This window comes from Nocardia sp. NPDC005745 (assembly GCF_040630775.1).
GTDB lineage: Bacteria > Actinomycetota > Actinomycetes > Mycobacteriales > Mycobacteriaceae > Nocardia.
The window spans coordinates 1-57,385 of the sequence record NZ_JBEXYF010000021.1 but is presented as its reverse complement, the minus strand read 5'-3'; the positions used below and the strand labels follow the sequence as shown (position 1 = coordinate 57,385).

Below are 57,385 nucleotides of genomic sequence, written 5' to 3'. Positions count from 1 at the left end.
CCACCGATCACGTTCAGGGTTCCGAACACCACAGCGACGAACAGGATGATCTGCGTCAGGATCGACGGGTCCTGCACGTTACCCAGCGTGACCAGCGCGCCCAGCACCACGATGCCGTGAATGGCATTGGTGCCCGACATCAACGGCGTGTGCAGCGTGTTCGGGACCTTGGAGATCACCGCGAAACCGACGAACCCGGACAGCACCAGGATCGCGATATTCGCCAGCAATTCGGTATACATCAGTTCTCCACCTTCGCCTCGGTCGCGTCCTTCACCTCAGCGGCATCCTTCACTTCAGTGGCTTCGGTCGCGTCGGCCGCCTCGGTCGCCTCGGCCGCAGCACGGGTGACGCAGGAATCCGCCAGCACCTGGTCGCTGAAGTCGGGCGCGAGCTTGCCGTCGACCAGCATCAGCTCCAGCAGCGCCGCGATGTTCTTCGAGTACAGCTCCGAGGCGTGCTCGGGCATGGTGGCGGGCAGGTTCAACGGCGAGGCGATGGTCACCTCGTGCTTGACGACCGTCTGTCCGGGCTCGGTCAACTCGCAGTTGCCGCCGGTCTCACCGGCCAGATCGACGATCACGCTGCCGGGCTTCATGCCCTCGACCGCCGCGGCCGTCACCAAGCGCGGCGCGGGACGCCCCGGCACCAGCGCGGTGGTGATCACCACGTCGAAGCCCTTGATCGCGTCCTCCAAAGCCTGCTGCTGCGCGGCCTTCTCCTCGTCGGTGAGCTCACGGGCATATCCGCCCTCACCAGCGGCGTCGATCCCCAGATCCAGCCACTGCGCACCCACCGACCGCACCTGATCGGCGACCTCGGGCCGCACGTCGTACCCGGTGGTCCGGCCGCCGAGGCGCTTCGCGGTCGCCAGCGCCTGCAAGCCCGCCACGCCCACACCGAGCACCAGCACGGTCGCGGGCTTCACTGTGCCTGCGGCGGTGGTCAACATCGGGAAGAACCGCGTCGACTCCGACGCCGCCAGCAGCACCGCCTTGTATCCCGCCACATTCGCCTGCGAGGACAACGCGTCCATCACCTGCGCGCGCGAGATCCGCGGAATCGCCTCCACCGCAAACGCTTGCACCCCCGCCGACTTCAGCGCGCCGATCTGGTTGTCGGCGTTGCGCGGCGCGAGGAAACCGATCAGCGTCTGCCCTGACGACAGCTTGCCCACCTCGGCGTCACTGGGCGGGGCGACCTTCACCACCACATCCGCCGACCACGGATCACCGATCGTCGCGCCCGCCTCCACATACGCTTCGTCGGGAATCAGCGCGCCCTGTCCGGCCCCGGACTCGACGACGACCTCCAGGCCTTGCTTCACCAGGCTGGGGATGATCTTCGGCACCAATGCGACACGTCGCTCGCCCGCGTTCGATTCGCGAACGACACCGACACGCGCGCCGCGCGGCGATGGATCGCCTACGCTCTGCGTTGTCTCCACTTGTCAGACTTCCTTCTCTTACCGAGCTTCAGGCAACGGGTAGACGACCGGACGATGTTACCGTCGAGTAAGTTCGCCCAAATCCTCGCAACTGTACCTGGCCCGCCGTGAGCCTAGCTGAGATGCCCGTCACACACGCCGGGCGATTCGCGCCGGTGCGCCGGGGGTTCCCCGGTCGCCACGGAGCGAGCCGTCTTCCATCGAAGCCGCGGTCCACCGTTTTTCCTTCTCGCTCTGTGATCGTGGTCGCCGCACGTGAACACGGCAAGACCGTACGTAAAAGTCTGTTACCAACCTCGAGGTGGGGGCCTGATCGGAGGCCCGGCGTCCCGGTGAGCGGACATGCGCGTCCCGCCGAACGACGCTCCGGGGGTGTTCCGCTCGGCTCGTACGCCGTATGGTCCAGCGTGTGAACGACTGCGTCTTCTGTCGCATCGTGGCAGGCGAGGCGCCGGCGGCGAAGGTGTACGAGGACGACGCGCTCTGCGCGTTCCTCGACATCCGGCCGGTGGCCCGTGGGCACACGCTGGTCATACCGAAGCGGCACGCCGCCGAGTTGGAGGATCTCGACGCCGAACTCGGCGCGCGGATCTTCCGGGCCGGGCACCGGCTCGCACTGGCCGTCCGGCGCAGCAGCCTCGCCGCCGACGGCGCCAACCTGGTACTCAACGACGGAACCGCCGCGTTCCAGACCGTGCCGCACGTCCACCTGCATGTGATCCCGCGCAGGCACGGCGACAAGCTACGGTTCGCTACGGGATTCCTGCTGCGGCGCCCGCACGATCCGGTGACCACCGCCGCGGCCATCCGGGACGGCATCGCCACATTGGACAACGAGGGCGAACGCCCGGAAAAGGAAATCGACGGATGACCGAGACGTTCGATCGGGCCACGCTGATCGACCTGCTGGTACGGCAATGGGACGCGATCGACGCGCTGGTCGCTCCGCTGGACGAGGACCGCTGGCGCACCCCGTCGTCGCTGCCCGGCTGGACCGTGTTCGACGTCCTCGCCCACATGGTCGGCACCGAGTCCTGGCTACTGGGTGACCGCCCACCCGCCCACGACCCCACGACCGCGAAGACCGATGTGCGCACGCTTCCCTACGTGCGCAACGAGACCGCGGTGCTCAACGAGATCTGGGTGGACCGGTTGCGCCCGCTGTCCGGCGCCCGGCTGCTCGAGTTCTATCGCGACGTCATCGCGCGCAGACGCGCCGCGCTCGCGGCCATGGGCGACGCCGAGTGGGAGAAGGAAACCGTCTCGCCGGTCGGGCAGGTGACCTACGGCAGGTTCATGCGGGTGCGGTTGTTCGACTGCTGGATGCACGAACTCGACATCGCCGACGCGCTCGGCGTGCCGGTGGAAGAGGGCGGGCCAGGCGGCGAGCTCGCGTTCGCGGAGTTCGCGGGCAGCATCCCGCGCGTGGTGGCGAAGAAGGGCGAGGCGCCGGACGGCGCGCGGATCACCTTCGTGCTGACCGGCCCCTTGGCCAAGACCTTGCACATCGAGGTGGCGGGCCGGGCGCGCTACGTGGACGCGTTCGACGAACCCGCCACGGTCGAGATCGGCCTGGACTCGAGGCTTTTCGTGCGGCTCGGCGGCGGTCGGACGACCGCCGAGGAGCACTTGGACGAGATCACCATCCAGGGCGATGCCGAACTCGGGCAACGCATCGTGCGCCACCTGGCCTTCACCATCTGATCCGCGATGCGGCTGTTCCTGTCCAGCTATCGCTTCGGGGCGCACTACGACCGGCTCGCCGCGCTCGCGGGCCCGCCCGGCCGGGTGGCGCTGATTCCGAACGCCTGCGACGCCTGGCCGCAGGCGTGGGCGGGCGCGGTGACCAGTGACATGGCACCGCTGCGCAAGCTCGGCTACCGGCCCGAGGTGCTCGACCTGCGCGAGTACGCCGGTCGGGAAGCCGACCTGGAACGGAAGTTGGCCGAATTCCCGCTGGTGTGGGTGCGCGGCGGCAACACCTTCGTGCTGCGCGCCCAGTTCGCCCGCAGCGGCGCGGACCGAGCGCTTCCCCGGCTGCTCGCCTCCGACGCGCTCGTCTACGCCGGATACAGCGCCGGGGCCTGCGTGATGACCCCGGACCTGCACGGCCTGGAGTCGGTGGACGATCCCGGCGAGGTCGCCCCGGCGTGCGGCATCGAACCGCGATGGGACGGATTGGGATTGGTCGACCGCCGGATCGTGCCGCACATCGATTCGGCCACCGATCCCGACGGTGAGTGCACTCGGCTCGCCGCCCGCTACCGCGCCGAAGGCGTCGAGCACTGGGCCATGACCGACGAGGACGCGATCGTCGTCGACGGCGCGCGCACCGAGGTGCTCATCGATCCGGCGGTGTCGTGAACGTCGTCTTCACCTCGCGTCCGGCGCGAGTTCGGGTTCCGGCTCGGCAGCCCGGCGGAAGACCACCCAGCGCATCGCGCTGTACATGTAGACGGCTTCGCAGGCGCCCGCCAGCAACCGGGACAGGTGGTACTCCAGCCCCAGCGCGGCGAGTCCGCTGCCGACGCCGAGGATGAACGCGAGGTAGTTGACCACGACCACCCCCAGGTACACCGTGGCCTGCCTGCCGACCGGCGCGTGGGAATGGAAGTTGAACCTACGGTTCAGCACGAAGGCGAGTCCGAACGCGCACACGTACGCCACGGTCACCGACAACCACACCGGCAGATCGAACGAGCCGTGCAAGACGGTGAGCAGCGCCAAGTCGACGGCGAAGGTGCCGCTGTTGATCAGCGCGAAGCCCAGGAGTGTCGGCGGGACGAGACGGTCCAGCCCCAACGGCAGCCGCTGCACGACCGCCTCGCACCAGCGGGTGAACCGGTCGGCGATGGTATCGGCGGTCTCGGACAGCTCGTGCACGCGACCAGGCTGCCAGCGGCAGATGTCCGGCAGATGAGCAGGCGGCGACCGCCCGGTGGATCAGCTGATCTGCGCCCGGCCGGGACCGTCCTGGGCCTGGTCCAAACCGGCCCAGGCCGCCAGGCACCGCCGCCGCGCGACATCGTCCGCGTCCGCAAGCAGCGCCTCCAGCAACTCGCGGGGCTCGCGGCGCCAGAGGTCGGCCAGCTCGGCGAGGGCCTCCTTGCCGAAGACACCGGAGCGGTCCAGCGCGTTCAGCCACTCCTCGTGCTCGCCCGCGTGCACACGCCGCAGCACGTCCGGGTCGATGCCGCCCTCGACGAACTCGCTGGAGAACATCGCGGCGACCAGTTCCCGGCGACTGGGTTGTTCGCCCTGCATCCGTTCCATCCCTCCAAGTGGTACGCGGCGAACCGCATGGTCGGCCTTCGCCACGACACGGCGGCGCCGGGAGAACTCGATGCCCCGAACACTAAGCCCCTGAGGGCATTCTGGTCTCCCGGCAGCGGTAATACCACTATGGCGGGTGACATCACATTCCGGGGCTTTCGCGCGCCACACGCGCACGGGTCGGCCGATCAGCAAATCACGGGCACGGGGAGCTAGCGTGAAGTTGTGGACCTGCATGACTTGATCGCCGCCCTCCCCGACGGCACGGTGCTCACCGACGCCGACCTGCTGGCGAGCTACCGCCAGGACTGGGCGCGGGATCCGGACGCCGGGACCGCCCTCGCCGTGGTGCGGGCAACCAGCACCGACGACGTTGCCGCCACGCTGCGATGGGCCACCGCGCATCGTGTCCCGGTGATCCCGCGCGGAGCCGGATCCGGGCTGTCCGGGGGCGCCACGGCGGTCGACGGAGCGATCGTGCTCACCACCGAGCGGATGCGGGATATCACCGTCGACCCGGTCACCCGGACCGCCGTTGTGCAGCCGGGCCTGCTCAACGCCGAGGTCAAGCGCGCGGTCGCGGAGCACGGCCTGTGGTATCCGCCCGACCCGTCGTCGTTCGAGATCTGCTCGATCGGCGGTAACGCGGCGACGAACGCGGGCGGACTGTGCTGTGTGAAATACGGCGTGACAACCGATTACGTGCTCGGGATGCAGGTCGCGCTCGCCGACGGCACCGTCGTGCGCCTGGGCGGTCCGCGATTGAAGGACTCGGCCGGACTGTCGCTGACCAAGCTGTTCGTCGGCAGCGAGGGCACGCTCGGAGTGATCACGGAACTGACCCTGCGCCTGCTGCCCGCGCAACCGCCGCAGAGCACGGTCGTCGCGAGCTTCCCCACGCTCACCGCCGCCACCGAGGCGATCCTGACCATCACCGGCGAACTGCGGCCCTCGATGCTCGAGTTCATGGACTCGGTGTCGATCAACGCCGTGGAGGACGAGTTGCGGATGGGATTGGACCGGCAGGCGGCCGCGCTGCTGGTCGCGCGCTCCGACGCACCCGGCGAATTCGCCCGGCGCGAGGCCGAGATCATGGCGGCGGCCTGCGAGAAAGCAGGCGCCACCGAGGTTTTCCACACCGAGGACCCGGCCGAGGGCGAGGCGTTCGCGGCCGCCCGGCGGCTGGCGATTCCCGCCGTGGAGAAGCTCGGCCCGCTGCTGCTCGAGGACGTCGGCGTGCCGCTGCCCCGGCTCGGCGACCTGGTGAGCGGCGTCGCCGAGATCGCCGAGCGCAACGCGGTGACGGTGTCGGTGATCGCGCACGCGGGCGACGGCAACACCCACCCGCTGATCGTGCACGACCCCTCCGACGCGGATCTCACCGAGCGGGCGCATCGCGCCTTCGGCGAGATCATGGAACTGGCCATCGCCCTCGGCGGCACCATCACCGGTGAACACGGCGTCGGCCGATTGAAGAAGGCATGGCTGCCCGATCAGCTCGGCCCCGACGTGATGGCCCTGACCCGGCGCATCAAGGACGCCCTCGACCCGGACGGCATCCTCAATCCCGGCGCGATCCTGTGACCGCCGCGACGGAACATTCCCACCCGACAAGGAGTTCTACCCCGACATGACGACCAGGCTCGAACACAACGTCGCCGATACCCGTTTCGAGATCTACATCGATGACACCCTCGCCGGGTACGCCGACTACGCCGAACGCGAAGACCCCAAGGTCCGCGACTTCCACCACACCATGACCTTCCCGGAGTTCCGGGGCCGCGGAGTAGCCGCCCAGGTCGTCGAATACGCCCTCGACGACTCCCGCGAGTCCGGCTTCTCCGTCATCCCCACCTGCTGGTACGTGGAGAAGTACATCGCCGAACACCGTGAGTACGCGGACTTGGTCTCCTGACGCACCGACCGGCTCACCCGCCGCTCGCGGCGAGCAAGCCCCGGATATCGATTTTCGTCATGCCGTGCACCGCGGTCAGGATCCGTTCGGCCGTGTCCGGTTCGGCGCCCGCCAGCAAGTCACTCAGAGCCTTCGGGATGACCTGCCACGTCACGCCGAAGCGGTCGGTCAGTGAACCGCCCGGCCCTTCGTGACCGCCATCGGTGAGGCCTGCCCACACGGCGTCCACCTCGTCCTGTGAATCGCATTCGACGTACATCGACAGCGCTCCGGTGAAAGCGAACTGCGGCCCGCCGTTGTAGGCGATGTACCGTTGTCCGGCCAATTCGAAGGTGACGGTGGTGGCGCGACCGTCCGCGGCGCGCTGTATGCCGAGCACCTCGGAGTCGGCGATCAGCCCCGTGTAGTGGTCGGCGGCCTGCTCGGCGAGGCCGTCGAACCACAGGAACGTACTCATCCGCATGCTTGTCCTCCTTTGTCGCGGGCCTCGGCCCGGGTGAACGCCGTGTAGTCCTTCAGTTCGACCACTTCGGCGACCTTCTCCATGCCCCGGCCGACCAGGCGCCTCGGCAGGAACGGCAGCATCCGGATGGACAGGTTGCGCAGCCGGACCTGTGCCCGGGAGTCCGGCATCAGGCCGCCGTCGCCCGCATTCCGGGCGAACTCTTGGGCCTGCTCGGCGAACTCGCGCATCTCCCGCTCGTAGGCGGCGTAGGCGAGGCGATGGTCGCCATCGGCCGCGGCGAGTTCGCCGGCCAGGATGTACGCACCGACCAGCGCCAGGCTGGTACCGATGCCCGACATCGGCGAGGCGCAGTAGCTGGCATCTCCGATCAGCACCGTCCGGCCGCGTGACCAGGTGTCCATCCGCACCTGTTCGACCCGGTCGAAGTAGAAATCGGGCGCCTCCCAGATGGTGGAGAGCATCCGGGGGATCTCCCACGCGTCGCCTCGGAAGGCGGAGACGACGGTCCGTTTCTGCTCGTCGATATCACGCTTGTCGTATCCCAGCGGGGCCGAGCGCAGGAAGAATCCGGCCAGCGCTTCTCCGGGAGCGGGTTTCGGGTACAGCGCGGCTGTCCGGCCGGGCCGACCGTCGCGGCCGGACATGGTGTACATCAACTGCCAACCATCGTGCTCGAGCGCCGTGGTGGTACTGAACAGCGCGATGTAGCAGCCGAGATCGCGGATGTAGCGCTGCTCAGGACCGAAAAGCAGACCTCGGACGGTGGAGTGCACACCGTCCGCGCCGACCAGCAGGTCGAATTGCCTGGACCCTCCTTGCGCGAAGTCGACCCGCACCCCGTTCTCGTCCTGGTCGACTGCGGTGATCGAGTCACCGAAGACGTATTCGACGTCGTCACGGGACGTGTCGTAGAGGATTCGGGCCAAATCGGTACGGAGAACGGCCATCTCGGCGACGGGTCCGCCCGAGTGCCCGAACACGTCGGTACCCATCGTCGCGACGCGCTTGCCCTCGCCATCGACGAACGCCAGCCCGCGTGCTCCGGTGTGCGCCTGCCGGACTCGGGCGACGATGCCGGTCCGCTCGGCCACCTGCCGGGCGGTACCGCGGATATCTACCGCGTGGCCACCGCTGCGAGGTGCGGCCGCGCGCTCCACCACGGTCGGTTGGAAACCGTACTTCTCCAGCCAGTACGCCAGGGTCGGCCCGGCGACTCCGGCCCCGGATATGAGGACGGTCCGATTTTTCATGCGTTCTCCCGCTGGAAGTGGCCTGCCGGTCGAAACGGCGACGGATGACCGGCCGCTCTTGACCGCACTAGGTGCGTACGGTGTATTGAATCTGTCTCCACCGTAGCCATTCCGGCCCGAAAAGTACTACTCAGCAACCAGATAAGTACACTAGGACGATCAGAACCGAACTAGTACACCTGTGGTCGAATCGACCGGATCGGAGCACCTCTTGCCGTCAGCGGCACAGCGACCGGATCCGCCGTACCGGACGATCGTCGCGGAGATTCGCGCGCGAATCCTGACCGGCGACCTTCGACCCGGCGATCGGGCGCCCTCCATCCGGCAGATCGCTCAGCGATGGGGCGTCGCGGTCGCGACCGCGACCAAAGTGACGGCGGCTCTCCGCGAGGAAGGACTGGTCGAAGCGCGAGTCGGTTCCGGCACGGTGGTCAGCGCCCGCAAGCAGTCAACGGCGCCCCGGCCCACCATCTCATCGACGCCATCCGGTCCCTCCGATCAGGCGCTGAACCGCGACGACGTGGTCCGCAAGGCCATCAGGATCGCCGACACCGAGGGCCTGGACGCGGTGTCGATGCGACGACTCGCTGCCGAACTCGGCGTCGGCCCGATGTCGCTGTACCGGCACGTGGAAAACAAAGACGAACTGCTGACACAGATGGCCGACATGGCCTTCGGTGAACTCGAGCTACCCGAGCCGGGGCCGGACGGCTGGCGCGCCGAACTCGAACTGATCGCCCGCGGGCAATGGCAGCTGTGCCAGCGGCACCTATGGCTACCCGAGGTTGTCTCGTTCACCCGCCCCTTGCTCGCACCCAACATGATGGCGCAAACCGAGTGGACACTACGCGCCCTCGACGGACTCGGCCTGCCCATGACCACCCGCCTGCACGAAGCACTCACCCTGCACGCACTGGTTCTCGGCCTCGCCCGGTCGATGGCGGAAGAAGCCGAAGCCGAACAGGACACCGGCATGCCCCTCGACCACTGGACGATCGCACTCCGGACACAAGCCCACGACCTCCTCGCCAGCGGCGAATTCCCCCTACTGGCAACAATCCCGGAGTCGACGAACCTGAACGACCTCTTCGAATACGGCCTCGCACGCCACCTCGACGGCTTCGCCGCCCTACTCAGCCATGCGTCCGTGAGCGGCACATGAGCGAGAGGTCTACTCGCGTTTTGCCGCAGCCATGTGCCGCTCGCGGCGGTCAGCCGGTTGGCTTGGGGGTGGGAGTCACCGCAAGCCTGTGGTGAAGGCGTCCCATTCGTCGGGCGTGAACACCAGAGCCGGGCCGGTCGGGTTCTTCGAGTCCCGCACGCCGATATAGCCCCCGTTCAGAAATGCAACCTCAACACATTCCTTTCCGGCCTGGCTGCGGCTGCTCTTGAACCACTTCGCGTCGGAGAGGTCCGTATTCACAGTGCATACTCCCTTGCTGTAGGCCGGAGCAGATGTTGGTGTTCTGGGTCCAGCGTCCGCCCTTCGATCGGCTTCAGGAACGTTCGAACTCTCCATCCGCCACGCCAGCGGTGAAAGCGTCCCACTGGCCGGGCGTGAACATCAGCGCCGGGCCGGTCGGGTTCTTCGAATCCCGCACGCCGATGTGACCTCCTGCGAGGAAAGCCACTTCGACGCATGCTTTGTCGCCCCCGCTACGGCTGCTCTTGAACCACTTGTCCTCGGAGAGGCCGATATTCACAGTGCATACTCCCTTGCAGTCTGCCGGAGCAGGCTCTTGCTTTGTTCCGGGTCCAGCGCCGCGCGCTCGAACTGCTGGTAGGCATCGACATACCGGTTCACAGCGCTGAACTTCTCCAGGTACAAATCGCCTGTGAAGCTCTCGACGTAGACAACTGTAGGCTCCTTGGGCTGCCGCTTGCTGTCACCCCCGGACTTCAAAATCACGAACGGCCCGACGGCGACACCCATCGGGAATCCGGCCGAGAAGGGAAGCACCCGGATCGTGACGTTGGGCAAACCCATGAGGTCTACCAGATGCCGCAGTTGGGCGGACATGACGCGATCGTCGCCAACGATCCCGCGTAGCGCCGACTCTCGAAGGATGGCGTTCACAGTCACGGGTTTCGTTTTGCGGGTGATCAGTGCTTGACGCTTGCGACGGAGGTGTACACGCCGCTCGTGTTCCAGTGGCGTGTCCCCGGGGTAGACGGCGCGGATCAGTCCGCTCGCGTACGCCGGGGTCTGGAAGATTCCGGGAACCAGTTCCGGCTCGTACCAGGTCAGCGCCCGCGCGGTGGCTTCCAGGTCCACGAACACATCGAAGTTCTCAGGGATCAGGTCGCCGAACTCATGCCACCACGACTTCACGCTGGCCTGCTTCGCGAGCCCGACCAGTGCGTTCGTGTACTCCTCGGTGAAGTCGTAGATCTTGCACAGCGCCTCGATGTCCACGGTGCGGATCCGCTCGGTCTTGCCGACCTCCATCCGCTGAACGGTGCTGACGCTCCACTGCATCCGTTCGCCGACATCGGCCAGAGTTAACCCCGCCGCTTCGCGCCCGTTCCGCAGGTGCCTACCGAGCTGACGGCGAGGGAGAGTCGAGCCACCACTTTCGGCCATGCCGCGTTCCTGTCTACTCAGGCGACCCGGCTTCTCATCTCCGGGCCAATTCTCAATGCAGGATGAAAAACATGCTGGTGGAGCTGATGAGATTTCATCTTTACGTATTCCACCCTGCTGGTCCAGTGGTTCTCTGAGATAGCGCCTGATGGGGGACGCGAAAAGCTAGACCTCACAACCCGGTTCGCTTCCCTTCGTAGATTCGTTCAAGAGCCGTTGGAGTTCGGGCGCACCCATGAACCCTTCGATGAAGCAGAGGTCTCGTTGCGCCACATAGCGTTTGGAGACACGCCGTTGTCTCGCTGCCACTACTACCGACAGGTGTGCGGCCTCCCCGCGACGGTCGACCCTCCCCAGATCGGCCGGATCGTCGTCCGCACCGGAATGGTCTGGGCCGTAACCATGCCCGCCGTGCTGGGACAGCACGTGAAGGCGTGGATGCAATACCACGGCCACGAGTTGGGACCGATCCTGTCGCATCCACGATCGCATCGGTGGACATTCATCATCCGGCCGGACCTGCCGGACGACGTGCCGTTGTTCGCCAAGATGTTCCGCTTGAACGTGTCCATCATCCGCTACGGCGGGACGATCGCCTTGCCGAGCCCCGCCGATCGAGGCATCCGGTTCCGCGCGTGGGTAACGCGGCCCGACACGGCATTTCGCCCCTCCGGCCGGGTTGTCGTCGCAGCGATCCGTGGCTGCGTGGCCGACAAGCTCGCGCGCCGCCGGCGATGGGGGGGCATATGCCTGATCGCGGGGCATCCCCCATCCCCTCCGAGCCGGATGTTCACCTGTCGGTGTTCTGGCACGGCGCCCGCCTGGACTTCGTCGCCTGCCTCACGGCCGCCTGCCTGTTCGTTCAGGAATGGCGCGCCCGCCACTGGCACGACGCAGTCGAAGTATCCACAGACAACATCGACGGCTACCCGAGACTGCCTTGCGAACGGCTGTATTTACACCCCTGACATCGAATTCATCACCACCCGCGAGACGTCGCGTTCCTCGGCCCCCGGGGACCGGTAAAACGCACCTGTCGGTCGGGCTGGTGATGCGGGCCTCCAGGCCGGGCACCCGGGTCGCCGCGACCTGGGCTGAGTGCACGCCGCCGATCCAACTGACCGCGCTAGCAGTGGCTACTGCCATCTGCGGCGGATGGCACGGCAGTGGGCGGGTCGGCAGCATGACGCCGGGTTGAAACGGAATGATCCGTTCTGTACAGTTCAAACAGAACGAAGCATTCCATTCCAAAGGAGACCGCCGTGAGCACCATCAAGCCCTTCCGGGTCGACATTCCGCAGACGAAGCTCGACGATCTGGCCGAGCGTCTGCGCCGCTCCCTGTGGCCGAACGAACTGCCCGGCGTAGGGGACTCCTATGGCGTCCCCGAGGATCGGGTGCGCGGCCTGGCACAGTACTGGCTAGAGACCTTCGATTGGCGGGCGCTCGAGGCGAAGCTGAACGCCTACCCGCAGTTCACCACCGAGATCGACGGCGAGAACATCTACTTTCTGCACATCCGGTCATCTCGCGCGGACGCGCTGCCAGTGGTCCTGACCCACGGCTGGCCCGGCTCGGTGCTCGAGTACCTCGACGTCATCGAGTCGCTGACCGCGCCGGAGTCCGCTGACCATCCGGCCTTCCACCTCGTGATCCCGGCGCTGCCCGGCATGGGCTTCTCCGGCCCGACGCACAGCACCGGCTGGACCATGCGGCGCGTCGCCAAGGCCTGGATCGAGCTGATGGATCGGCTCGGCTACCAGCGCTTCGGCGCGATCGGCAACGACGGCGGCTCGATGGTCTCCCCGGAGATCGGTCGCCTGGCGCCGGACCGGGTAGTGGGTGTCCATGTGACACAGCTGTTTTCGTTCCCGTCCGGCGATCCGGCCGAGTTCGTCGACCTCTCGCCGGAGGACCTGGCGGCACTCGAACATTTGAAGTGGTTCCAGGACAACAAGATGGCCTTCAACATCCTGTGCAGCCAGCAGCCGCAGACGCTGGCCTACGCGCTCTCCGATTCGCCGATCGGCCTGCTGGGTTGGAACGCACAGCTTTTCGGTGAGAGTCTGGACGCCGATTTCGTCATCGGCAACGTTGCCCTCTACTGGCTGACCGGCACCGCGGGCTCCTCGGTCCGGTACTACTACGAGGAGGCGCACAGCACCGACCGCCCGACCGGCCCGACCACGACCCCCATCGCACTCGCCATGTTCAAGGGCGATTTCCAGTCGATCCGCCGGTTCGCCGAGCGTGACCACAGCAATATCGTCAGCTGGAACTCCTACGACGCGGGCTCGGCGATCGGCGGTCCGAACGATGCCGCAGGCCACTTCGCCGCGCACGAGGCACCCGAACTGCTCGTCGGCGACATCCGGCGGTTCTTCGCCGAAGTCGGCTGAAGTCGCGGCACTCCATGTCGTTTGGATGGCAGCTCGAGCGGGCGGACGACGGACGTTCGGGCGGGCCGAGCACCTCGACGGCCCGAAGAGCCCGAGATGCGTTCCGGGACCGCCCGAACGCCGCACATCTACAGAAGCGTCACTTCAGCAGCGCGCGCGACATCACCAGACGCTGGATCTGGTTGGTGCCCTCGTAGATCTGGGTGATCTTCGCGTCACGCATCATGCGCTCCACCGGGAAGTCGGTGGTGTAGCCCGCGCCGCCGAATAGCTGCACGGCGTTGGTGGTGACCTCCATGGCGACGTCGGAGGCGAAGCACTTGGCGGCGGCGGAGATGAAGCCGAGGTTCTGCTCGCCACGCTCGGCGCGGGCGGCCGAGGTGTAGACCATGAGGCGGGCGGCCTCGATCTTCATCGCCATGTCGGCGAGCATGAACTGGGTGTTCTGGAAGTCGGCGATCGACTTGCCGAACTGCTTGCGGTCCTTGGTGTAGGCGATGGCCGCGTCCAGCGCGCCCTGGGCCAGGCCGACGGCCTGCGCGCCGATGGTGGGGCGGGTGTGGTCGAGGGTCTGAAGCGCGGTCTTGAAGCCGGTGCCCGGCTCGCCGACGATGCGGTCACCCGGCACCCGGCAGTTCTCGAAGTACAGCTCGGCGGTGGGCGAGCCCTTGATGCCCAGCTTGTGCTCCAGCGGGCCGACCACGAAGCCCTCGTCGTCCTTGTGCACCAGGAAGGCCGAGATGCCGTTGGCGCCCTTCTCCGCGTCGGTCACCGCCATCACGGTGTACCAGGAGGACTTGCCGCCGTTGGTGATCCAGCACTTGGAGCCGTTGATGATCCAGTCGTCACCCTCCTGCTTGGCCCGGGTGCGCATGCCTGCCGCGTCGGAGCCCGCTTCGCGCTCGGATAGCGCGTAGGAGGCCATCTCGCCGTTGACGATGTCCGGCAGCACCTTGTGCTTCAGCTCCTCGGAGCCGTTCAGGATCAGGCCCATGGTGCCGAGCTTGTTGACCGCGGGGATCAGCGAGGACGAACCGCAGACGCGCGCGACCTCCTCGATCACGATGCAGGTGGCCACCGAGTCGGCCCCCTGGCCGCCGTAGGCCTCCGGCACGTGCACGGCGTTGAAGCCGGAGGCGTTCAGCGCGGTCAGCGCCTCCTCCGGGAAGCGGGAATTGCCGTCGACGTCCTTGGCGTGCGGAGCGATCTCCTTCTCGGCGAGAGCGCGGATCGCGGCGCGCAGCTCATCGTGGAAGTCCTCGAGCTTGAACAGGTCGAAATCGGGGTTTCCCGCCATCGGGCTTCACTCCTGGTCGTCGGTGGTGATCGCCGCTTTCCGCCGAGAAAGCAACGCGTCGGCACTCAGTGCCATATATGAGTCGAGTATACCCACATGGACGCGTATAACATGGGAAGATTACGTGGCACTCAGTGTCAGATTGGTCGCACTCAGGGCCACGTCACAGGGTGCCGAGCTTGCGGACCAGCAGGTCCGCTATCTGCCTGGGCGCGGCATCGCGCGGGAACACGGCGACGACGAGCTCGTCGGGATTCACGGCACGCCCGGCGCCACGCGGGATCGCGGCCAGCTCCAACCGCAGGTCGGCGGCGCCCGCGTCCGACTCGCCGCGCACCATCCGGCGCAGCAGGTAGTTGTGCGTCGCCGTCACAGCGGCGGCGAACTGCACCCGCGCCAGATCGGGGACGTCGGGCAGCCGCTCGCGCAGGTAGTCGGTGAACAACCGTTCGTAACGGAACACCGTGACGATCTCGCGCTCGCGCAACGCGGGCACCCGGCGCACCACCTGATAGCGCCGCGCCGCGATCTCCCGCCACTGCGTGAAGCGCTCGAACACCTGCACCACCGCCGCGCACACCGCTTCCCACGGGTCCTCGCGCGACGCGGACAGGAACTGCTCGGCCTGCGCCAGCTGAGACTCGTGATCGGCGAAGATCACGTCCTCCTTGGACCGGAACTGCCGGAAGAACGTGCGCCGCGAGATCCCCGCCGCCTCGGCGATCTCATCGACCGTCGTCGCCTCGTACCCCTTCTCGGCGAACAACCGCAGCGCCTGATCCACCACCGTGAGCCGAAAATGCGCGGTGTCGTCGCCTCCCCGCATCCGAGCGATATCCCCTGTAGTCACGACCTCACACCGTAGTCAGCAACCGAAACCCCCAGTTCTCCGCGCCGGAGATTCCACCATTTGCCGTGGTGCCCTTGCACGTCGAACTCACCACGCGACAAGCGGCAGACACGGTGAACGTACGCGGCCCTGGCGCCCTCAGTCGCCCCTGCCCGATGACCGAGGCGCACCCGCCCAGGTCGAACCAAGCGAACCGGCCGCTCAGCCCAAGAGCTTCGTGCGCAGTGCGTCGTCCTTTTCCAGCACCATCTGCTCGAGTCCGGCCTGGAACTGCTCCATGCGGGTGCGCAGGGCCGGGTCGTGGGCGGCGAGGATGCGGGTGGCGAGCAGGCCGGCGTTGCGGGCGCCGCCGATGGAGACGGTGGCGACGGGCACGCCCGCGGGCATCTGCACGATGGACAGCAGCGAGTCCATGCCGTCGAGGTACTTCAGCGGGACCGGTACGCCGATCACCGGCAGCGGCGTGGCGGAGGCGACCATGCCGGGCAGGTGGGCCGCGCCGCCCGCGCCCGCGATGATGACCTTCAATCCTCGACCGGCGGCGTCACGCGCGTAGTCGAGCATGCGCTGCGGAGTGCGGTGCGCCGAGACGACGCCCACCTCGAAGCGGATCCCGAATTCCGCCAACGCCTCCGCGGCGGCCTCCATCGTCGGCCAGTCGGAGTCGCTGCCCATGATCAGGCCGACAGCCGGGCCGATGGCCACTTCTTCACTCATGCGGATCCCATCCGTCGGTCCAGATCGCGTGCGACATCCAGTGCGCCGCCCGCTCGGCCTTCTCCCGAACCTCGGCCACGTCGTCGCCGAGGATGTTGACGTGCCCGATCTTGCGGTCGGGACGCTCGCCCTTCCCGTACAGGTGCACCTTCGCCTCCGGGAGCCGCGCGAACAGGTGGTGCAGCCGCTCGTCCATCGACATCTCCGGGGCCTGCGGCGCGCCGAGGATGTTGGCCATCACGGTCACCGGCGCCAGCGGCGCGGTGTCGCCGAGCGGGTAGTCGAGCACGGCGCGCAGATGCTGTTCGAACTGCCCGGTGCGGGCGCCGTCCATCCCCCAGTGCCCGGAGTTGTGCGGGCGCATGGCCAGCTCGTTCACCAGCAGCTCGCCGTCGGTGGTCTCGAACAGCTCCACCGCCATGACGCCGACGACGCCGAGTTCCCTCGCGAGGTTCAACGCCATCGTCTCCGCCGCGGCGGCCGTGTCCTCCGGCAGGTCGGGCGCGGGCGCGATGACGACCGCGCACTGACCCTTGCGCTGCACGGTCTCCACCACCGGCCAGGTCGCCGCCTGCCCGAACGGCGAACGGGCCACCATCGCCGACAGCTCGCGCTTCAGGTCGATCCTCGCCTCCGCCAGCAGCTGGACGCCGTACGCGAGCTGGTCGGTGACGATCGTCGCGGCCTCGTCGGCGGACTCGGGCATCCACACGCCGCGTCCGTCGTAACCGCCGCGCACCGCCTTCAGCACGATCCGCCAGCCGTGCTCGTCGCCGAAGCGCACCGCGTCGGCCACCGAGGTCACCGGCGTGAACGCGGGCACGGGCAGCCCGAGCCCGCTCAGCTTGGTGCGCATCGCCAGCTTGTCCTGCGCGTAGACCAGCGCCTGCGGCGGCGGCTGCACGTTGACGCCCTCGGCGACCAGCGCCTCCAGGTGCTCGGTCGGCACGTGCTCGTGGTCGAAGGTCAGCGCGTGCGAGCCGACCGCCGCCTTGCGCAGCGCGCTGAGGTCGGTATGGCTGCCGAGCACCACCTCGGGGCTGACCTGGGCGGCCGGGTCCTCGGGCTTCTCGGCGAGTACGCGCAGCCGCTGGCCCAGCGCGATCGCCGCCTGATGCGTCATGCGTGCCAGCTGTCCGCCACCGATCATGGTGACGGTGGGCATTGCCGATGGATCGAAGGAACGTGCGCTCACGTCGGACAATATTGTCATGTCCGGCTCGAATGGTCGGTACCGGTACACTCCGGTCTTGTGTCATTCGTCGAAGACGTGGTCAGCGTCCTTCCCAAGCCGCTGCAAGATATCGCGTACCGGCATCGGGAGTTGATCAAATTCGCGATCGTCGGGGCGACCACGTTCGTGATCGACAGCGGCATCTTCTACGGACTCAAGTGGACGGTACTCGCGGAGAAACCGGTCACGGCCAAGATCATTTCCGGCGTCATCGCCGTGATCGCCTCCTACATCCTGAACCGGGAATGGTCGTTCAAGAATCGCGGCGGGCGCGAGCGCCATCACGAGGCGCTGCTGTTCTTCGCTGTCAGCGGCGTCGGCGTGGTGCTGGCCTTCACCCCGCTGTGGATCTCCAGCTACGTCTTCGACCTGCGCCAGCCCAACGTCAGCTTCACGGTCGAGAACATCGCCGACTTCATCAGCGCCTTCATCATCGGCAATCTGCTGCAGATGGCCTTCCGTTTCTGGTCGATGCGCCGCTGGGTCTTCCCGGACGAGATGAAAGTGCTCGAAGCGGAGTTCGTCGACCTCGTGGAAGAGGAACTCGGCCGCAGCTGAGTCAGCGCGGCTCGGCCACCACCGCGTTCGCCGGACGGGCCTTCGAGGCCCCGAGGAACACCGCGAACAGCGCGGGCCTGCGCCGTTGCAATTCCAGGCGTCCGCCGTCCGCCTCGACCAACGCCCGCGCCAGCGCGAGGCCGACTCCGGTGGAACCGCCCGCGGAGAAACCCCGGTCGAAGATGTGCGGCGCCAGCTCGTCGCGAACGCCGTGCCCCTCGTCGGCGACCTCGACGCACACCAGCGGCTCACGGCCGACCCCCGGCCGCACCGAGCGCACCGACACCGTGCAGGTCCCACCGCCGTGCATGAGCGCGTTGTCCACCAGCACCGCGACCGCCTCGCGCAGCCGCGAACCCGTGATCGGGGCGCGCAGCGACTCGTCGCCGGTGAGCGTCAGCGTCCGGCCCGTCTCGGTGAACGGGTGGGTCCATTCGGCGACCACACCGCGCAACTCGTCCATCACCGGCACCGGATCGCGATCGGCCGCGTCCTCGTCCCGGGAGGCGCGGACCAGATCGTCGATCGCGTCGGTGAGGCGGTCGACCTGCGCCATCGCCTCCTCGGCCTCGTGCACCACTTCCGGATCGGGATGGGCGGACAGCTCGTCGAGGCGCAGCCGCACCGCGGTAAGCCTGCTGCGCAGCTGATGTGAGACATCCGCCACCAGGGCGTGTTCGCGCTGGAGCCGTCCGGCGATCTCCACGGTCGCCGAGTCGAGCACGTCGGAGACGCGGTCCAGTTCCGCGATGCCGTGCCTGCGCGGATCGGGGCGGAAATCACCCATCGCCAGCCGCGCCGCGCGCGCCGCGACGTCCCGCAGCGGATCGGCCACCCGCCGCGCGGTGACCACCGCGACCGAGACCGCCGCGCCGAGCGAGGCGAGCACCGCCAGCGCGACCACCGCGACCGCCTGGCGCTGCATGGCGTGCATCGGCGCCGAGGGCACCTCCAGGCGCAGCGACGCGGACTTGCCCATGGACAGCGACTCGACCAGCGGGTCGGGCACTTGGGCCACCCCGATGTCGCGCCGGGAGGCGTTGTCCTGCTGCGACGGGTAGACGATGGTGAGCTTCCCGTTCTCCGGCACCAGCGGCGCCACCGACCGGATGTCCAGCTCGCCGGGCACCGTGCCGTCGCGCTCCTGTGCGATGATCTCCGCGGCGATCCGGTCCAGCCGGTTCTGCAGGTCGTTGCGCGTGATGTCTTCCACCCACAACCACGCCGTGTAGATCAGCGGCACGCCGAGCACCACCGTGGTGAGGGTCAGCACGGTGAGCATGGAACGCAGGATCCGGCGGCGCACGTCAGTCGGTGTTCAGCCGGAAGCCGACCCCGCGCACGGTGACGATGCGCCGTTCGGCCATGGGGCCCTCGTCGCCGATCTTGCGGCGCAACCAGGACATGTGCATGTCCAACGTCTTGGAACCGCGCAGCTCCGCGTCGCCCCACACCTCGCGCAGGATGGTCTCGCGCGCCACCACCTGACCCGCCCGGTCGATCAGCACCTTGAGCAACTCGTATTCTTTGTTGGCCAAACCGATTTCGACTCCGTTGACCAGCACGCGCCGCGCCGCGGGCTCCAGGCGGATCCCCCCGACCTCGACCGTGTCGTCGCCGATTCCGCTGCGCCGCAACAACGCTCGCACCCGGGCCAGCAGCTCGGCGAGGCGGAACGGCTTGCCGACGTAGTCGTCGGCGCCCGCGTCCAGCCCCACCACGAAATCCACCTCGTCGGTGCGCGCGGTGAGCATCAGCACGGCCAGATCCGCGCCGCGAGCGCGCACCTGACGGCATACCTCCAGCCCGTCCATGCCGGGCAGGCCGAGATCGAGGATGAGCAGGTCATGGCCGCCTTCCAGGGCTCGTTGCAGCACGGCCGGGCCGAAACTCTCGACGGTCACCGAGTAGCCCTCGCGGCCGAGCGCGCGTGACAGCGGGGCCGCGATGGCGTCGTCGTCCTCGGCCAGCAGTACAGCGGTCATACGCCCAGGTTACGGGCTCACCGGTAGCTGCGACGGTCGTCCCGGCGCTCGTCGCGGCCGTCGCGATGGCGTTCGACCTCGAACACCTGGTGGTACAGCAGCGCGTGTACCTGCTGGACCGACGGGATGTCGTCGTATTCCAGCGGCTCCGAGGAGGACGACTCGATGATCAGCGTCCCGGTGCCGAGCAGCCGATCGAAGAGTCCGTGCCGGAACTGCACGCTGGAGATCCGGCTCATCGGGATGTCGATGCCGCTGTGGGTGAGCACGCCCTGACGTACCAGCACCCGCCGGTCGGTGATGATGAAATGCGTCGACTTCCATCGGATAACCGGTGCGGCACAACGCCATAGCAGGATGGCCAGATACACCACGAGCACCGTGACGAGCAGCGCCGAGGCGGTGGTGCCCGTGGCCTTCTGCGAGACGAGTCCCCCTGCGAAACCGGCGAGCGCGGTGGCCACGATGAGCGTCACGATCGGCCAGAAGAGCATTTTCCAATGCGGGTGGCGATGCAGCAGCAGCTGTTCCTCGGGCGCCAGCACATCCTCCGGATAACCCATGTCAGGAACACTACCGCCTGAAGATGTCGGAACGGCTGACACCGCAGCGCGTCATGCTGCACAATCGGCACCCTGCGTGTGACTATTCCGCGCAGTGTCTCTCTGTTTCGCGCAACGCCCGGCTCACCATCATCGTCGATTCCGACCGTGGAGGAACGCGTGACCAAAGACCTGACCCCGCTGCAAATCCTGGCCGAACTCGAGCCCGTCGCCGAAGAGAATGTCGATCGGCACCTGTCCATGGCGAAAGACTGGAACCCGCACGACTACGTGCCGTGGAGCCAGGGCCGCAATTTCGCCGCGCTGGGCGGCGTCGACTGGGAGCCGGAGCAATCGCACCTCAGCGAGGTCGCCCGGGTCGCCATGATCACCAACCTGCTCACCGAGGACAATTTGCCCTCCTATCACCGGGAGATCGCGCAGAACTTCTCCGAGGACGGTCCGTGGGGCACCTGGGTCGACCGGTGGACCGCCGAGGAGAATCGCCACGGCATCGCCATGCGGGACTACTTGGTCGTCACCCGCGCCGTCGATCCGGTCGCCCTGGAAGAGGCGCGGATGATCCACATGAGCAACGGCGTCCAGTCACCGGAAGGGTGGGGCGGATTTCTGTCGAGCGTCGCGTACGTCACCTTCCAGGAGCTGGCCACCCGTGTGTCCCACCGCAATACGGGCAAGGCGTGTAACGACGCCGTGGCCGACCGCCTGCTCCAGCGCATCTCCGCCGACGAGAACCTGCACATGATCTTCTACCGCTCGGTGTGCGGCGCCGCGCTCGACCTGGTCCCCGACCAAGCGCTGCCCGCGATCACCAGGATCGTGCGCAATTTCCTGATGCCCGGCGCCGGGATGCCGAATTTCCGCCGCTACGGCGTGCTGATGGCCAAGCACGGCATCTACGATCTGCGCCAGCATCTGGAGGAGGTGCTCCAGCCGGTGCTCAAGCAATGGAACGTCTTCGAGCGCTCCGATTACGGGCCGCGCGGCGAGCAGGCGCGCGACGAACTGGGCGCGTTCCTGGAGAAGCTGGGCAAGGACGTGATCAAGTTCGAGGAGCAGCGCGATCGCGCCCTCGCCCGGGATGCCTCGCGCGGCGTCGCCCGGCGCGTCTGAGGCACGCCGCCGCGCGTGGCCTGCGGCGCGGCGCCCGCCGCGCCGCCGGGCGGTCCGGCGCTCAGTACTGGGCGCGCAGATGCGTGACGTCGCCGGCGGATACCGCTTGCCCGCCGATGAGCAGGCGGCCGTACTCGTCGACGCCCTCGGCGACGCCGGTCAGCGTCCGGTCCCCGGGCAGCTCGGCACGGACCTCGGCGCCGATCGTGGCGCACCGCTCGCGATAGGCGGCGGCCAGTTCGTCGACCGCCCAGTCCGCGTCGCGCCACGCGGTGAAGCGGCGGGCGAATTCGGTCAGCAGGGATCGCACGAGCGCCGTGCGATCGGTCTGCGGCGCGCCGGCGATGGTGAGCGAGGTGGCGTGCGGCACCGGCAGTTCCTCTTCGGTCAGGCTCACGTTGAGTCCGAGTCCGATCACCACGGCAGGCGCGCCGCCCTCCGCGCTCGCCGCGACCTCCGCCAGGATGCCCGCCACCTTGCGGCTCCCGATCAGCACGTCGTTGGGCCATTTGAGTTCCGCGGGCACACCCGCCGCGGTCCGCAGCGCGTCGACCACGGCCACGCCGGTCAGCAGTGCCAGCCAGGCGAGCGAGGCGGGGCCGATCCCGGGCAACCGCACCAGCAGCGACATCGCCAGCTGCGCCCGCGGCGGGCTGACCCAGGTGCGCGCGTGCCTGCCGCGACCCTGCACCTGGGTCTCCGCCAGCAGAACCACGCGGTCGGCGGCCGGATCGGCCGCCCGCGCGATCAGATCCGCGTTCGTGGACCCGGTCGACTCGACCACATCGATCCGCGTGAAGAACGACAGCTCGGGCGACTCGACGGCACTGCGCCGCAACTGCTCTGCATCCAACGGTGGCCTCTGCACACCGGCAGGCTACTCGTCCTGCCGGGCGCTACCCGACCAGGTCATACGAGGAGACGATCGGGTCGCGCGCCGCCGCGCCCATCTCGTCGCCGTCCTCCCGCTCGCCTTCGGCCGCCTCGGCCCACACCTCGGGCTCGCCGTACTTCGGCGCCTCCTCGGTGGTCCGTGTCCACGCCGTCTCGGCCGCGTACTCCGCGCGAGCTCTACCCCATTCCCACATGACGCGCTCCTCCCCCGCTCGGAAATCCGTCGCCCTCAGGCTAAGTGGGCAGGACCGGTCGGCGATACTCATTTTCCGCCTTCCGGTCTCTGCTACCGACCAGGAAGTTTGCCTGGGAAAATTGATCTAGCTGCGGTTTTCTACTCGCCGGTAGCCCGGTCTTGGTTAGAAAGTAAACGCTGGTACTGGTTACACTCCGATGCCATGACGAGTGTCCAGCAGCAGCCCGCATCAGGTCCGGCGGGCTCCCCCGATATCCACACCACCGCCGGGAAGCTGGCTGACCTGCGGAATCGGCTGGAAGAGGCCAAGCACCCGATGGGTGAGGCCGCGGTCGACAAGGTGCACGCGAAGGGCAAGATGACCGCCCGCGAGCGCATCCTCGCGCTGCTGGACGAAGGGTCCTTCGTCGAGCTCGACGCCCTGGCCCGCCATCGCAGCGTCAACTTCGGCCTGGAGAACAACCGCCCGCTCGGCGACGGCGTGGTGACCGGTTACGGCACCATCGACGGACGCGACGTCTGCATCTTCAGCCAGGACGTCACGGTGTTCGGCGGCAGCCTCGGCGAGGTCTACGGCGAGAAGATCGTCAAGGTGATGGATCTGGCGCTGAAGACCGGCCGCCCGCTGATCGGCATCAACGAGGGCGCGGGCGCCCGCATCCAGGAGGGCGTGGTCTCGCTCGGTCTCTACGGCGAGATCTTCCACCGCAACATCCAGGCCTCCGGCGTGATCCCGCAGATCTCGCTGATCATGGGCCCGGCCGCCGGTGGCCACGTGTACTCCCCGGCGCTGACCGACTTCGTCGTCATGGTCGACGGCACCAGCCAGATGTTCGTCACCGGCCCGGACGTCATCAAGACGGTCACCGGTGAGGACGTCACCATGGAGGACCTGGGCGGCGCGCACACGCACATGACCAAGTCCGGCGTCGCGCACTACGTCGCCTCCGGCGAACAGGACGCCCTGGACTACGTCAAGGACCTGCTGTCCTACCTGCCGAGCAACAACCGCGCCGAGGCGCCCCGCTTCCCGGCCACCGACCCGATCGACGGCGCGATCGAGGACTCGCTCACCGACGAGGACCTCGAGCTGGACACGATCATCCCGGACTCGCCGAACCAGCCCTACGACATGCACGAGGTGATCCGGCGTCTGCTCGACGACGACGAGTTCCTCGAGGTGCAGGCCGAGCGCGCGATGAACATCATCGTCGGCTTCGGCCGGATCGACGGCCGCAGCGTCGGCATCGTGGCCAACCAGCCCACCCAGTTCGCGGGCTGCCTGGACATCGACGCCTCGGAGAAGGCCGCGCGCTTCGTGCGCACCTGCGACGCGTTCAACATCCCGATCATCACCCTGGTCGATGTGCCCGGCTTCCTGCCCGGTACCGGACAGGAATACAACGGCATCATCCGGCGCGGCGCGAAGCTGCTCTACGCGTACGGTGAGGCCACTGTGGGCAAAATCACGATCATCACCCGCAAGGCCTACGGCGGCGCCTACGACGTCATGGGTTCCAAGCACATGGGCGCCGATGTGAACCTCGCCTGGCCGACCGCCCAGATCGCCGTCATGGGCGCCTCCGGCGCCGTCGGATTCGTCTACCGCAAGCAGCTGCAGCAGGCCGCCAAAGAGGGCGGAGACGTCGATGCGCTGCGGCTCGAGCTCCAGAACGAGTACGAGGACACGCTCGTGAACCCGTACGTCGCCGCCGAGCGCGGATACGTGGACGCGGTGATCCCGCCGTCGCATACGCGCGGCCAGATCGTGTCCGCGCTGCGACTGCTCGAACGCAAGATGGTGACCCTTCCGCCGAAGAAACACGGCAACATCCCACTGTGATCGAGCGATACGCTCGATAGGCCGCGCACAAAGGGTGGCATCGGCCTCGGTAACACTTACTCTGGCGGGTACCGGCTTGTTGCAGAGACGCAATGAGTGCATCCGAGGACGAATGCTTCATCCGTAGCTAGTCGGAAAACGGGAATAGCCTGATCAGTCCGCTGATAGAGGCGAAGAGAGGACCTGGCACTGTGACGACCGTGGCAGAAGAAGATGTGTTGAGCGCCGTCGAACTGGATCTCACAGTCGACCCGATCGCAGACGAGACCGGTGCCTCCACCGGCTCCGACGCGGCAGCGCTATCCGCCGAGGCCACCGCTGAGCCGTTCTTCCGTGTCGTGAAGGGCTCGCCGAGCGACGAAGAACTCGCCGCGCTGGTGTGCGTGCTGTCCGCCGTGGCGAACAGCGCCGCGCCCACCGGCCCCGCCGGGCCGCCCGATATGTGGGGCCACCCGACGCTGATGCATCGCGGCTCTTCGCCGTTCTCCCCGTACGCCTTCCCGCAGCTGTCCCACTTGCGCGGGTGACGCGGCTGATCCTGGCTTCCGCGTCCCCGGCCCGCCGGGAGGTTCTCCGCTCGGCGGGCATCGACCCGATCGTCCGGGTCTCCGCCGTGGACGAGGACGCGGTCGCCGCCGCCCTCCCCGAGGACACGCCACCACGCGCGGTCGTGGTGGAACTGGCGCGCGCCAAAGCGGCCGCCGTGGCCGCGGACATTCCGGAGCTGGCCGCCGACTGCGTTGTGGTGGCCTGCGATTCGATGCTGCTCGTCGACGGCGAGTTGCAGGGCAAGCCGCACACCGCTGAGGTCGCTCGCGCGCGGTGGGGCGACATGGCCGGGCGCAGCGCGGATCTGGTCACCGGTCACTGCGTGGTGCGGATGCGGGATGGCCGGATCACCGCCGAGGCGGTCGATTGCAGCAGCACCACCGTGCACTTCGCCAAGCCGGAGCCGGACGAGCTGGACGCTTACATCGCGACCGGTGAGCCGCTCGAGGTGGCGGGCGCGTTCACCCTCGACGGGCTGGGCGGCTGGTTCGTCGATCGCATCGACGGAGACCCGTCCAGCGTCATCGGCATCGGGCTACCACTGCTGCGCCGACTGCTTGGCGATGTTGGGATCAGCGTTACGCAGCTGTGGGGCCACACGGCCTGACGGCGCGGTGAACGCTTCGGCGTCCCCGCCCGGGGACACCGGCGGCGCCGCCTCCTGGGCCTCGGCGCGCTGTGCCGCGATGAGTTCGAGCCGGGCCACGCACAGCTCCGGTTCGACGAACGGGTGCATCCGCACGTCGATCGTCCCGTGCGCGCCGCCCCGGTCGATCACCTCTTCCAGCAGGCCGAGGTGTACGCCGCACACCACCTCGGAGTGCGTCCGCGCCAGTTCACGCAGCGGGCACGCCGTAAGACGGATCAGCACCTTGCCCTCGGTCTCCGAGGACGGGTCGCGCTCGGGCGCGAAGCCCAGTTCCGACATCAACGTCATCGTGAGGTCCTTGGCGTCCTCCAGCGACTCCACCCGATGGTCACCCACGTCGAGTCTGCTGCCCCAGGCGCGGCCCGCCGCGATCGCGGCCTCGGATCTGCGCCGCGCGTCCGGGCCGAGCTGATCGGCGAGCACCTGCGCCAGGTCCTGATAACCCACCGATCGCTGCACCGCGCTGTATCCGATACGCGGCCGCCCGCGGCCGCGCGGCGGCTGCTGGAACTGCCGGACGAGGGATTCCCTGGTGAGCACATCGAGATGGAAACGGACCGTGGTGACGTGCTGTCCGGTGATTCTGGCCAGTTCCTGGGCGTCGAGAGGCTCGCTGGCGCCACGTAGGATCGCGAGCAGTCGCCGCCGCGGCCAAGAATCGGACATAGCTCACCCCTCCTCCCGGGAGACTTTATCGGATGTAGGTGCCCTTTATTCGGCCCTCATCCGATTTGTGATCTGAAACGAGAGTCACTGTCGCCTCACCCCTACCATCGCTGTGAGGCCTCGAACCGCTGTCACCACCGTCCACCCATGCGTGAAGGACCCAAACACCGTGCCCGTCGCTCCGGACCCTCATCCCTCACTCGGTTCCTACGCAAACCCTCACCGACTAGTAACCACGGAGTGGCTGTCGGCAAACATAGGCGCGCGGGGACTCGAGATCATCGAGGCCAACGAGGACACGCTGCTGTACGACATCGGGCACGTTCCGGGCGCCACCAAACTGGATTGGCGAAGCGATCTGAACGATCCGGTCACGCGCGACTATATCGACGGAACCCGCTTCACCGAACTGATGCGCGCCAAAGGGATAGATCGTGACGACACTGTCGTGATCTACGGGGATCGCGGAAACATCCAAGCGGCGCACACGGCGTGGGTATTCACCCTGTTCGGGCACGAGGACGTGCGCCTGCTCGACGGCGGACGCGCGGCCTGGATCTCCGAGGGGCGCGACACGACGTTCGAACCCGGCCGTCCGGTGCGCGGCGCCTACCCGGCCGTGCGCCGGGACGACGGCACCTTCCGCGCCTTCCGCGAGGACGTGCTCGCCCACCTCGGCAAACCGGTGATCGACGTACGCTCGGCCGAGGAATACTCCGGCACGCGCGTGCTCGACCCGGCCATGGCCCAGGACGCGGCGTTGCGCGGCGGCCACATTCCCAGCGCGTCGAACATCCCGTGGACCGAGGCGTTGGCCGGCGACGGGAGATTCCGCTCGCGCGCCGAACTCGACGACGTCTACCGCGCGTCGGCCGACCAGGACGACGTGATCGTCTACAGTCGAGTCGGCGCGCGATCCAGCCACAGCTGGTTCGTCCTGACCTACCTGCTCGGGCGCGACGGGGTACGCAACTACGACGGCTCCTGGACCGAGTGGGGAAACTCGGTGCGAATGCCGATCGCCAAGGGGAACGAACCGGGCGAAGTGCCGGCACGCGGCGGTTCTCGACGCACCAAGAACAGGTGAGTCGGGTGCGGTCCCAAACACAGACCGCGTACGTTGTGATCCGCGACCTACTGTTGAGTAGGGCTAGCCGAGTTCGGCGTCTGTTGGCAGACTGCCTACACTCGCCCGAGACGTAACAAGTCGATTATGGGAGCGGAGGCTGCGCAGCGACCCCACCCCCGGCGAAGCGACCAGAAGAATGCACACAGGAGGCTCAGTGCCCAGCCATGCCAGCGCGCAGATCACAAAGGTACTCGTAGCTAACCGAGGCGAGATCGCCGTGCGCGTGATCCGGGCGGCCAAGGACGCCGGCATCGGCAGCGTCGCGGTCTACGCGGAGCCGGACGCGGATGCCCCGTTCGTCAAGCTCGCCGACGAGGCCTTCGCCCTGGGCGGGCAGACCTCGGCCGAGTCGTACCTCGTGTTCGACAAGATCCTCGACGCCGCCGCCAAGTCCGGCGCCGACGCCATCCACCCCGGTTACGGCTTCCTCTCCGAGAACGCCGACTTCGCCCAGGCCGTCATCGACGCCGGGCTGATCTGGATCGGCCCCTCCCCGCAGTCCATTCGCGACCTGGGCGACAAGGTCACCGCGCGGCACATCGCCGAGCGCGCGAAGGCGCCGATGGCCGCGGGCACCAAGGACCCGGTCAAGGACGCGACCGAGGTCGTCGAGTTCGCGAAGAAGTACGGTGTGCCGGTCGCGATCAAGGCCGCGTTCGGTGGTGGCGGCCGCGGCATGAAGGTCGCGCACTCCATCGAGGAGATCCCGGAGCTGTACGACTCGGCCGTCCGCGAGGCCACCGCCGCCTTCGGCCGTGGTGAGTGCTTCGTCGAGCAGTACCTGGACAAGGCCCGCCACGTCGAGGCGCAGGTCATCGCCGACAAGCATGGCAACGTCATCGTCGCGGGCACCCGCGACTGCTCGCTGCAGCGGCGCTTCCAGAAGCTCGTCGAGGAGGCCCCCGCGCCGTTCCTGTCCGACGAGGTGCGCGCGAAGATCCACGCCTCGGCCAAGGCCATCTGCAAGGAAGCCGGCTACTACGGCGCGGGCACCGTCGAGTACCTGGTGCAGGGCGAGACCGTCTCCTTCCTCGAAGTGAACACCCGCCTGCAGGTCGAGCACCCGGTCACCGAGGAGACCGCGGGCATCGACCTGGTGCGCCAGCAGTTCCGCATCGCCAACGGCGAGAAGCTGGAGATCACCGAGGACCCGACGCCGCGCGGCCACGCCTTCGAGTTCCGCATCAACGGCGAGGACGCCGGCCGCGGCTTCCTGCCCGCTCCCGGCCCGGTCACCGTGTACAAGGAGCCCACCGGCCCCGGTGTGCGCGTGGACTCCGGCGTGGTGGCCGGCAGCGTGATCGGCGGGCAGTTCGACTCGATGCTGGCCAAGCTGATCGTCACCGGCGAGAACCGCACCCAGGCACTGGAGCGCGCGCGGCGCGCGCTGGCCGAGTACGAGGTCGACGGCCTGGCCACGGTCATCCCGTTCCACCGGGCGATCGTCGAGGACCCGGCATTCATCGGTGACGGCGAGAAGTTCGACGTCTACACCAAGTGGATCGAAAACGAATGGGTCAACACCGTCGAGCCGTTCACCGGTGCGGGCGCCCCCGCCGACGAGGATGAGGACCAGCCGCGTCAGAAGGTCGTCGTCGAGGTCGGCGGCCGCCGGGTCGAGGTGTCGCTGCCGGGCAACTTCACCGTCGGCGCCGGTGCGGCCGGTGCGGCGGGCAACGGCGCCGGTGTGATCCGCAAGAAGCCCAAGCCGCGCAAGCGTGGCGGCGCGGGCGGCGGCGCGGCCTCCGGTGACGCGGTCACCGCTCCGATGCAGGGCACCGTCGTCAAGGTCGCGGTGGAAGAGGGCCAGTCGGTCGAGGCGGGCGATCTGATCGTGGTGCTCGAAGCCATGAAGATGGAGAACCCGGTCAACGCGCACAAGGCGGGTGTGGTCACCGGTCTGTCCGTCGAGACGGGCGCGGCGATCACGCAGGGCACGGTTCTCGCAGAGATCAAGTAGCAACGTCACGGAGCGGGCGCGGGACCACGAGGTTCCGCGCCCGCTTCGCTGTTCACGCGGCGGTCCCTCCGCCGTCACGCGAGCTGCCTCCGCTGGACCCGAAACGCACACCGAGGTGTCGTATCGTGTTGCGGTGACCAGCTCGACAAGCCTCTCCCCCGTCGCGGAGGTGATCCGCGCGCGGCGCGCCACGGCCGACCGCGCCGACGGTCACCGCCTGGTGCTGGTGGTAGAGGGCGGCGGCAGCCGGGGCGTGTACTCCAGCGGCATGGTGTCGGCGCTCGAGGAACTCGGGCTCGCCGGGGTATTCGACGCCGTATACGGCACGTCGGCGGGCGCGATCAACGGCGCCTGGCTGCTGTGCGGGCGCGCGATCCCCGGCATGCGCTCCTGGACCGATCCGGAGATCATGCGCCGCGCCGTCGACCCGGCCCGGCTCCTGCGCGGACGTCCGGCGTTCGATCTGCGGTATCTCGTGCACCAGGTGTACGACGGCGTCGAACCGATGGATTTCGACGCGATCCTGGCCAACTCCACGACCTTCCATCCGATCGCCACCGATATCCGGACCGGGCAGGCGGTCGATCTGCATCCACACATCACCGACAAGCGGACGCTCATGCGTGCGCTGCGCGCGTCGGCGGGCCTGCCCATTCTGGCCGGGCCGCCGGTCGCCCTGGGCAGTTCGGCCTACTTCGACGGCGGCCTCTCCGAGACCGTGCCGATCCGCACCGCGGTCCGCGCGGGCGCCACCCATGCCTTGGTCCTGCGCACCCGGAGGGTGGACGAACGACGTCCGCCCGCCTCGCGCCTGCACCAGATCATCGGCGGCGGCTATCTGCGCGCCGTGGCCCCCGGCGCGTACCGGGCCTGGCTCGAACGCCCCCGGCAACAGGACCTCGAGGACCGGGCCCTCGCCGAACTCGGCGACTCCGTGCTGCAGATCCACCCGCCCGTCGGCTCTCCGGACGTGGACAGCGCCGCCCGCGACACCGCACTGCTCGCCAGGGCCTTGCAAATCGGCCGCACAGCCGTGCTCGGCGCGCTCTCCGCCGTCATCCCAGCCGCCTGACCGACTTCGGTCCGCTGCCGCTCCAGCGGGCGCACGGCGCTGCGCGGAGGCGTTCAGGCGACGTGGACTCGCACGCCGCCGGAGAGGACGAAGTCGTGCAGTTCCAAGTGGTCGGGGATGGCCGTCCGGGGCAGGTCGAAAACGAGCTGGGTGGTGGCGGACTGCCCGGGGCGCAGCTCGAAGGAGTAGCCGAGGCGCTGCTGGGTGTTCTGCCACATGGTGGCGGTGGCGTTGTGGTCGAAGGGCGTGTTCTGCGCGTCCAGCAGGCGTTGGCCCATCGGCAGGAACCATTTCGTCTCGTCGGAGATATTCCGCACGGCCAGCGTGACGATCAGGAACGAGCCCGTGGCCCGCTGCAATCCGACTCGCGCCACGCCCATGTCGACGTTCGTCACGACGAACTCGAATTTGCCGTCGCGCACGGGACTGCCCGCCGGTGCAACGGCGGCGGGATCGGACCCGCGGTCGTCCCCCGGTGGCCCGGGGTTCTCCACCGCCACCGCCGAGGGCGGCAAGGTGGGCGCGGGCGCGCCGGAATCACCGGCCCTGGTTCCCGCGGCGATCAACGCGACGCAGCCCGCCGCGAACGCGAACGGCGCGAGGAACACCACGATCAGCGCACCGATCATCTTCGAAAGGAGACTCCGGCGACGTCGCGGCCGACGACGCGGGACCGGGATGCCCGGGCGACGCTGCGCGACCGGCGGGGCCGGACGCTGCACCGCTGGGAAGACCTTTCGCGCAGGCGCACGATACGGCGACGCGACCGGGCCGGGCTTCGGGGACAGCACGCGAGCGAGCAGCCGTTCCTGCCAACCCGGTTGCGCGCCCCGGGCGGGTCCGGCGGGATACGATCCGCGCCCGGGGGCTGGATACGGCTGTCCTGCAACGGGATAACCGGCGGACGCGGGCGGACGCTGCGCACCGGCGTATCCGCGCGGTGACGAGCCGGGAGTCGGAACATGCTGAACCGGTGCAGGATTGGGCGTGACCGTCGACCAGTCGAGTTTGGTGGCCACAAGGGTCGGTGTAGGGCCCGGGTTCGGCAGGACTTCGGTCGGGGTAGGCGTTCGCCGTGGCCGCTCGGGATCCACGGATGCCGATACGGCTGCGGCGGCTTTCGAGTCCGTTCGCGGCGAAAGCGCAGCGGGATTTGCTGCACCATCGACTCCGGAGCGGTGTGAAGATCCCGGGGTCGGCACGGAATCCACACGGGTCAGCGGCTTCGTCGCCGGGCGATCCGATCCGGACGGTGGCACGGTTACCGGCTCCGGAGCGGACGCGCCGATCGCGGCGCGCGCGGCCGCGGCGAATTCTCCTGCGGTCGGGAATCTTTCGCTCGGCTCCTTGGCCAGACCGCGAGCGATGACGGCGTCCAGCGCGGCAGGGACGGCGGCGCACACCGAACCGGCGCGTGGGGGTGGCGCCATCAGGTGGGCATGCATCTGCTGCGCGGGATCCGTATCGCCGTAGAGCCGCGCACCAGTGAGGCATTCGTAGAGCACGCAGGCCAGCGAGTAGACGTCGGCGCGTCCGTCCGCCTTTCCGCTGAACCGTTCCGGCGCCATGTACGCGAGGGTGCCGATCGCCATGCCGGTGGTGGTCACGGCGGTCTGTCCGAGGCCGTGCGCGATGCCGAAGTCGATCAGATAGGTGAAGCCACTGGGATGCACGACGATGTTCGACGGTTTGACGTCGCGGTGCACCAGCCCGGCCCGGTGCGCCACATCGAGCGCGGCGGCGACGTGGCCGATGACGCCGATCGCGGCGGCCGGTGGCATCGGGCCCCCCGCCACCAGCTTGCCCGCCAGGTCGGCGCCCTCGACGAATTGCATGTCGATGTAGAGTCGGCCGTCGATCTCGCCGAATCGGTGGATCCGCGGCACGTGCGGGTCGCGCAACTGCGCCACGGCTTCGGCTTCCCGCTCGAACCGCTTGCGGTATCCGGGCGCGGCCGCGAGGTCGGCGGGCAGGAGTTTCAACGCCACCCGCCGCGCCGCCACCATGTCGTACGCCAGCCAGACCTGACCCATGCCGCCCTTGCCGAGCGGTCGCTCCAGCCGGTAACCCCCGAATCGCACCTCCCCCATCGCGAACCTCCAGTCACCGTTGACAGCTGGTCGACCCGGCCTCCACCTGCGGCGCGGAGAACGGAAATCAGCAGCTCACCGCGCCGATACCGAAGAACTGGCCTCTTTCGGAGCGTAACCGCACCCCGCGTCACGCACCACTGTGTGCTCGACGACAGTCCGGCGACGACCCGCCTACTTACCCGGCTTGGCCTTGGGCTTGCCGTTGCCGTGGCCGTTGCCCGGATTCGCGTGATCGGGCTTGCCCCGGCCGGGCTTATCGTTTGAGGCGGGTTGTCCGGACTGGTTCGAGTCGTCGACGTTCTCCGCGGCGACACCGCCCGCGGCCGGCGCTGCCGGAAGCCAGCTCGACCGGTCCGCCGCCAACGGAGTGCAGGTAAGCACGAGGCCGTCCACGGTGACGCTGTGCGCGTCCACCGCCGGGTCACACGGCTGACCCGCGCCGGGCAGGACCAGGATGGGCGCCGAGATGGGCACCGGCGCCCGCGTCGCCGGTACATGCGACGGCGGCGCGGACGGTTCCTGCTTCGGAGACGGGGCGGGAGCGGAGGCCGGTCCCGCGTCGGCCGCGTCCGGGCGCCCGAGCCACAACGACCCGGCGACCAGCGCGACGAGCGCCGCGAAAGCCACCAGCGCCAGACGTGATCCGGAAGACGTTCGCGCTCCGGGCGCGGCGCCGGTCCGGACGACCCCGCGCGGCGGCGGGAGCACGAAGGTCGGCACCGACGACGCGAGCTCGACCGTGGTGGCGTCCTGGCCCGTCAGGGCCGCGTACCCGGCCGAGGCCAGTTCCCCGGCGCTGGACCAGCGCAGGGCGGGGTCTTTCGCCATGCCGCGTGCGATCACCGCGTCCAGTGCGGGCGGCAAGGCCGGATTCAGCGCGGAGGCGAGCGGAGGGGTTTGCATCAAGTGGGCGCGCAACATGCGCGGCGGGTCGCCGTCGTCGAAGGGCCTTCGACCGGTGAGGCACTCGTACAGCACGCAGGCCAGCGAATACTGATCGGACTGGGGTACCGCCGACCCGTCGAACCGCTCCGGCGCCATGTAGGCCAGCGTGCCCACCACATTGCCGGTGGCGGTGATCGCGGGCTGGTCGCTGCGCTGCGCGGTGCCGAAGTCGATCAGGTAGGCGGTACCGTCGGGCGTCACCATGATGTTGGACGGCTTCACGTCGCGGTGCACCAGGCCCGCACGATGCGCGATGTCGAGCGCGCTGGCCGTCTGCACGACGATCTCGATCGCGCGCTCGGGTTCCAGCCGCCCCGCCCGCCGCAGTAACGCGGCCACATCGGAGCCTTCGATGAACTCCATATCGATGTACAGGCGACCGTCGAGTTCGCCGAACGAATGGATCGGCACCAGGTGCGGTCCGCGCACTTGCGCGGCGAGCCGAGCCTCCCTGGTGAATCGTTGCCTGAATTTGGGGTCCGCCGCGTACGCGGTGGTCAATACCTTCAATGCGACGGCACGGTCGGCGGTGGTGTCGTGCGCGAGCCAGACCTCGCCCATGCCGCCGCTGCCTAGCAGCCGATCGAGGCGGTAGTGGCCGAACCACAGCTCGCCCATGTCGTAGCACCTCCCGCTAGCCTCTTCCTCATGACCGAGCTACCCGAAATCCTCCTGGATACCGCGAAACGCGCAAAAACGGCGGCGCGGTCATCCGATCATGTCGCAACGAGGCCGATCGGCGCCGCCGAATTCGGCGGAGTGGTGACGGGCGCGCCGGTCGCCGCGGCGGGCTACGGGCGCGGCGCGACGGGCGAACGCTGATGGAGCCGATCGAGATCAACGCGGGCGCCTGGTATCTGCGCGCCTTGCGCGCCGACGACCGCATCGATGACCGCCCTGCCCTGGCCGAGGGCGGCATCACCGAACCGGACTACGTCGCCCGGCGCAGTGCGGGCTGGGCGGAGGAGACGCATTTCTCCTGGGCGGTCTGCGAACCGACCACGGCCGAGCTGGTGGCCGAGATCGGCGCGACGCCGACGGGTGAGGGCACCGCGGCGGTGACGGGGTGGGCGCGCCCGGGCTACGCAGCGGCCCTGGATGCCGGGCTGACCTCCGTCCGCAGTTTCGTCGAGGGGGGTTTGGGCCTGCGTCCGGTCACCCCCTGACCACTCGACGACCGGTGTGCTCGTGCCGGGTCAGCGCATCCCGCTGGTGTGCCCGTCGGGGCAACGGCCGGATGGTGAACGCGTGCGGACCTTACGTGCCAGAGGATTCCGGGTGATCCGACAGCACCGGAGCGGAGACGACGAGTGGGGCGCGCACCCCCGGTACATCCGCTGCCGGTTCGAGTGCCGCGCCTTCTCGGAGAGTGGTGACGGACATGGATGCCGAGCCCGAGAGGCTCTGGGATTCCGGCGCGCCCAGCACCGGAATACCCGGAGCCTCCCGTTCGCGGGCTATTCCAGGCCGGCCAGGACCCGGTCCAGGGCGTCGACGGCCTCGTCCAACTCGGCGCCGGTGACCGTCAGCGGAGGACGGAACCGGATGCCCCGCTCGCCGGTTCCGAGGATCAGCACCCGCTCCCGCTCGCGCAGCGCGGTGAGCACCTCGTCGCGCAGCCGGGACGACGAGAGCGTGATCGCGCACATCAGGCCGCGCCCGCGCGGCTCGCTGACATCGGTGTGCCGGGCGGCGAGCGCGCCCAGCCGTTCGAGCAGGTGCGCCCCCAGCGGCCGGGACCGTTCGATCAGTTCGTCCCGCTCCAGCACCTCCAGGATGCGCCTGCTGCGCACCATGTCGGCGAGGTTGCCGCCCCAGGTCGAGTTGAGCCGGGAGCTGACCGCGAACACGTTGTCGGGCACCTCGTCCACGCGGCCACCCGCCATGACGCCGCACACCTGGGTCCGCTTACCGAAAGCGACCACGTCCGGCGCCAGGCCGAGTTGCTGGTAGGCCCAGGCCGTTCCGGTCATGCCGACGCCGGTCTGCACCTCGTCCAGCACGAACAGCGCGTCGTGCTCGTGACACAGCTGCTGCACGGCTTGCAGGAACTGTGGGCGCAGATGCCGGTCACCGCCCTCACCCTGGATCGGCTCGGCGATGAAACACGCTATGTCGTGCGGGTTTTCCTCGAATGCCCGCCGCGCCTGCGCGAGCGCGCACGCCTCGGCCTCCTCGATGTCGAAGGCATCGGTGACGTAAGGGGACTTGATGCGCGGCCAGTCGAACTTCGGAAAGCGCGCGGTCTTCACCGGATCGGTGTTGGTGAGCGACATGGTGTACCCGCTGCGGCCGTGGAACGCGCCGGTCAGGTGCAGCACCTTGGCGCCGAGTTCCGCTGCGCGGCCCGTGGATTCGTTGTGCCTGCTCTTCCAGTCGAACGCGATCTTGAGGGCGTTCTCCACCGCGAGGGCGCCGCCGTCGATGAAGAACAGGTGCGGTAGCCGCGGATCGCCGAGCACCCGCACGAACGTCTCGACGAAGCGGGCCATCTCGACGGTGTAGATGTCGGAGTTGCTCGGCTTGTTCACCGCCGCGGCGGTGAGTTCGGCCAGGAACTGCGGGTCCTCGGCGAGGGCGGGGTGGTTCATGCCCAGCGCGTTGGAGGCGAAGAAACCGAACATGTCGAGGTAGGGGCTGCCGTCGCGTTCGTCGACGAGGCGGCAGCCACGGGAACGGTTGAGGTCGAGCACCAGGTCGAAGCCGTCGGCCAGGATGCTCGCCGACAAGATCTCATGGACCCGGGCGGCGGGGGTGACCGCCGGGCGGGTGCGTTCCAGTTCGATGGTCACGCCCTGAGGGTACGTAAAAATTTACGGAACCTCTATGACAATCCGTATTAATTACACAGAATCGCTACCTGTCATAGAATGTCTGCAAGATGATGGTGCTCCGGGTACGCACGTTGGCGGTGGCTCTGATCTCTTGGAGCAATTGCTCGAGGTGCCGCGGAGACGCCACACGCACCAGCAGGATGTAGCTTTCCTCCCCGGCCACCGAGTGGCACGCCTCGATGCCGGGGATGTGCTGCAACACCGCGGGCGCGTCATCGGGTTGCGACGGGTCGAGAGGAGTGATCGCGACGAATGCCGACAGCAGTTGACCGAGCGCTTCGGGATCGACGTGTGCGGTATACCCGCGGATCACACCGCGCGCCTCTAATCGGCGGACCCGGGACTGCACCGCGGACACCGACAGACTCGCCTTCTCGGCCAGGTTGGACAGAGTGGCCCGTCCATCGGCCATCAGTTCACGAATCAGCAGGCGATCGATGTCATCGAGTACGGGTCTTGCCGGTGTATCCGCCATCAGCGAAGGCTAACTCAGGCGGCCCGCCTCGTCTCCGGAACCTGACCTCCATCCTCCCACTCCATGGGACCAACACGCCGCGACGCGGCCGAAAGGTACGGCGGTACAACAGATGACCGAGGTACTCGACGCTCAGACCACCCGGCAACTCACCGTCCGCGCGGAGGCGGTGCTGCGCCGATTCGGTGCGCTGCCAGCGGAACCCGGCGATCTCCCCGCGCGCACTCCGATCACCGGAGGACAGCTGACCACCCTGCGGTCCACCCCGCCGGACGAGGTCGATGCCGCCATCGGCCGGGCCGCCACCGCCTTCCGGGGTTGGCGCGGCGTTCCCGCTCCCGTCCGGGCCGGCGTCGTGCGCAGGCTGGGGCAGCTGCTCACCACACACAAGAGCGACCTGGCCGAGCTGGTGACGCTGGAGGCGGGCAAGATCCCCGCCGAGGCCGCGGGCGAAGTGCAGGAGATGATCGACATCTGCGAATTCGCCGTCGGCCTGTCCCGGCAGCTGTACGGCCACACCATGCCCTCGGAACGTCCCGGCCACCGGTTGATGGAGACCTGGCATCCGCTCGGCGTGGTCGGGGTGATCTCGGCGTTCAACTTCCCGGTCGCGGTCTGGGCGTGGAACACGGCGATCGCGCTGGTCTGCGGCGATACCGTGGTCTGGAAACCATCGGAGACGACGCCGCTGACGGCGCTGGCCTGTCACGCCCTGCTCCGGCGCGCGACCGGCGAGGTCGGCGCGGATCCCGAGATCCATCAACTGATCCAGGGCGGGAGCCAGGCGGGCTCCCGGCTCGTCGACGACGGCCGGGTCGCGCTGGTGAGCGCCACCGGGTCGGTGCGGATGGGCCGGTTGGTGGCGCCGCGGGTGGCCGAGCGGCTCGGGCGCTGCCTGCTGGAGCTGGGCGGCAACAACGGCGCGATCGTCACCGCGTCCGCTGATCTCGACCTCGCGGCGCGGGCCATCGTGTTCGCGGCGGCGGGCACGGCCGGGCAGCGGTGCACCACGCTGCGGCGGCTGATCGTGCACCGGGACGTGGCGGGCCCGCTCATGGACCGGCTGGAGCGGGCGTATCGGCAACTGCCGGTCGGCAACCCCTTCGACGACGGGGTGCTGGTCGGGCCGCTGATCGACGGCAAGGCCTACACCGGAATGCGCGCGGCGCTGGACAAGGCGGTGACCGACGGTGGTGAGCTGGTGTGCGGCGGCGAACGCGTCGATGGATTCGGCGAGGACGCCTACTACGTGCGGCCCGCCATCGTGCGCATGCCCGCCCAGACCGCGGTGGTGCGGGAGGAGACCTTCGCGCCGATCCTCTACGTGCTCACCTACGACGACTTCGATCGCGCGATCGCCCTGCACAACGAAGTGCCGCAGGGACTTTCGTCCGCGATCTTCACCACCGACCAGCGCGAGGCCGAACGTTTCCTCGCCGCCGACGGATCCGATTGCGGCATCGCGAATGTCAACATCGGCACCTCCGGCGCGGAGATCGGCGGCGCCTTCGGCGGTGAGAAGCAGACCGGCGGTGGACGCGAATCCGGCTCGGACTCTTGGAAGGCCTACATGCGCCGAGCCACCAACACCGTCAACTACTCCACCGAACTGCCCCTCGCCCAGGGCATCGAGTTCGGCTGAACCGCTCGCCGCACCCACTCCCACCAGGCGATTGGGTTGTTCGCACCACCCTGTGTAGTGTTGTCCTTACCCGACGCGGGGTGGAGCAGCTCGGTAGCTCGCTGGGCTCATAACCCAGAGGTCGCAGGTTCAAATCCTGTCCCCGCTACTACAGGCCCGGCTCAGACGGTTCACACCGTCTGAGCCGGGTTTTTTTCTTGCGGTAGCTGTTCGATGGCCGAATCCGTTTCCCAGTGCTGCGCACAGCGGCATGTATTCGCGCGAGTGTGCCTCGACGCCGATATTCTTCGATCTCGTCTTTCCGATCACCAGGTGATTCGTTCCGTCGAGAGTTCCACCAACGCCGTCGCGGTCCGCGACGCCCGTGGTCTGCCACGAACGCGAAGGAGAGCTGTGCAGCGCAGAGCGATGCTCAAGGGGTGTGCGGCGGCGATCGCCGTGCCGGTGTTCGCCACCGGCTGCGAGGTGCTGGACGGCAGCGCGAAAGCGGTGGACGAGTTGGCCTTCGATCCCGGCGCGTTCACGGTGGAGAGGAAGACCGTCGCCACCTTCGAGCGCGGCAAGAAGGTCACCTATCAGTTCTACGAGAGCGTTGTGTATGTGGCGAAGCCGGTGGACAAGGCCCATCAGAGCTTGAGCGTCAGCGTGCCCGTCGAGATCGACGGCGCGAGCGTCGACGCGAGCAAGGCTCCCATCCTCTTGACCAACTCAGTCGCGGGATACCTCGCGTCGGCGGTGACCAGCCGCGAACCGGACGACGGCGGCGATCGGACCAGGAACAGCGACCTCGCGCTGGCGGCGGGCTATGTCGTCGTGGCGTCCGGTATGCGCGGTCGTGACCTGGTGGCCCCGGACGGCACGTACTACGGCGTGGCGCCCGCCGCCATCGTGGATCTGAAGGCCGCGGTCCGGTACCTACGGCACAACTCCGGCCGCGTGCCGGGAGACACCGACCGGATCGTGGTCACCGGGGTCGGTGCGGGCGGCGCGCTGTGCGCGCTGCTCGCGGTGTCCGGGGACAGCCGGATGTACGACCGGTATCTCGCTGAACTCGGCGCGGCGGAGGCGAGTGATGTCGTCTTCGCCGCCGCCCCCTACTGCCCCGTCACCGATCTGGAACACGCCGACATGGCCTACGAGTGGAATTGGGGCGCGAACCCGCTGCGCTCCGGCGAACTCGACGCCGCGGCCTCGGGGGAGCTGAGCACGGCGTTCACGGACTATCAGGCTGCACTGGAACTACAGGGGAGGAACGGATTCGGACGCCTCACGGCCGGTAACTACGGAAACTACCTCGTGCGAACCTACCTCGAACCGGCGGCGACCGCGTACCTGACCAGGATGCCAAACGCCGACCGCTCCAGCTACCTGGCGGCCAACACATGGATCACCTGGGCGGGTGATCGGGCGAAGTTCACCTGGCCGGACTTTCTCACGCACGTCGGTGCGAGGAAGAAGGGCGTGCCCGCGTTCGACGCGTTCGACCTTTCCTCGAGCGAGAACAGCGAGTTCGGCGGGGGAACCGTCAAGGCCAGACACTTCACCCTGTTCAGCCTGCGGCACGCGACCGGTGATCCGGCCGCGCAAATCGACAGCGATCTGCCCGAGAAGATCAGCATGATGAACCCCATGTTCTTTCTCCGGCAGCGGAATGCCGGCCGGGCGAAGCACTGGTGGATCCGCGTCGGCACCAAGGACACCGATACATCGCTGGCGATCGTCGGCAATCTCGCCGCGAGCCTGGAGAATCTGGGCGCCGACGTGGACTCCGCGATGTACTGGGACGCCGGGCACGGCAGCAACGAAGACCCCGAGGATTTCATCGCGTGGATCGGCAAGGTGACCGGCTACTCCGGGTGAGGCGGCACACCGAGGTCCGGACGTTGGGATGGCGACCCGAGGCAGCGCCGTGTGCTCAGCCACCGGTGACTGCGGCTTACGGCACCGAGCTACCCGAATTTTTCCCGGCGACTGTGGCAGGAATCGGTGGTCGGTCGGGCATGCACCGCTAGCAGCGCGGCGCCTCTATACCGAGCTCACGCAGGCGTTCGGTGTAGAGCGCGACGTTGGCGAGCTTGATGTCCTCGTACCCGCGCACGACGTCGGCGAGAGCCGCTGCCCGCACGGCGCGGTCGTAGCCCGCTGGGTCCAACATCGCCCCCAAATCCGTCACCATCGCGGTGTAATGCGTGAGCAGCTCGCGTTCCACCCGTCGCACGTGCGCGTAACCGAACGGGTCGAACGCCGTGCCGCGCAGCCGCTTTCCCTTGGCCAGCAATCGGAGGGCGAAGTGACTGCCCGGCCGCATGCCGATCTTCTTCTTCCGTCCCAGCGCGCGCAGCACCGGCGGGTGCAGCCGGTAGGTGAGGTTCGCCCCCTCGGGGACCTGCGTGGCGACCTCGGCCAGGAAGGCCGGGTCGGTGAGCCGCCGCGCCACCTCGTACTCGTCTTTGTACGCGGTGAACTTGTACAGTCCGCGCGCCACCTGCTCGCTGAACTCGGTACGGTCGGTCACCCGGCGCTCGGCCGCCCAGATGCGTTGCACCGTGCGGACGTAGGCGCGTGCCACCGCCACGCTCTGGAAACCGATCAGCTCCACAGCCCGCAGCTCGACCAGGCGCCGGGTCTCTCCCGTCGCGGTCAATCCCTCGAACAGGTCCGCCGGTACCGCCACCGGGGCCGGTTCGGCCGCGCGGCGGGTGGTCGCGGCGGCGAACTCCGCCGGCCGTGCGATCGCCACCCGCCCCCAGCGGAACGCCGCGAGATTCGCCGCCACGGCCACTCCGTTGATCTCGATGGCCTCCTCGATCGCGGTACGCGGCAGCCGCAGGCCGCCGAGCTGGTAGGCGGCGCCGATCAGCAGGAAGTTCGCGGCGGCGGTGTCGCCGAAGAGGACCTCCGCGGCGGCCAGCGCGTCGAAGGACCGCACCGACCGCGAGACCTGCTCCAGCCGACGCAACAGCGCCGCCTCGTCGGGATAGGCGACCGACTTGTCGTAGACCATGTCGCCGGTCGGCGTCTTGCTGGTGGAGGCGACCGACACGGTCGTCGTGGCGCACCCGTAGGCCAAATTCTTGGTGTCGGTGGCGGCCAGCAGGTCGAAGGCCACGATGCAATCGGCCGAAGCGGGGGCGAGCCGGTTGGCGGGCTCCAGCGCGTCTACGGCGAAGCGCAGGTGCGACACCACGGGTCCGGCCTTCTGGCTCATGCCGATCTGGTCCAGGCTCGCCACCTCGTACCCGGCCCGCATCGCGGCGGTCGCCAGCACCTGGTTCACAGTGACGATGCCGGTGCCGCCGATGCCGGCGAGAAAGACGTTCTGCGTGGTCGTCGGCGGTTCGTGCGGCAGATCCGGCAGCCGCGGCGGCTGTGGCCGCCTGCTCGTGCCGCGCTCCTTCCGTTTCGCCGGATCGGGCAGCTCGACCGTGACGAACGAGGGGCAATCGCCGTTCAGGCAGCTGTAGTCGGTGTTGCAGGAGGTCTGGTCGATTCGGGTCTTGCGCCCGAACTCGGTGTCCACCGGCTGCACCGACAGGCAGTTGCTCTGGACGCCGCAATCACCGCAGCCTTCGCACACCGCTTCGTTGATCACCACCCGGGTGCGGCGCACCGGCAGAGCACCGCGCTTGCGCTGCCTCCGCGCGTCGGCAGCGCAGTGCTGGTCGTAGATCAGCACCGTGACGCCGGGGATCTCGCGCAGGGCGCGCTGCGCCTCGTCGAGGCGGTCCCGGTGCCACAGCAGGGTGCCGGGAGCCAGGTCGCGCTTGCGGTAACGCCCGGGTTCGTCGGCGCAGACGATGATCCTTCCGACGCCTTCGACGGCGAGCTTGTGGGTGAGCATCGGCACCGTGAGCGCGCCCTCGGCGTGCTGCGCGCCGGTCATCGCGACCACGTCGTTGTGCAGCAGCTTGAAGGTGATGTTCACACCCGCGGCGACGCACGCCTGCACGGCGAGCTGGCCGGAGTGGAAATACGTGCCGTCACCGATGTTCTGGAACAGATGCGGCACGTCGGTGAACGGGGCTTGGCCGATCCATTGCGCGCCCTCGCCGCCCATCTGGGTCAGCCCGGTGACCTTGCTGTCGGTCCGGCCGGACATGGTCACCAAGGTGTGACACCCGATGCCGCCGCCCGCCAGCGAGCCTTCCGGGACGGCCGTCGAACGGTTGTGCGGGCAACCGCTACAGAAGTAGGCGGCACGCTTGGCGGGCAGCACCGACAGCGACAGCGGCTGCGGCAGTGGACGTTTCAGCGCGAGATGTCCGTCGAGTAGGCGGCGCAGCGGTGCGGCGATGCGCCCGGAGGTGAGTTCGCCGTCGGCGCCGAACAGCGGGCGGCCCGCGTGGTCGCGCTTGCCGACGATCTCGGGCGCGCCCGCGGTGCCGTACAGGATGTCGCGGATCTGGGTCTCGACGAAGGAGGTCTTGTCCTCGACGACGATCAGCCGGGTGAGCCCGGTGGCGAACTCCCGGACGCGGTCGGGCGCGATCGGATACGGCATCCCGATGCGCAGCAGCCGGATTCCCGCGGCGTGCAGCGCGTCGTCGTCCGCGCCGAGGTCGAGCAACGCTTGGCGGACCGCGTCGAAGGTGGTCCCGGTGGCGGCGATGCCGATCGTGGCGTGGGACGGGTGGACCTCGATCACGTCCAGTCCGTTGCGTGTGCTGTAGGCGCGCACCAGCTCCCAGCGGGGACCGTAGAGATCCGCCTCGGCGAGCAGACTGTCGGCCGGAGCGGCCATCGGACGCTGCCGGTACTGGAAGGGCTTCCCCTCCCAGTCGATTTCCGGCACCACGAGATCGATGTCGCCCACCGAACCGTCGACGGTCCAGGCGCCGTCGGCGACATCGGCGACGATCTTCAGCGCCACCAGGCAGCCCGAGGCGCGCGACAGCGCCACCCCGTGCAGGCCCATGGTGATGATCTCGCGGGCGTTGCGCGGGAACAGCACGGGGATGTTCATCGCCGCCAGCGAGCGCTCGCTCACCGCGGGCACGGTGGACGACTTGGCCGCCGGGTCGTCGCCGACCAGCAGCAAGACGCCGCCGTGCGGATTCGCGCCGTACATGTTGGCGTGCCGCAGAGCGTCGGTCGCGCGGTCCAGACCGGGACCTTTGCCGTACCAGACACCCACAACGCCGTCATGGGTCGCGGCGCCCGCGGGCAGATCGGCCTGGCTGCCCCACACGGAGGTGGCGGCCAGTTCCTCGTTCAATCCCGGGACGAACGAGATGTCGTGCTCGGCGAGGACGTCCGGCATGCCAGCGAGCATCTTGTCGACGCCGCCGAGCGGGCTGCCCTGATACCCGGACACGAACGTCCCCACCCGCCGCCCGGCGCGCAGATCACGCACGTGCTGCTCGACCAGCTGCCGTGCGATGGCCTGGACGCCGGTGAGGACAACCGTCCCGGAGCCGACGCGGTAACGGTCGGCAAGGTCGTAGGGAGCTGCGATCAGATCGCGGTCGGCGAGCTCGGTCATACAGATCCACCCGTCCGCTCGGCGCCGGTCCGGCGGCCTCGCATCGTTGAGCACTTGTTGGCGATATCGTGTCCCTGAAGATCTGAACGCACAACCTCAACCTCAGTGACTGAGCATTCTGCTCAATTCTTAGACCTTCAGATGGGCACATCCTCAGCACACTGCCAGCTTCATGTGACGGTTAACACATCCACGGGTCCAGGCATTCGATCGTCTTCGGCGAGCCGAGCCGGTGCCGCCCCGCGTTTCCTCCGCCGTCCCCACGCCTACCTGTGTGAAGGTGGAAAGATGGCACTACTGAGGAGGGGCGCGGCGATCGTCGCCGCCTCGATGTTCGCGATGCTGACCGCGTGCGGGCAGCACGCGGACCCGGCCGCCCCCTCCACGCCGGAGCGAACCGCGGAAGCGGCGGCGGGAACGCGCGCCGATCCGGGTCCCCGGAGAATCGCGGGCGGCACGATGATCGTCGTCCCGCATGCCGCGGACCTGGAGCCCACGTCGGCGATGCCCTTCTCGGAGTACGACATCGAAGACGGGACGAACAAGCTCGCGATCCACATCCCGGGCCCGGTCGGCTGTCCGAGCATCGGATTCACCGCGCGCGTGGAAGAATCGGCCGATCGGGTGAGCGTGCGACTACTGCGCGGCCTGCATCGCGGCATGCCGCCGTGCCAGGGCGCCAACCCGGAGCAGAAGCGCGAATACGGCGTGGTCGTGGTCGACCTGCAACGCCCGCTGGGCGAACGGACGGTACTGAGCTTCGCATGAGCCGCGCGATAGGCCGATTCGATGCGCGGCCGGGCAGGCCGCTTCCTTTAGTGATCTTGCCGAATGACGGCCCAAGGGCTTTGTGACATGTCCGATTCACGCCTTCAGGTGCGCCGCCCCGACCGGTGGGGCGCTATCTTTCGCACGGATGGTGCCGCCTTCGCGGCTACCGGCGGTCCCGGAGTCGAAGGAGGTGCGGCCGTCCGTCATGATCGACTCAGGGTCGCTCCGGCGGCGGTTCCTTCTGCTCTGTCCCGCAGCGAACGTCCGCTGCGGTTTTTCGCGTAGTGCCGGTCCGTCCGAAGCACCGACGCCGCGGCGTGCCCGCGGGGAGGTGGGTCGGTGACGGCTGACTTTCGAAGGAAACCCGTGTACAGAGTTCCGTCCAGGATTGCGGTCTTGCTGGTGAGCCTCGTCTCGCTCGGCCTGCTCGGCCTGCCCGCAACGGCTCAGCCTCTTTATCCCACGCCCGATCCCGATCCCTTCTACACGGCGCCGCCCGACCTGGAGGCGCTCGCCCCCGGTGACGTCGTGCGCAGCCGCAGGATCGACACCGGTCTCTATGTCGGGACCGAGGGCTGGCAGGTGGCGTTCCGCTCCACCACTTCACAAGGCAAGCCCGTCATGGGCATCACTACGGTGCTGCTGCCCGCCGGGGTCAAGAATCCGCCGCTGGTCTCCTATCAGGCGCTGATCAATTCGCTCGGCACCCAGTGCAATCCGTCGCGCTCGCTGTTCAACGGCGAGTTGCAGGATGCGGTCGGTGCGATGCTGCCCATCGGACGCGGATGGGCGATCTCGCTGCCGGACTACCTCGGCCCCACCTCCGCCTACGGCGCCGCGCGCCTGGCGGGCATGATGACCCTCGACAGTGTGAAGGCCGTCCGCAAGGTCGCCGCTCTCGGCCTGTCCGACTCCCCCGTGGCCATCGCGGGTTACTCCGGCGGCGGCATGGCCACCTCGTGGGCCGCCGCGATGCAGCCCACCTACGCGCCGGACCTGAAGCTCACCGCCGCCGTAGCAGGCGGCATCCCCGCCGACCTCGAGGAAATGGCGATGGCGCTCGGCTTCGCGCCGCACCCCGGCTTCGGCCTCGCCTTCGCCGCCGCCATGGGACTGGAGCGGGAGTACCCGGACCGGCTGCCGATCTCGGATCAGCTGAACGAGAACGGTTTGTGGTTCCGCGAATTCACGCATGACGCCTGCCGCCGGTTCCTGCTCTTCCACGGCGCGTTCCGCAGCGCGGAGCAGATGGCGGCGTCCAAGAGTCTGATGGACAGTCCCGAGGCGCACGCCGTGCTGCGAGAGAACAGCCTGCGGTACTTCGATGGTGTGCCGACCGTACCTACCTACATTTGGCAGGGCCGCTTCGACGAGATGACCTTCTACAAACCCGTCGCCGAGGTCGCCGACCGGTACTGCAAGGCGGGTGCGCCGGTGAGTTTCCACACCGTCGACATCTCCGAGCATCTGACCGCGGCCGCCGCCGGATTCGCCGACGCGTGGAACTACGTGGAGGCCAGGTTCCGCGGCGAACCCGCACCGACCAACTGCTGAACCCAGACGACAAGCGGCCCGGGAGAGGTTCTCCCGGGCCGTTTGTCATCGGTCGGCCGATGGAGCACCCGTAGCCCGGATGGTCCCGCATGCCACCCTCGTTCGGGCATCAGGCGGTGAAGTGCAGCGTCCATTCCCCGCGGTAGTGCAGGCGGGTGACGCTGCCGGGCGGGATATCGATGCGCCAGAACGATTTCGGCGGGGCGTCCAACGTCACCAGCAGCGCGGCCCGTACCACCGCGGGGTGGGTGACCGCGATCGTGGACACCGACTGCGCGGCCACCTCGGCCATCCATAATCTGGTTCGTTCGATCACATCCAGCACGGATTCGCCGCCGTGCCCGCGGAACGCCGGGTCGGTGAGCCAGGCGTACAGCTCGTCCTGGGGTACCGACATCAGTTCGCCGCCGCGCCAGGCGCCCGCGTCCAGGTCGCGCAGCCGGTTGTCCTCCTCGCCCGGCAAACCCAGCAGCGCGGCGGTCTCCACCGTCCGGCGCTCCGGGCCGGTGAACACCCGCGCGGCCGTGAGCGGTCCGCACTCGGCCATCGCCCGCCTGCCCGCCTCGGTGAGCGATTCGTCCACCGGGAAGCGTGCCTTGCGCATCGCCTCGGTCATTCCGTGGCTCACCAGGTCGAGTCTGAGCACTTTCTGCACCTGTGGAAGCGTACGGCCCGGCGTCGGCGGCCGTTGTTCGATTGCTCGCGCTTCGCTCGCGAAACGGTACGGGCGTGCTTGTCGGTGTCCGGGTGCACACTGAAGCCATGGCCCAGTTCTCCCGCGCGACCCAGGAGTGGTTCGACGGCGCGTTCCCCGCGCCGACGTCCGCGCAACTCGGGGCGTGGAAGGCGATCGCGGCGGGCGAGCACACGTTGGTCGTCGCGCCGACCGGGTCGGGGAAGACGCTCTCGGCGTTCCTCTGGGCGATTGACCAGCTGGCGGCCCGGGAGCAGCGGCCGGAGCGGGCCGGCACCTCGGTGCTGTATGTGTCCCCGCTCAAGGCGCTCGCGGTGGACGTGGAACGCAATCTGCGGGCGCCGCTGGTCGGCGTCACGCAGACCGCCAAGCGCCTGGGACTGGAGCCGCCGGAGATCACCGTCGGCGTCCGTTCCGGCGACACCAGCGCCTCCGATCGGCGGTCCATGCTGCGCACTCCGCCGGACATCCTGATCACCACGCCGGAGTCGCTGTTCCTCATGCTGACCTCGGCGGCCCGCGACACGCTGCGCGACGTCGGCACGGTGATCGTGGACGAGGTGCACGCGATCGCCGGTTCCAAGCGCGGTTCGCACCTGGCGCTGTCCCTGGCCCGGCTCGACCTGCTGACCGAGCGGCCCGCCCAGCGCATCGGGCTGTCGGCGACGGTGCGGCCACCGGAGGAAGTCGGGCGGTTCCTGGTCGGCAACGCGCCGATCACCCTGGTCGCGCCCCCGGCGCCGAAGACGTTCGACCTGTCGGTGCGGGTGCCGGTAGCGGACATGACCGAACCGGGCGACTCCGACCAGCCGGGCTCGATCTGGCCGCACGTGGACGAGGCGATCGTCGAACTGGTGCTCGAGCACCGGTCCTCGATCGTCTTCGCGAACTCCCGCAGGCTCGCCGAGCGGCTCACCGCCCGGTTGAACGAGGCCTACGCGGCACGGCTCGGCGAACCGGTGGAGACCGAGCACAAGCCGCCCGCCCAGCTCGGCCCGTCCACCGAGGTGATCCACGGCGCCGGGCCCCTGCTGGCGCGGGCGCACCACGGGTCGGTCAGCAAGGAGCAGCGGGCGCTGATCGAAGACGATCTCAAGAGCGGGCGGCTGCGCTGCGTGGTCGCGACCAGCAGCCTGGAACTCGGCATCGACATGGGCGCGGTCGACCTGGTGGTCCAGGTGGAGGCCCCGCCCTCGGTGGCCAGCGGGTTGCAGCGGATCGGGCGGGCCGGGCATCAGGTCGGCGAGATCTCGCGCGGGGTGATCTTCCCGAAGCACCGCACCGACGTCATCCACTGCGCGGTGGCGTCGCAGCGGATGACATCCGGGCAGATCGAGGCGATCCAGATACCGGCGCACCCACTGGACATCCTGGCGCAGCAGACCGTGGCCGCGTGCGCGCTGGATTCGATTGATGTCGACGGGTGGTTCGACGTCGTGCGCAGCACCGGGAGTTACGCGGCGCTGCCGCGCTCGGCCTACGAGTCGGTGCTGGACCTGCTCTCCGGGCGGTATCCGTCCGACGAGTTCGCCGAGTTGCGTCCCCGGCTGGTCTGGGATCGCGACGCGGGCACGCTGACCGGGCGGCCCGGCGCGCAACGGCTGGCCGTCACCTCCGGCGGAGCGATCCCCGATCGCGGCATGTTCGCGGTGTACATGGTGGGTGAGAAGGCGTCCCGGGTCGGGGAACTCGACGAGGAGATGGTCTACGAGTCCCGGGTCGGTGACGTGTTCGCGCTCGGGGCGACGAGCTGGCGGATCGAGGAGATCACCTTCGATCGGGTACTGGTGACGCCCGCGTTCGGGCAGCCGGGGCGGTTGCCGTTCTGGCACGGTGACGGACTCGGGCGGCCCGCCGAACTCGGCGCGGCGCTCGGCGAGTTCGTCCGCACGGTGGCGCGGGAGCGCGTCGCCGAACCGGCCGGGCAGGCGAGCACAAGGAAAAGCTCGCGACGCGACGGCAGTGCGCCGAAAACGCCCCGTGCGCAGGAACAGCCGCGACCCGACGGGGCCGAGCCCGCCGTTGGACGCATGCGGGGCGAGTTCGCCGATCCGATGCCGGAGAGCGTCGCACGGCTCATGGGCTCCGCCGGTCTGGACGACAACGCGACCACGAATCTGCTCACCCTGCTGGACGAGCAGCGCACCGCGACCGGGCACCTGCCCACCGACCGCACGCTGGTGGTGGAGCGGTTCCGCGACGAACTCGGTGACTGGCGGCTGGTGCTGCACTCGCCCTACGGCCTCCCGGTGCACGCGCCGTGGGCGCTGGCCATCGGAGCGCGGCTGCGCGAACGGTTCGGCGTGGACGCCGCGCCGAACGCTTCCGACGACGGCATCGTCGTGCGGCTGCCCGACACCACCGACGATCCGCCCGGCGCCGAACTGTTCGTCTTCGACGCCGACGAGATCGACGACATCGTCACCGAGCAGGTAGGCGGATCGGCGCTGTTCGCCTCCCGGTTCCGCGAATGCGCCGCGCGGGCTTTGCTGCTGCCGCGGCGTGATCCGGGCAAGCGAGCCCCGCTGTGGCAGCAGCGGCAGCGCTCGGCCCAGTTGCTCGACGTGGCGCGCAAGTTCCCCGAGTTCCCGATCCTGTTGGAGACGGTGCGCGAATGCCTGCGCGACGTCTACGATCTGCCGTCGCTGCGCGACCTGCTCGGCCGGGTGGGGCGGCGCCAGATACGGCTGGTCGAGGTGGAGACGGCCACGCCGTCCCCGTTCGCCAACGCCCTGCTGTTCGACTACATCGGGCAGTTCATGTACGACGGTGACAGCCCGCTGGCCGAACGGCGCGCCGCCGCGCTCTCGCTCGATTCCGGGCTGCTCGCCGAACTGCTCGGCCGGGTCGAGCTGCGCGAACTGCTCGACGCCGCGGTCATCGAGCAGACCGAGCGGGAGCTGCAGCGGCTCACCCCGGAGCGGCACGCCCGGGACGCCGAGGGCCTGGCGGATCTGCTGCGCCTGCTCGGACCACTGACCGCCGCAGAGGCCGCAGAACGCTCCGACGAGGACCCCACCGGCTGGTTCGAGAGCCTGGTGGCCGCGCGCCGGGCCCTGGCTGTTTCCTTCGCGGGTCGCGGCTGGTGGGTCGCGGTGGAGGACGCGGCCCGGCTGCGGGACGCGCTCGGGGTTCCGCTGCCGATCGGCACGCCTGCGGCGTTCATCGAGCCGGTGGCCGATCCGCTCGGCGATCTGGTCGGCCGCTACGCCCGCACGCACGGCCCGTTCGGCACGGAGGCGGTGGCGGCCCGGTTCGGGCTGGGCACCGCGGTCGCCGCCGGCGCGCTGCAACGCCTGGCCGCCGAAAAACGGGTGGTGGAGGGTGAATTCACCCCCGGAGCAGCCGGGGCCGAATGGTGTGACGCGCAAGTGCTGCGCCGGCTGCGCCGCCGGTCGCTGGCCGCGGCGCGGCACGAGGTCGAGCCGGTCTCGACCGCCGCGTTCGGGCGCTTCCTCCCGTCCTGGCAGCACATCGGCAGCGGCGAGCTGCGCGGCGTCGACGGCGTGGCTGCCGTGGTGGAACAGCTCGCCGGCGTGCCGATTCCGGCCTCCGCCTGGGAATCGCTCATCCTGCCCGCGCGGGTGCCCGGTTACACCCCCGCCATGCTCGACGAACTCATGGCGACCGGCGAGGTGATCTGGTCCGGGCACGGCGCCATCACCGCCAAGGACGGCTGGATCGCCTTGCATCTGGCCGAGCAGGCGCCGTTCACCCTCGCACCGCCGGACGAACTCGATCCGACCGATGCCCAATCACGCCTGCTCAACGCCCTGGGCGCGACGTTCGTGCCATGGACACCGCCCAGCCCGGCGCATGACGTCCCGGATCGACCGCCGGTGTCGTTGGACGAGCCGGATCCGCCATCCGGCAGCGCGGGCGACGGTCGCGCGCACGGGCGATCCGGCGACACGGACGGTCACACCGGCGGCGGCACCGCACCGATCGGACACGGGACTGGAAACGGTCGGCCCCGGCCGGGCGACCCGGCATACGCGTCCGGTGCGGGGCATCCCGCCTCCGGCGCCCCCGCGGAACGACTGATCCCGGTGCCGCAGGGCGGCGGCGCGTACTTCTTCCGGCAGCTCTCGGACGCCACCGGTCTGCTCGATGACGCCGCGGTGGCCTCCGCACTGTGGGAATTGGTCTGGGCGGGCGTGGTTTCCGGTGACACTTTCGCTCCGGTGCGGGCGCTGCTGTCCGGCACGACTCGGACCACGACGGCCCACCGCACGCCCCGGCGCGCGCCGCGGGGCCGGGCCTACCTGCCCCGGCCGAGCATGCCGACCCGTTCCGGTCCGCCCTCGGTCGCCGGACGATGGTCGCTGCTGCCGGAGCGGGTGTCGGACAACACCGTGCGCGCGCACGCTACGGCGGATCTGCTTCTGGAGCGATACGGCGTGCTGACCAGGGGCTCGGTGCAGAGCGAGGGCGTACCGGGCGGGTTCGCGCTGATGTACCGCGTGCTCACCGAATTCGAGGATCGCGGCCGTTGCCGCCGCGGCTATTTCGTCGACTCGCTGGGCGGCGCCCAGTTCTCCACCACCGACGTGGTCGACCGGCTGCGTTCCTTCGACGCCGAACGCGCCCGTCCCGAATCCAGGCAACCGACCGGCACGGTGCTGGCGCTGGCCGCGTGCGATCCCGCGAATCCGTACGGCGCCGCGCTGGCCTGGCCGAAGAGCGACGTCGAGGGCGGGCATCGGCCCGGACGCAAAGCCGGGGCGCTGGTCGTACTCGTCGACGGCGAACTGGTCCTGTACCTGGAGCGGGGCGGCAAGACCCTGCTCACCTTCACCGAGGATCCCGACGCGCGCCGTGGCGCCGCAGGAGCGCTCGCCGACCTGGTCCGGCGCCGCCGGGTGGACGCGCTGGTCATCGACCGCGTCAACGGAGACACCGTGCACGGCAACACGTTCGCCGAATTCCTCACCGAAGCGGGTTTCTCCGCCACCCCGCGCGGTCTACGTCTGCGGAGCCGCCCGTGAACGCGCTCTCCGGCACCGACTCGAGGTTGCGGGAAGGCCCGCCCATGCGGGTTCGCGGAGGCGAGCGAGAAGGGTTCCGTCCGTCCAGCGGTGGGCGCGGTCCCGCGCCGGAGCTGCCCTATGCCTGAGGGTGACACCGTCTACCTGGCCGCCGAGCGGCTCCGCGCCGCATTGGCGGGAAAGGAATTGACCCGCAGCGATTTCCGGGTGCCGCGATACGCCACGGTCGATCTGCGCGGACAAGTGGTCGAGAGCGTCGGCAGTTACGGAAAACACCTGTTCATCCGCACGCCTACCGTGAGCATCCACACGCACCTGAAGATGGAGGGCAGCTGGCGCGTGTTCCACTGCGGACAGCGCTGGACCAGACCCAGGGTCGCCGCGCGGGTCGTGTTGAGCACCACGGATATCGAGGCCGTCGGCTTCTCGCTGGGCAAGGTCGATGTGGTGCGCGTGCGCGACGAGCACCGCATCGTCGACCACCTGGGGCCCGACCTGCTCGGTCCCGAGTGGGATGCGGCCGAAGCCGTCCGGCGACTGGAGCGATATCCCGATCAACCCATCGGCGTCGCCCTGCTGGACCAGCGCAATCTGGCCGGTATCGGCAACGTCTTCCGCAGCGAGGTCTGCTTCCTTCGCCGCGTCCATCCCGCGACCAGGGTCGGGGATGTCCCGGACCTGCTGGCCGTGGTCAACGAGGCACACCGCATCCTGACCGAAGCGGTCCGGAAGCCGCCGCGACGGCCGCTGGCCTACGGCCGCACGCACCGCCCGTGCCAGCGCTGCGGCACCCCGCTGGTCGCCGACCTGCTCGGTGACACCGCACCCGATTACGACCGCGTGGTGCAACGCGAACGGGGCATCTTCTTCTGCCCGCAATGCCAACCCGTCCCGAGTGAGCCCGGGGTGGCGTGAATAACCTTTCCGCCCTTGACGAGTCACCGCCCGCCACATAACTTACAACTTGTAAGTTATGACGGGAGAGCACCATGAGCGACCCACGGCGATACGTGGTGATCGGCGGCGGCCTGGCCGGGCTCGCGTCAGCGGTCTGGCTGGCGGAGGCGGGCAAGCAGGTCACCCTCCTGGAGCGCAGAGGACAGCTCGGCGGACGCACCCACGCCATGCGGGCCGAGGCGGTGGACGATCCGCCGGACAACGGCCAGCACGTGATCGCCAGTGGATACGACCACCTGTTCCGCTATCTCACCAGCGTCGGCACCCGGCAATACATCGCCTTTCCGCACGGTGCCACGCTGCGCTGGCCCGACGGTCGCAGCGTCACGATGCGCACCAAGGGAATCGCCGCTGCGCGCACGCTGTTCGGCGCGCATCCCGACGCGAATCCGCTGGAACGCGCGCGGGCCGCGGTCGCCACCCTCCGCCTCGGCTGGCAGTGCCTGAACCAGCCCGCCGACCTGCCCGACCTCACCACCGAGCAATGGTTCGACCGGGTCGGCATGCCCGCGAAAGCACGTGAGGCGCTGTGGGATTGGCTGGCGCTCGGTATCGCGGCCGAGCCGGTGCAGCAGGAGTCGGCGAAGGTGTTCGCCGATGTGATGGCCACCGGCATCCGGCTGGGCCTGCGGCACCGGCGAGCCGTCGGCATCGGCTACCCCACCACCGATCTGGACACGCTGTATGTCACCGGGGCGCTGCGCGTCTTCGAGAAGCACGATGTGCAGGTGCGCTACCGAGCCGTGGCCCGCCGCATTCACATCTCGGACGGGGAAGTCACCGGCGTCGCACTGTCCGACGGCACCACGATCCCGGCAGACGCGGTGGTCTGCGCGGTGCCCAACTCGAACATCGGGGGCCTGCTCGACGAACTGCCCGAGCACGCCGAGATCTACGCGGCCGCGGACAAACTGGGATACACGCCGATCGTCAGCACCAACCTCTACCTCGATCGCCCGCTGGGCACCACGGCCGAGTTCGAGGCCCTGATCGGCGGCACCGGCGTCATCGACGAGGTCTTCGATCGGCAGCGGATGACCGGACGCAGTACCGCGAAAGCCTGGCTGTATTGCCTGACCACCAGTGGCGCCTACGAACAGATCCACAAGAACAGCGACGAGATCGTCGACGAGCAAATGGCGCTGCTGCGCCGCTACTACCCGGCGGCGCGCGCGGCGAACGTCGTGCAGGCGCAGGTTGTCCGCATGCCGAAAGCCACCTTCTCGCAGGTGGTCGGCACCCACGCGTTGCGTCCGGAGCAACGGACCTCGGTGCCGGGCTTGGTGCTCGCGGGCGACTGGACCGCCACCGACTGGTCGGCGACGATGGAGAGCGCGGTGCAGAGTGCGGCGCGAGCGGTCGATCTTCTGCTCGAGCTACCGTCGACTGCGTGACCACGGATCGTTCCACGGCCGAGCGCGCGAGTACCGAGCCCGCGCGGCCGAAGCGCCGGATGTCCGCCGCCGACCGCCGTACCCAACTGCTGGACGTGGCGCGCGAGATCGTCGCCACCGAGGGCTTCGCCGCGGTGAGCATCGATCGGGTGGCGCGCGAGGCGCGGGTGGCCCGTGCGCTGGTATACCAGCAGTTCACCGATCTATCCGGACTGACGGCGGCACTGCTGGATCGCGAGTCGGCCATCGCGTTCGCCGGTGTGCGCAGCGTGGATTGGGACCACGGCGACGTGGACCGTGTCGGCCGTGGCATCCTCACCTACCTGCACGCCGCGCCGACCAGCTGGCGCATCATCCTCAGCCCGTTCGACGGCGGTCCGCCCGAACTGCGTGAGCGGCTCGCGCTCGGCCGCGCCTACGCCAGGGCGATCGGCGCGCGCCACCTGTCCCGATATCTCGGGGTCACCGTGGATCCGAACGGCCCGACGGAGCGAATCCTGTTGGCCGCCATGGAGGAACTGGCCCGCCTGCACCTCATCGACCCGATCGGGTACCCGGACGAACTGGTGCTGCGCTATCTGCGCTCCCTGGTCGACTGGGCGATGCGGATGGAAGCGCCCGTCGGCGAGAACTGATCGCACTCCGGGGTGCGACCGTCCACCGGGTATACCGGTGGTCTCACCCTTCGGATGGCACCGGCTCCAGGATCTCGGGGCGCGGCTCCGGGGCAGCGATCCGGAGGGCATCGGCGGAGGCGTCGTCCGGTTGGTTCTGCGAGTGGACCTCCGCGTCGACCCGCGCCTGATAGGTCTGGACCTCTCGGTCGATCTCCTCGTCGTCCCAGCCCAGGATGGGCGCGATCAGCTGGGCCACCTGCTCGGCACAATTGGCCCCGCGATGCGGATACTCGATCGAGATCCTGGTCCGCCTGGCCAACACGTCGTCCAGGTGCAGGGCGCCCTCGGCCGCCGCCGCGTAGACCGCCTCCACCTGTAGATAGGATGGCGCGTCCGTTATCGGCTGGAGGAGTTCGGGTTTGTCGGCGGCGAAGGCCATGACCTCCTCGATGAGCGACCCGTACCGGTCCAGCAGGTGCTTGATCCGGTACGGATGCACGCCGAAGGTCTCGGCCAGCTGCACGGTCTGGTTGACCAGCGCGAAATACCCGTCGGCGCCGAGCAGCGGCACCTTCGCGGTGACCGACGGCGAGACCCGGGCCGGAATGTCCTCAGCCACTTCGTCCACCGCGTCGTAGGCCATCACGCGATAGGTGGTGTACTTGCCGCCCGCGATGCCGACCAGACCGGGTGCGACCCGGGCGACCGCGTGCTCGCGCGACAGCTTGGACGTCTCGTCGCTCTCCCCCGCCAGCAACGGGCGCAGCCCGGCGTACACGCCGTCGATGTCGTCGGGGGTGAGCGGCGTGACCAGCACCTCGTTCACCCGCTCCAGCAAGTAGTCGATATCGGCCTTGGTCGCGGCCGGATGGGCCAGGTCGAGATTCCAGTCCGTGTCGGTGGTGCCGATGATCCAGTGCGCACCCCACGGGATGACGAACAGCACCGAAGTCGCGGTGCGCAGGATGATCGCGGTGTCGCTGACGATCCGGTCCCTTGGCACCACGATGTGCACGCCTTTCGAAGCCCGCACGTGGAACCGGCCCCGCTGGTGCGACAGGGCTTGCACTTCGTCGGTCCACACGCCGGTCGCGTTGATCACCACATGCCCACGAACCTCGCCGGTACGCCCGTCCTCGGTGTCGCGCACCTTCACGCCGACCACCCGGTCCGCCTCACGCAGGAACCCGACCACCTGGGTGGACGTCCGGATCACCGCGCCGTAGTGCGCGGCCGTGCGCGCCACCATCATGGTGTGGCGCGCGTCGTCGACGACCGTGTCGTAGTAAGCCACACCGCCGATCAGCGAGTCGCGCCGCAACCCCGGCGCCAGCCGCAGAGCGCCCGCGCGGGTCAGATGCTGTTGACCCGGTACCGATTTGGCGCCGCCCATGCTGTCGTAGAGGACCAGGCCGGCGGCCACATACGGCCGCTCCCACACCCGGTGGGTCAGCGGGTACAGGAACCGCAGCGGCTTCACCAGGTGCGGCGCCAGGGTGGACAGCGTGAGCTCACGTTCCCGCAGCGCCTCGCGCACCAATCCGAACTCCAGCTGTTCCAGATATCGCAGCCCGCCGTGGAACATCTTCGACGACCGGCTGGAAGTGCCCGACCCGAGATCGCGGGCTTCGACCAAGGCGACCTGCAACCCCCTCGTCGCCGCGTCCAACGCGATGCCGGCCCCCACCACGCCACCGCCGACGACCACCACATCGAAATGATCCTTGCCGAAGCGCTCCCAGGCCACCCTGCGCTGCTCCGGCCCGAGGGCCTGCGAATCCGGTTTCTTGGCCATGCTCGACTCCTCCAGCCGACGCGGATGTGTCCGATCGAGCGTTCAGGTCCAGGCTAGGCGAACCGCCACGGATCGAGCGCCCGCGCCCCGGTTCGTGTCGCCCCGGCCTACTCGCCGGTAACAAGACCCACCCTAGTCGAGCGGCGAGTTGTCCCCCACCGCCCGGTGAGGCAGCCCACACCGCGCCGCGCTCACCGCCTTCTCGAGTCAGCCGCCGCAAGTCGCGTGCACCATTGCCATGCGCTGAGCAGGCGCCGTTCGCGGCCGGGCTCGCGTTCCACTGGCGGTCGTATAGGCGCCGAAGAAACAGGCAGCGGTCACGCCCGAGACGATAGCCGGCCACAACGAACCGAGTGCGCGATATCCAGGGCCCATGCCCCGACGCGCCCAGCGCACCCCAACTCCCGGTTTCGAGCGAAGCGAGACCGAGCATCCGCCGTTCGCGGCCCGGCTCGCGTTTGCGCGGCCGCCGCGTAGGCGACAAAGCCGATGCCGCCGCCACCGCCGCGCTGGGACGCATGCATTTCGTGCACCG

General features: G+C 68.8%; 51 protein-coding genes, 1 tRNA gene and 1 pseudogene (1 of these 53 cut by a window edge). 27 read left to right on the top strand and 26 right to left on the bottom strand.

Going from position 1 to position 57,385, the window contains the following annotated elements; genetic code table 11:
• Both ABZ420_RS22335 and ABZ420_RS22330 read right to left on the bottom strand, forming a co-directional pair.
• Positions 1-242 carry the 5' portion of an NAD(P) transhydrogenase subunit alpha gene (locus ABZ420_RS22335; RefSeq protein ID WP_062971051.1) on the bottom strand. Its footprint begins 76 nt before the window's first position, so 242 of the gene's 318 nt are visible here — the first part of the coding sequence; the start codon lies at positions 240-242; its stop codon lies off the left edge, out of view.
• A gap of 74 nt (positions 243-316) precedes the next feature.
• Positions 317-1,447, bottom strand: a pseudogene (locus ABZ420_RS22330) (Re/Si-specific NAD(P)(+) transhydrogenase subunit alpha); the annotation flags it as partial.
• A 409-nt stretch (positions 1,448-1,856) separates the two neighbouring features.
• On the opposite strand from ABZ420_RS22330, the gene ABZ420_RS22325 reads away from it, so the two are divergent.
• From ABZ420_RS22325 to ABZ420_RS22315, 3 genes are read left to right on the top strand one after another with little or no spacing between them, the layout of a single operon-like run.
• Positions 1,857-2,318 (top strand): HIT family protein, encoded by a 462-nt coding sequence (locus ABZ420_RS22325; protein WP_357125809.1) that lies wholly within the window; start codon positions 1,857-1,859, stop codon positions 2,316-2,318.
• Positions 2,315-3,151 carry a maleylpyruvate isomerase family mycothiol-dependent enzyme gene (locus ABZ420_RS22320; protein ID WP_357125806.1) on the top strand — a complete coding sequence of 279 codons (837 nt, stop codon included), beginning with the start codon at positions 2,315-2,317 and terminating at the stop codon, positions 3,149-3,151. The genes ABZ420_RS22325 and ABZ420_RS22320 overlap by 4 nt, the downstream gene beginning before the upstream one ends.
• A gap of 6 nt (positions 3,152-3,157) precedes the next feature.
• Positions 3,158-3,811: a Type 1 glutamine amidotransferase-like domain-containing protein gene (locus ABZ420_RS22315; RefSeq protein WP_357125803.1), complete on the top strand. Its 654-nt coding sequence runs from the start codon at positions 3,158-3,160 to the stop codon at positions 3,809-3,811.
• A 9-nt stretch (positions 3,812-3,820) separates the two neighbouring features.
• On the opposite strand, the gene ABZ420_RS22310 is transcribed toward ABZ420_RS22315, so the two are convergent.
• Together ABZ420_RS22310 and ABZ420_RS22305 are read right to left on the bottom strand one after the other, a co-directional pair.
• Complete coding sequence (locus ABZ420_RS22310) at positions 3,821-4,330, bottom strand: GtrA family protein (protein ID WP_357125799.1); 510 nt, start codon at positions 4,328-4,330, stop codon at positions 3,821-3,823.
• Positions 4,331-4,390: 60 nt separating this feature from the next.
• Positions 4,391-4,720 (bottom strand): hypothetical protein, encoded by a 330-nt coding sequence (locus ABZ420_RS22305; protein ID WP_357125796.1) that lies wholly within the window; start codon positions 4,718-4,720, stop codon positions 4,391-4,393.
• 225 nt (positions 4,721-4,945) lie between these two features.
• Between ABZ420_RS22305 and ABZ420_RS22300 the strand changes: the two genes are divergently transcribed.
• Together ABZ420_RS22300 and ABZ420_RS22295 are read left to right on the top strand one after the other, a co-directional pair.
• Positions 4,946-6,304 carry an FAD-linked oxidase C-terminal domain-containing protein gene (locus ABZ420_RS22300; protein WP_357125793.1) on the top strand — a complete coding sequence of 453 codons (1,359 nt, stop codon included), beginning with the start codon at positions 4,946-4,948 and terminating at the stop codon, positions 6,302-6,304.
• A gap of 46 nt (positions 6,305-6,350) precedes the next feature.
• Positions 6,351-6,635, top strand: a complete 285-nt coding sequence (locus ABZ420_RS22295) for a GNAT family N-acetyltransferase (RefSeq protein ID WP_357125789.1) — start codon at positions 6,351-6,353, stop codon at positions 6,633-6,635.
• A 13-nt stretch (positions 6,636-6,648) separates the two neighbouring features.
• Here the strand turns inward: ABZ420_RS22295 and ABZ420_RS22290 are convergent, their stop codons facing one another.
• Both ABZ420_RS22290 and ABZ420_RS22285 read right to left on the bottom strand, forming a co-directional pair.
• The gene (locus ABZ420_RS22290) at positions 6,649-7,098 is read right to left on the bottom strand and encodes a VOC family protein (RefSeq protein ID WP_357125786.1); all 450 of its coding nucleotides are present in this window, start codon (positions 7,096-7,098) and stop codon (positions 6,649-6,651) included.
• Positions 7,089-8,351 (bottom strand): FAD-dependent monooxygenase, encoded by a 1,263-nt coding sequence (locus tag ABZ420_RS22285; RefSeq protein ID WP_357125783.1) that lies wholly within the window; start codon positions 8,349-8,351, stop codon positions 7,089-7,091. The genes ABZ420_RS22290 and ABZ420_RS22285 overlap by 10 nt, the downstream gene beginning before the upstream one ends.
• A 211-nt stretch (positions 8,352-8,562) precedes the next feature.
• On the opposite strand from ABZ420_RS22285, the gene ABZ420_RS22280 reads away from it, so the two are divergent.
• On the top strand, positions 8,563-9,513 hold the full coding sequence (locus ABZ420_RS22280; protein WP_357125780.1) for a GntR family transcriptional regulator: 951 nt from the start codon (positions 8,563-8,565) through the stop codon (positions 9,511-9,513).
• A gap of 75 nt (positions 9,514-9,588) precedes the next feature.
• Here ABZ420_RS22280 and ABZ420_RS22275 read toward each other — a convergent pair whose 3' ends face one another.
• The 3 genes from ABZ420_RS22275 to ABZ420_RS22265 all read right to left on the bottom strand — a co-directional run bounded on the left by ABZ420_RS22275 (position 9,589) and on the right by ABZ420_RS22265 (position 10,935).
• Complete coding sequence (locus ABZ420_RS22275; protein WP_357125777.1) at positions 9,589-9,774, bottom strand: DUF397 domain-containing protein; 186 nt, start codon at positions 9,772-9,774, stop codon at positions 9,589-9,591.
• Positions 9,775-9,847: 73 nt separating this feature from the next.
• Positions 9,848-10,054, bottom strand: coding sequence for a DUF397 domain-containing protein (locus tag ABZ420_RS22270; protein WP_357125774.1), 207 nt, complete (start codon positions 10,052-10,054; stop codon positions 9,848-9,850).
• Positions 10,051-10,935: a helix-turn-helix transcriptional regulator gene (locus tag ABZ420_RS22265; protein ID WP_357125771.1), complete on the bottom strand. Its 885-nt coding sequence runs from the start codon at positions 10,933-10,935 to the stop codon at positions 10,051-10,053. Before ABZ420_RS22265 ends, ABZ420_RS22270 begins: the two co-directional genes overlap by 4 nt.
• 216 nt (positions 10,936-11,151) lie before the next feature.
• Between ABZ420_RS22265 and ABZ420_RS22260 the strand changes: the two genes are divergently transcribed.
• Both ABZ420_RS22260 and ABZ420_RS22255 read left to right on the top strand, forming a co-directional pair.
• Positions 11,152-11,961 carry a hypothetical protein gene (locus ABZ420_RS22260; protein ID WP_357125768.1) on the top strand — a complete coding sequence of 270 codons (810 nt, stop codon included), beginning with the start codon at positions 11,152-11,154 and terminating at the stop codon, positions 11,959-11,961.
• A 236-nt stretch (positions 11,962-12,197) separates the two neighbouring features.
• On the top strand, positions 12,198-13,334 hold the full coding sequence (locus ABZ420_RS22255) for an epoxide hydrolase family protein (protein ID WP_357125765.1): 1,137 nt from the start codon (positions 12,198-12,200) through the stop codon (positions 13,332-13,334).
• Between the two features lie 139 nt (positions 13,335-13,473).
• Here ABZ420_RS22255 and ABZ420_RS22250 read toward each other — a convergent pair whose 3' ends face one another.
• From ABZ420_RS22250 to ABZ420_RS22235, 4 genes are all read right to left on the bottom strand, one after another.
• Complete coding sequence (locus ABZ420_RS22250) at positions 13,474-14,631, bottom strand: acyl-CoA dehydrogenase (protein WP_040865087.1); 1,158 nt, start codon at positions 14,629-14,631, stop codon at positions 13,474-13,476.
• Between the two features lie 163 nt (positions 14,632-14,794).
• Positions 14,795-15,457, bottom strand: coding sequence for a TetR family transcriptional regulator (locus ABZ420_RS22245; protein WP_063051737.1), 663 nt, complete (start codon positions 15,455-15,457; stop codon positions 14,795-14,797).
• Between the two features lie 225 nt (positions 15,458-15,682).
• Entirely contained in the window at positions 15,683-16,198 is a 516-nt protein-coding gene (gene purE / locus ABZ420_RS22240; RefSeq protein WP_174315392.1) for a 5-(carboxyamino)imidazole ribonucleotide mutase, read from the bottom strand.
• The gene (locus ABZ420_RS22235; protein WP_357125974.1) at positions 16,191-17,363 is read right to left on the bottom strand and encodes a 5-(carboxyamino)imidazole ribonucleotide synthase; all 1,173 of its coding nucleotides are present in this window, start codon (positions 17,361-17,363) and stop codon (positions 16,191-16,193) included. Before ABZ420_RS22235 ends, purE begins: the two co-directional genes overlap by 8 nt.
• Positions 17,364-17,450: 87 nt before the next feature.
• Between ABZ420_RS22235 and ABZ420_RS22230 the strand changes: the two genes are divergently transcribed.
• Positions 17,451-17,990 (top strand): GtrA family protein, encoded by a 540-nt coding sequence (locus ABZ420_RS22230; RefSeq protein ID WP_357125761.1) that lies wholly within the window; start codon positions 17,451-17,453, stop codon positions 17,988-17,990.
• 1 nt (position 17,991) lies between these two features.
• Here ABZ420_RS22230 and ABZ420_RS22225 read toward each other — a convergent pair whose 3' ends face one another.
• From ABZ420_RS22225 to ABZ420_RS22215, 3 genes are read right to left on the bottom strand one after another with little or no spacing between them, the layout of a single operon-like run.
• Complete coding sequence (locus tag ABZ420_RS22225) at positions 17,992-19,296, bottom strand: HAMP domain-containing sensor histidine kinase (protein ID WP_357125758.1); 1,305 nt, start codon at positions 19,294-19,296, stop codon at positions 17,992-17,994.
• Between the two features lies 1 nt (position 19,297).
• On the bottom strand, positions 19,298-19,975 hold the full coding sequence (locus ABZ420_RS22220; protein ID WP_040865082.1) for a response regulator transcription factor: 678 nt from the start codon (positions 19,973-19,975) through the stop codon (positions 19,298-19,300).
• A gap of 17 nt (positions 19,976-19,992) precedes the next feature.
• Positions 19,993-20,538 (bottom strand): PH domain-containing protein, encoded by a 546-nt coding sequence (locus ABZ420_RS22215; protein ID WP_062971078.1) that lies wholly within the window; start codon positions 20,536-20,538, stop codon positions 19,993-19,995.
• A gap of 159 nt (positions 20,539-20,697) precedes the next feature.
• Between ABZ420_RS22215 and ABZ420_RS22210 the strand changes: the two genes are divergently transcribed.
• On the top strand, positions 20,698-21,651 hold the full coding sequence (locus ABZ420_RS22210; protein ID WP_357125755.1) for an acyl-ACP desaturase: 954 nt from the start codon (positions 20,698-20,700) through the stop codon (positions 21,649-21,651).
• A 61-nt stretch (positions 21,652-21,712) separates the two neighbouring features.
• Here ABZ420_RS22210 and ABZ420_RS22205 read toward each other — a convergent pair whose 3' ends face one another.
• Positions 21,713-22,519: a biotin--[acetyl-CoA-carboxylase] ligase gene (locus ABZ420_RS22205; protein ID WP_357125752.1), complete on the bottom strand. Its 807-nt coding sequence runs from the start codon at positions 22,517-22,519 to the stop codon at positions 21,713-21,715.
• A gap of 28 nt (positions 22,520-22,547) precedes the next feature.
• On the bottom strand, positions 22,548-22,739 hold the full coding sequence (locus tag ABZ420_RS22200) for a hypothetical protein (protein ID WP_357125749.1): 192 nt from the start codon (positions 22,737-22,739) through the stop codon (positions 22,548-22,550).
• A gap of 204 nt (positions 22,740-22,943) precedes the next feature.
• Between ABZ420_RS22200 and ABZ420_RS22195 the strand changes: the two genes are divergently transcribed.
• From ABZ420_RS22195 to ABZ420_RS22185, 3 genes are all read left to right on the top strand, one after another.
• A complete protein-coding gene (locus ABZ420_RS22195) occupies positions 22,944-24,584 on the top strand; it encodes an acyl-CoA carboxylase subunit beta (protein ID WP_040865078.1) in 1,641 nt (546 codons plus the stop codon).
• Between the two features lie 191 nt (positions 24,585-24,775).
• Complete coding sequence (locus ABZ420_RS22190) at positions 24,776-25,111, top strand: acyl-CoA carboxylase subunit epsilon (protein WP_062971085.1); 336 nt, start codon at positions 24,776-24,778, stop codon at positions 25,109-25,111.
• Positions 25,108-25,740: a Maf family nucleotide pyrophosphatase gene (locus ABZ420_RS22185; protein WP_357125747.1), complete on the top strand. Its 633-nt coding sequence runs from the start codon at positions 25,108-25,110 to the stop codon at positions 25,738-25,740. Before ABZ420_RS22190 ends, ABZ420_RS22185 begins: the two co-directional genes overlap by 4 nt.
• Here the strand turns inward: ABZ420_RS22185 and ABZ420_RS22180 are convergent.
• Positions 25,669-26,448 (bottom strand): transcriptional regulator, encoded by a 780-nt coding sequence (locus tag ABZ420_RS22180; RefSeq protein ID WP_357125744.1) that lies wholly within the window; start codon positions 26,446-26,448, stop codon positions 25,669-25,671. The two genes, ABZ420_RS22185 and ABZ420_RS22180, sit on opposite strands and share 72 nt — an antisense overlap.
• 169 nt (positions 26,449-26,617) lie before the next feature.
• Here ABZ420_RS22180 and ABZ420_RS22175 point away from each other — a divergent pair, with 169 nt between their 5' ends.
• From ABZ420_RS22175 to ABZ420_RS22165, 3 genes are all read left to right on the top strand, one after another.
• Positions 26,618-27,535 carry a sulfurtransferase gene (locus tag ABZ420_RS22175; protein ID WP_357125741.1) on the top strand — a complete coding sequence of 306 codons (918 nt, stop codon included), beginning with the start codon at positions 26,618-26,620 and terminating at the stop codon, positions 27,533-27,535.
• A 196-nt stretch (positions 27,536-27,731) separates the two neighbouring features.
• On the top strand, positions 27,732-29,537 hold the full coding sequence (locus tag ABZ420_RS22170; RefSeq protein WP_357125738.1) for an acetyl/propionyl/methylcrotonyl-CoA carboxylase subunit alpha: 1,806 nt from the start codon (positions 27,732-27,734) through the stop codon (positions 29,535-29,537).
• A gap of 133 nt (positions 29,538-29,670) precedes the next feature.
• Positions 29,671-30,609: a patatin family protein gene (locus ABZ420_RS22165; protein ID WP_357125736.1), complete on the top strand. Its 939-nt coding sequence runs from the start codon at positions 29,671-29,673 to the stop codon at positions 30,607-30,609.
• A gap of 53 nt (positions 30,610-30,662) precedes the next feature.
• Here the strand turns inward: ABZ420_RS22165 and ABZ420_RS22160 are convergent, their stop codons facing one another.
• Positions 30,663-32,699 (bottom strand): protein kinase, encoded by a 2,037-nt coding sequence (locus ABZ420_RS22160; RefSeq protein WP_357125733.1) that lies wholly within the window; start codon positions 32,697-32,699, stop codon positions 30,663-30,665.
• A gap of 174 nt (positions 32,700-32,873) precedes the next feature.
• Positions 32,874-34,265 carry a protein kinase gene (locus tag ABZ420_RS22155; protein ID WP_357125730.1) on the bottom strand — a complete coding sequence of 464 codons (1,392 nt, stop codon included), beginning with the start codon at positions 34,263-34,265 and terminating at the stop codon, positions 32,874-32,876.
• 30 nt (positions 34,266-34,295) lie between these two features.
• Between ABZ420_RS22155 and ABZ420_RS22150 the strand changes: the two genes are divergently transcribed.
• Positions 34,296-34,469 carry a hypothetical protein gene (locus ABZ420_RS22150; protein ID WP_357125728.1) on the top strand — a complete coding sequence of 58 codons (174 nt, stop codon included), beginning with the start codon at positions 34,296-34,298 and terminating at the stop codon, positions 34,467-34,469.
• Positions 34,469-34,813, top strand: a complete 345-nt coding sequence (locus tag ABZ420_RS22145; protein ID WP_357125726.1) for a hypothetical protein — start codon at positions 34,469-34,471, stop codon at positions 34,811-34,813. The genes ABZ420_RS22150 and ABZ420_RS22145 overlap by 1 nt, the downstream gene beginning before the upstream one ends.
• Before the next feature lie 291 nt (positions 34,814-35,104).
• Here the strand turns inward: ABZ420_RS22145 and lat are convergent, their stop codons facing one another.
• Complete coding sequence (gene lat / locus ABZ420_RS22140; protein WP_357125724.1) at positions 35,105-36,439, bottom strand: L-lysine 6-transaminase; 1,335 nt, start codon at positions 36,437-36,439, stop codon at positions 35,105-35,107.
• Between the two features lie 64 nt (positions 36,440-36,503).
• Positions 36,504-36,956, bottom strand: coding sequence for an Lrp/AsnC family transcriptional regulator (locus tag ABZ420_RS22135; protein WP_039796222.1), 453 nt, complete (start codon positions 36,954-36,956; stop codon positions 36,504-36,506).
• Positions 36,957-37,068: 112 nt separating this feature from the next.
• Between ABZ420_RS22135 and ABZ420_RS22130 the strand changes: the two genes are divergently transcribed.
• The 3 genes from ABZ420_RS22130 (at position 37,069) to ABZ420_RS22120 (ending at position 40,458) form a co-directional block, all read left to right on the top strand.
• Entirely contained in the window at positions 37,069-38,598 is a 1,530-nt protein-coding gene (locus tag ABZ420_RS22130) for an aldehyde dehydrogenase family protein (protein WP_357125722.1), read from the top strand.
• A gap of 74 nt (positions 38,599-38,672) precedes the next feature.
• Positions 38,673-38,746: transfer RNA gene (locus ABZ420_RS22125), tRNA-Met, on the top strand.
• A 245-nt stretch (positions 38,747-38,991) separates the two neighbouring features.
• Complete coding sequence (locus ABZ420_RS22120) at positions 38,992-40,458, top strand: subtype B tannase (protein WP_357125719.1); 1,467 nt, start codon at positions 38,992-38,994, stop codon at positions 40,456-40,458.
• Between the two features lie 148 nt (positions 40,459-40,606).
• On the opposite strand, the gene ABZ420_RS22115 is transcribed toward ABZ420_RS22120, so the two are convergent.
• Entirely contained in the window at positions 40,607-44,080 is a 3,474-nt protein-coding gene (locus tag ABZ420_RS22115; RefSeq protein ID WP_357125716.1) for an indolepyruvate ferredoxin oxidoreductase family protein, read from the bottom strand.
• Positions 44,081-44,368: 288 nt separating this feature from the next.
• Between ABZ420_RS22115 and ABZ420_RS22110 the strand changes: the two genes are divergently transcribed.
• Together ABZ420_RS22110 and ABZ420_RS22105 are read left to right on the top strand one after the other, a co-directional pair.
• Entirely contained in the window at positions 44,369-44,848 is a 480-nt protein-coding gene (locus ABZ420_RS22110) for a hypothetical protein (RefSeq protein ID WP_357125713.1), read from the top strand.
• Between the two features lie 402 nt (positions 44,849-45,250).
• A complete protein-coding gene (locus ABZ420_RS22105) occupies positions 45,251-46,405 on the top strand; it encodes a lipase family protein (RefSeq protein ID WP_357125971.1) in 1,155 nt (384 codons plus the stop codon).
• A 109-nt stretch (positions 46,406-46,514) separates the two neighbouring features.
• Here ABZ420_RS22105 and ABZ420_RS22100 read toward each other — a convergent pair whose 3' ends face one another.
• Positions 46,515-47,060: a histidine phosphatase family protein gene (locus ABZ420_RS22100; protein WP_040865068.1), complete on the bottom strand. Its 546-nt coding sequence runs from the start codon at positions 47,058-47,060 to the stop codon at positions 46,515-46,517.
• 107 nt (positions 47,061-47,167) lie between these two features.
• Between ABZ420_RS22100 and ABZ420_RS22095 the strand changes: the two genes are divergently transcribed.
• From ABZ420_RS22095 to ABZ420_RS22080, 4 genes are all read left to right on the top strand, one after another.
• Positions 47,168-52,087 carry an ATP-dependent helicase gene (locus ABZ420_RS22095; protein WP_357125710.1) on the top strand — a complete coding sequence of 1,640 codons (4,920 nt, stop codon included), beginning with the start codon at positions 47,168-47,170 and terminating at the stop codon, positions 52,085-52,087.
• 120 nt (positions 52,088-52,207) lie between these two features.
• Positions 52,208-53,002: a DNA-formamidopyrimidine glycosylase family protein gene (locus ABZ420_RS22090; protein WP_357125707.1), complete on the top strand. Its 795-nt coding sequence runs from the start codon at positions 52,208-52,210 to the stop codon at positions 53,000-53,002.
• Positions 53,003-53,076: 74 nt separating this feature from the next.
• Entirely contained in the window at positions 53,077-54,438 is a 1,362-nt protein-coding gene (gene hpnE, locus ABZ420_RS22085) for a hydroxysqualene dehydroxylase HpnE (RefSeq protein ID WP_357125704.1), read from the top strand.
• A 59-nt stretch (positions 54,439-54,497) separates the two neighbouring features.
• A complete protein-coding gene (locus ABZ420_RS22080; RefSeq protein WP_357125968.1) occupies positions 54,498-55,073 on the top strand; it encodes a helix-turn-helix domain-containing protein in 576 nt (191 codons plus the stop codon).
• 43 nt (positions 55,074-55,116) lie between these two features.
• On the opposite strand, the gene ABZ420_RS22075 is transcribed toward ABZ420_RS22080, so the two are convergent.
• Positions 55,117-56,850, bottom strand: a complete 1,734-nt coding sequence (locus tag ABZ420_RS22075; protein ID WP_357125701.1) for a glycerol-3-phosphate dehydrogenase/oxidase — start codon at positions 56,848-56,850, stop codon at positions 55,117-55,119.
• Positions 56,851-57,385: the final 535 nt, after the last annotated feature.

Bases quoted from the DNA above. Each gene is read 5' to 3' on its own strand.
- ABZ420_RS22135 (WP_039796222.1), bottom strand. From the start codon at position 36,956: ATGGCGGATACACCGGCAAGACCCGTACTCGATGACATCGATCGCCTG.
- ABZ420_RS22150 (WP_357125728.1), top strand. From the start codon at position 34,296: ATGACCGAGCTACCCGAAATCCTCCTGGATACCGCGAAACGCGCAAAA.
- ABZ420_RS22315 (WP_357125803.1), top strand. From the start codon at position 3,158: ATGCGGCTGTTCCTGTCCAGCTATCGCTTCGGGGCGCACTACGACCGG.
- hpnE (WP_357125704.1), top strand. From the start codon at position 53,077: ATGAGCGACCCACGGCGATACGTGGTGATCGGCGGCGGCCTGGCCGGG.
- ABZ420_RS22180 (WP_357125744.1), bottom strand. From the start codon at position 26,448: ATGTCCGATTCTTGGCCGCGGCGGCGACTGCTCGCGATCCTACGTGGC.
- ABZ420_RS22090 (WP_357125707.1), top strand. From the start codon at position 52,208: ATGCCTGAGGGTGACACCGTCTACCTGGCCGCCGAGCGGCTCCGCGCC.
- ABZ420_RS22305 (WP_357125796.1), bottom strand. From the start codon at position 4,720: ATGGAACGGATGCAGGGCGAACAACCCAGTCGCCGGGAACTGGTCGCC.
- ABZ420_RS22220 (WP_040865082.1), bottom strand. From the start codon at position 19,975: ATGACCGCTGTACTGCTGGCCGAGGACGACGACGCCATCGCGGCCCCG.
- ABZ420_RS22110 (WP_357125713.1), top strand. From the start codon at position 44,369: ATGGCACTACTGAGGAGGGGCGCGGCGATCGTCGCCGCCTCGATGTTC.
- ABZ420_RS22075 (WP_357125701.1), bottom strand. From the start codon at position 56,850: ATGGCCAAGAAACCGGATTCGCAGGCCCTCGGGCCGGAGCAGCGCAGG.
- ABZ420_RS22130 (WP_357125722.1), top strand. From the start codon at position 37,069: ATGACCGAGGTACTCGACGCTCAGACCACCCGGCAACTCACCGTCCGC.
- purE (WP_174315392.1), bottom strand. From the start codon at position 16,198: ATGAGTGAAGAAGTGGCCATCGGCCCGGCTGTCGGCCTGATCATGGGC.
- ABZ420_RS22265 (WP_357125771.1), bottom strand. From the start codon at position 10,935: ATGGCCGAAAGTGGTGGCTCGACTCTCCCTCGCCGTCAGCTCGGTAGG.
- ABZ420_RS22200 (WP_357125749.1), bottom strand. From the start codon at position 22,739: ATGTGGGAATGGGGTAGAGCTCGCGCGGAGTACGCGGCCGAGACGGCG.
- ABZ420_RS22245 (WP_063051737.1), bottom strand. From the start codon at position 15,457: ATGCGGGGAGGCGACGACACCGCGCATTTTCGGCTCACGGTGGTGGAT.
- ABZ420_RS22080 (WP_357125968.1), top strand. From the start codon at position 54,498: ATGTCCGCCGCCGACCGCCGTACCCAACTGCTGGACGTGGCGCGCGAG.
- ABZ420_RS22095 (WP_357125710.1), top strand. From the start codon at position 47,168: ATGGCCCAGTTCTCCCGCGCGACCCAGGAGTGGTTCGACGGCGCGTTC.
- ABZ420_RS22295 (WP_357125789.1), top strand. From the start codon at position 6,351: ATGACGACCAGGCTCGAACACAACGTCGCCGATACCCGTTTCGAGATC.
- ABZ420_RS22320 (WP_357125806.1), top strand. From the start codon at position 2,315: ATGACCGAGACGTTCGATCGGGCCACGCTGATCGACCTGCTGGTACGG.
- ABZ420_RS22160 (WP_357125733.1), bottom strand. From the start codon at position 32,699: ATGGGGGAGGTGCGATTCGGGGGTTACCGGCTGGAGCGACCGCTCGGC.
- ABZ420_RS22155 (WP_357125730.1), bottom strand. From the start codon at position 34,265: ATGGGCGAGCTGTGGTTCGGCCACTACCGCCTCGATCGGCTGCTAGGC.
- ABZ420_RS22145 (WP_357125726.1), top strand. From the start codon at position 34,469: ATGGAGCCGATCGAGATCAACGCGGGCGCCTGGTATCTGCGCGCCTTG.
- ABZ420_RS22215 (WP_062971078.1), bottom strand. From the start codon at position 20,538: ATGGGTTATCCGGAGGATGTGCTGGCGCCCGAGGAACAGCTGCTGCTG.
- ABZ420_RS22290 (WP_357125786.1), bottom strand. From the start codon at position 7,098: ATGCGGATGAGTACGTTCCTGTGGTTCGACGGCCTCGCCGAGCAGGCC.
- ABZ420_RS22115 (WP_357125716.1), bottom strand. From the start codon at position 44,080: ATGACCGAGCTCGCCGACCGCGATCTGATCGCAGCTCCCTACGACCTT.
- ABZ420_RS22250 (WP_040865087.1), bottom strand. From the start codon at position 14,631: ATGGCGGGAAACCCCGATTTCGACCTGTTCAAGCTCGAGGACTTCCAC.
- ABZ420_RS22195 (WP_040865078.1), top strand. From the start codon at position 22,944: ATGACGAGTGTCCAGCAGCAGCCCGCATCAGGTCCGGCGGGCTCCCCC.
- ABZ420_RS22285 (WP_357125783.1), bottom strand. From the start codon at position 8,351: ATGAAAAATCGGACCGTCCTCATATCCGGGGCCGGAGTCGCCGGGCCG.
- ABZ420_RS22235 (WP_357125974.1), bottom strand. From the start codon at position 17,363: ATGCCCACCGTCACCATGATCGGTGGCGGACAGCTGGCACGCATGACG.